Here is a 57671-nt window from a genome sequence, read left to right on the forward strand (position 1 = left end):
CCACATTTGCCAGTCCGCTGAGTTCTGCGCCCAACTGCTCGGGCAGCTGCAACTGGGTGTTGCCGGTTTGATTGGCATCATGCAGCGCCTGATACAGGCGTTTCAATGGCTCGAAGAGCCGAAAATTACACCACCAGGCAGCCAGTAGTGTGGCTAAGCTGAGTAGTCCAATCGCTCCCAGAATGAGTTTGCTCAATTGTAAAAATTGCTGGTCCTTTGCTGCAAATAACTGGCGGCCTTGCACAGAGAGTATCGCCTCAAGTTGGGCGAGCTCGGTGGTAATTTGTTGTAGGGCACCGTGATAACTTGCCAGATCAAAACGCGATGTCACGGGAATAGCCGACTGCGGTTGTGTCAGCTCAACGTAGGTTTGTACGAAAAGCTGACTGAGCTCACCATGGATTGCTGCCAGCTGAGTTGCTGATGACTCAACAGGCAGTGTGGCGATGACATGGAGCAATTCAGCAGGCTCTTTACCAGGTTCAGTGTTTTGCTCGGGTATACTCACGGTCAGTTCCGATGCGCTGAACCCCGCCAGCTTTTCTAGCTGGCCCGGTTGAGGATCGTTCAGGTACAAAGCGAGGTGCATTGCATGGCTCTGTGCACGTTCTTTTATGCTCGCAGAGAGTGTGGTCAGGGTTTTTAGGTTGTCTAATTTCTTGTTTATGGATTCAAGATTAGTAAAACTGAGATAAAGTAATAACGCTGCAATAAATAAAACCGACAGTATCACTGCAAACACGACATTCACTCTAAATTTTACACCCATATACACGCCACACTGTTGAGTTTACTAACATAGTAACCATAGTCGCGTGCGGTCATTTCTCAAGCTATGCTTACTGAAAGTACGCAAAGTGATATAGAGGAGAAAGGAATGGCAGACATTTTGGTGGTTGATGATGTTGCTGAAAATCTGCATATGCTGCAATTGATCCTGCGTCAGCAAGGACATACAGTACTTGCCGCGATTAATGCTGAGATTGCGTTGAACATTATCCAGCGTAAACCGCCCGAACTTGTGATCACAGATATAAAAATGCCCGGTACTTCAGGCATTGAGCTGTGTAAGTTGTTGAAGGCTGATAAACACACCAGTCATATTCCGGTTATTTTTGTCAGCGCTCATAGCGACACCGACTGGATTGTTGAAGCATTGCATGCCGGTGGCAATGACTATATTACTAAGCCTTTCATTCCAGCCGAGATACTCGCCAGAGTGGATACTCAGATCAAACTATTGGATGCACAAAAAAGCGCGGTAAAACAACAGCTCTCTCAGGTAATGAACGAAATGGTCATTGGCGTTGCTCACGAAATTAATACCCCGCTGGGTACCGCCATCACGGCAGTCAGTCATTGTGCAGATACGGTGAATAAGCTGGCAAATACTTTGAAAGCGGGCAGGGCGGACGCCGCAATGTTCACAGACAAACTAAAAGAATGTGATATCAGCCTTGAACTAAGTCAGAGGAACCTGACCCGGGTGGCCAAGTTCGTATCTATGGTGAAGCAAATTGCCCGAGTTGAGTGTCCGGTGTCGCCAACCCGGGTGAGCCTGCTTGAATTTGCCGAAAAAGTACAATGTGCCTGGGCGGATAAACCACTTGAGTTGAATATCGTGGTGTATCAGGACCTTGTGGCCTTGTTTGATGGAGGGTTGCTGGCATCCGTGATAGACACGCTGATCACTAACTCGTTGTCTCATGGCCGACAGCAAGGAACCTTACAAGTCACGATCAACCTTCATATAGAAGAGGGAAAACTCATTGTCAGTTATCTGGATAATGGGCTAGGGCTGGACGGAATTTCACAAGAGGACATGCTGAAGCCATTTGTCACGACAAAAAGAGGCAATACCGGGCATGTCGGACTCAGTGCATCGGTGGCGGCAAATTTAATTGTGAGTGCATTGAAGGGCAGCTACTGCGTACAGAATCATCAGGAGGGTCTTCAATGGCAGATTTCAGTACCCGTAGAGGCCGTTTGATCTGGGTCAAGCCATGGGATAATTGATAGTGTGGGCGGACATAAGTCCTTATCTGAAGCGGTGGATTTCTCTAAGCTCGCGAGCAAGATTTTATCTTAATTCAAAAAGTTAATTTTCAATGTTCGAGTTGCAGTTAATTTCTTGAATTTAAGTCACGTTAATATATCGGTGGAACCATTATGCAACAGCTACCTACAGTTGACTATCAAGCGCCTGACGCGGCGAAACAATTTGTTGAATCTCTGCGCTCAACGGGCTTTGGTGTACTAAAAAACCACCCAATTCCTCAGGAACTGGTCGAGTCTATCTATAAAAACTGGCAAGCATTCTTTAACTCAGAAGAAAAGCATGCGTTTTTATTTAATAAAGAAACACAAGACGGCTACTTTCCGCCCGATGTCTCTGAAGTTGCAAAAGGCTTCACCGTTAAAGATATTAAAGAGTACTTCCACGTCTATCCACAAGGTCGCGTGCCCGCGCAGCTTGATGCAGAAATTCGTGAATACTATCGTCTTGCCAACGAGTTTGCAGCGCAGTTGTTAAGCTGGGTGCAGGCTGAAGCGCCGGAAGATGTGCGAGCCAAGTTCTCTATTGATCTGAAAGATATGATCAAAGACTCTGAGCAGACGCTACTGCGTATTTTGCACTACCCACCAATGACGGGTGACGAGGAACCGGGTGCTATCCGTGCGGCAGCACATGGCGACATCAACCTGTTAACAGTCCTGCCAGCGGCAAATGAACCAGGCTTGCAAGTACAAAGACAAGACGGCAGCTGGCTAGATGTGCCTTGTGATTTCGGTAATCTGATCATTAACATTGGTGATATGCTACAAGAAGCCTCTGGCGGCTATTTCCCGTCAACCATCCATCGTGTAATTAATCCAACCGGTAAAGCCAGTGATAAATCGCGTATTTCACTGCCTCTGTTCCTGCACCCTCGCCCGGATGTGGTTTTGTCTGAGCGTTATACCGCTGATAGCTACCTGCAAGAGCGCCTGAGAGAGCTGGGTGTAAAATAACCATCGCTTTCTTATTGCGCTGGCGCATTACCAGTTAGCAGGGGTCATTGGCTGCTGATTGGCATCAAGTCAGCGAAAGAGCAACAAAAACGGCGCAAAAGCGCCGTTTTTGTTGATAAAAGAGGCTTACTTTGCGTTTTTGTCAATTTGTTTAATTAAGCGCTCCACTTTTAGGCAATAAAATCGTGTTGGTCACACCGCTCACTGTCATGCCACCGCTGAGACACCTCATATATGTAGGCGGTGCGAAGTTTGTGAACTTATAGCTAAGATATAGGCACTAAATGAGAAATTTTTAACGCTGTGAGTGACTTATTCGTGCTGTCTAATTGCAGCAATATGACGTGACAAGGGTTGATGTTTGGTGTCTGAATAGACAGAAGTCTGTGACAGAAAAAGGACAATATTCAGTTCCTTGCAAAAATTTTTCTGACAATTAAGCAAAAGTATGCAATATTAAAATTTTTCACACTGCGAAAAAATAATAAAAAACTTAATGACAACGCTGTCATTTGTTGTGTAACATCAAATCAACATGACTGAATACCGGTTGCCTTTGAATGAGGAGGCACCAATCACAACTTTTAGGGGTCGCTACATGATGGCTAAACAGGTTGAACATGACCAGTTATATATAGGTATTGATGGTGGAGGAACGAAATGTCGTGCCACCATATACTCTGCAATACATGGCATACTAGGCACTGGTCTTGGCGGTCCAGCGAACCCGCTACACGGATTTGAAAGAACCTTAGAGTCTATCATGGTTTCGACTCAGCTAGCATTGCAGGATGCTGGACTCAGAGTAGAGCAGGTGCACGAACTCAATGCCGGCTTAGGCCTCGCAGGCGTAAACTTACCGAGTTTATATGACAAAATTATGCGCTGGGATCACCCATTTAAACAGATGTTTCTGACTACTGACTTGCATACGGCATGCATTGGTGCACATGAAGGGGAAGACGGCGCAGTGATCATCACCGGAACTGGTTCCTGTGGGTTTGTCTTGGTAGATGGTAAAAGTGCCAATTATGGCGGCCATGGTTTTGCTCAGGGCGACATTGGCAGTGGTTCATGGATGGGCCTGGAAGCGGTGAAAGCGGTATTGTTAGACTTAGATGGTCTTGGGCCAAATACGGCGTTGTCACAGATTTTTCTGCAGCACTTTAACACCAAAACGGCGATGGGCATTGCCGAGCAAATGGCGGGACAGCCTTCGAGCAGCTATGCCAAGCTGGCGCGTTATGTGCTGGATGCAGCAAAAGCCGATGATGCACTTGCACTGGAGATTGTTCAAACTGGTGCCGATTACATTAGTCGGCTTGCACGTAAACTACTTGAGAATAAACCGCCCAGATTATCCATGATTGGCGGCTTGTCTGAGCCGTTAAACCAATGGTTAGATCCACAGGTGGCAAAGCACGTCGAGCTGCCAAAACAGCCACCTGAAATGGGTGCTATCTACTTTGCAATGCAGAGTATTCAACGTCAATCAGAGCATTTGGTGTAATACATGATCAGATATATAGCCCGCCGTTTGTTTGACGGCACACAGTTTAACAACGAAGTAGAGTTTGTTGTTGATAATGGCCAGCTTCGCTTTGAATCACATCCGTCAGGTAGTGACGTAACGCGACTTGAAGGCATTACGGCGCCTGGGTTTATTGACGTCCAGGTAAATGGCGGTGGCGGTGGCTTTTTGAATGCAGAGCCGTCTTTATCCTGTTTGACGACTATTGTCACAGCCCATGCAAAATTTGGCTCAACCGCCCTGATGCCAACCCTGATCACGGATCAGATAACCATTATGGAGCAGGCGGCAGACGCGGTTGCCGAGGCGATTGCGGGCAACGAGCCCGGTGTAGCGGGGATCCATTTTGAAGGCCCGCACCTGTCTCATCCTAAGAAAGGCACACACAGCGAGCAGTTTATTCGCCCGATCTCAGAGCGCGAGTTTGCAATTTATGCCCGTCAAGATCTGGGCATCAAAATGGTGACGCTGGCACCGGAAACCGTACCACTGAACGACATCAAGCGCCTGGTCGAGCTGGGTGTGAAAGTATCCATTGGTCACTCAAATGCTGACTTTGAAACCACCATGGCCGCACTGGAAGTGGGGGCCGATGGCTTTACTCATCTGTTTAATGCCATGTCGGCGTATACCTCCCGTGAGCCGGGTGTGGTGGGCGCTGCACTGTGGGACGATAACGCCTGGTGCGGTTTGATTGTCGATGGTCACCATGTTCACCCGGCGTCGGCCAGACTGGCAATTCGCAGCAAACAGCGTGGCAAAATCATGCTGGTAACCGATGCCATGCCGCCGGTCGGCACCGATGATCAGGAGTTCGACTTCTTTGATGGTCGTAAGGTGATCCGCACCGGTGACAGGCTGAACTCAACCACAGGCGAGCTGGCGGGTAGTGTGCTGGATATGGCCAGCGCGGTACGTAACAGCGTCAATACGCTGGATGTGACCTTATCAGAAGCATTGCGTATGGCCTCCTTATACCCGGCACAGTATTTAGGTTTGGCGAAGAAAGGGCGTCTGATAGATGGCGCGGATGCCGACTTTATTGTGCTCGATGACAGTCTTCATGTGTTGCAGACCTTTATTAACGGGCAACGCGTATAATTTCCCTGGGTAAAAAACCCCGCTGCAGTTTAGCGGGGATTTTTTGTTTATGTAGGTAGTATATGGCAAATAATAAGAAAAGACTGGCATCACTTGATGCTTTGCGCGGCATGGATATGTTCTGGATCCTCGGTGGCCAGTCCATATTTGCGGCGTTATTTATATTGACCGGCTGGCAGGGCTGGAAGATATTCGAAGCACAGACGCTGCACAGTGCCTGGCATGGTTTTACCTTTTATGACTTGATTTTCCCCTTATTCATTTTTTTATCTGGTGTTGCAATGGGGCTCAGGCCCAAGCGCATAGATCATTTGCCCATGGCAGAGCGCAAGCCTATTTACATAAAAGCGCTTAAGCGCCTGGGTCTGTTGTGCCTGTTTGGAGTTTTATACAATCATGGTTGGGGCACAGGTATACCGGCCGACCTGGGTGAGATCCGCTACGCCAGTGTGTTAGGGCGTATTGCCATCGCCTGGTTCTTTTGCGCCATGCTGGTATGGCATTGTAGCCTGAAGACAACGGCACTCACCGGTGTTGGGATTTTGCTGGCGTACTGGGTCTTACTTTGCTTTATTCCTGTGCCCGGCGGCAGTGCGGGTGAGCTTACGCCGGCGGGCAGCTGGAACGCCTGGGCAGATCAGGCATTGTTACCCGGTATTACCTATCAAAACCGCCCGGTTGATCCGGAAGGGATTTTGTCGAGCTTTCCGGCCATAGTTAACGCCATTGCAGGCGTGTTTGCCGGTCAGTTGATTGCTCAGGCGGATAAGCTTGGTCAGTGGCAGGTTGCAGGACGCTTGTTTTTTGCCGGTATCATTAGTCTGGCGCTAGGCTGGTTATGGGACCTGCAGTTCCCGGTAAATAAAGAGTTGTGGACCAGCTCCTTTGTACTGGTGACAGTCGGCTGGAGTGCTATTTTCCTTGCCATTTTCTTTGTGCTGGTCGATATACTCAATGGTCAGAAACTGGCTTATCCATTTGTGATCATCGGTGCCAATTCCATTATCATTTATCTGGCATCGAGCCTGGTCGACTGGGCTTTTATAAGTCGCAGTGTGTTTGGTGGCATCATCAATGCGGCACCTGAGCACTGGCAGGCACTGGCCAGTGTGTGTGCTTTGCTGGCGGTTCAGCTGCTGGTATTACACTGGATGTACAAACGTAAGATTATTGTGAGTGTATAGCAAAGTGATACTTGGTGCCTTTGCTTTTTGAGACTTTGAAAATGGCCTGTTCAACAGGCCATTTTTATTTGGCTATAAAAAAAGTACATTTTTTTATCACTTTTACTTTACAAGCACGTTTTTTTCTCTAATAATGACAGCGTTGTCATAATGGTAATAACCTAAACAGTGTATCCCAGTTAGGTTTTGATCTGACCTTGTTTTGATTGCACGCAGAGCAAGGTTCAGATCCCATTTTTCTGTTTGTTCACAATCTTGAGCCTTACATTATGCAAATAGTCATTCTAAAAAGCGCAGCAGAAGTTGCGGCATATGGTGCCGATATTTTCACTCAGCAGTTAGCACGTAACGCAGGCTCTGTACTAGGACTGGCGACAGGATCAACGCCAGTTGCTTTGTATCAGGAACTAATAAACCGTAACCAGGCAGGCACCATCAGTTTCAGCAAAGCCAAAACGTTTAACCTGGACGAATACCTGGGTCTGAATGGCGAACACCCACAAAGTTATCGTTATTTTATGAACGAGCAGCTGTTCAACCACATCGATATCAACAAAGACAATACCCATGTTCCGCCGGGTGATGCTAAAAACCCAATTGAAGCTTGCAAAGAATATGAAGCGCAGATAGTTGCTGCCGGTGGCATCGATGTTCAGCTACTGGGTATTGGTCGTAATGGTCATATTGGCTTTAATGAGCCATCATCAGGTCTGACATCCCGTACTCGGGTTAAAACCCTGACCAAAGCCACCATCGACGATAATGCACGCTTTTTTGCGGCCGATGAATACCAGCCTCACTTGTCAATCACCATGGGGATCGGCACGATTCTGGATGCCCGAAAAGTGGTTTTACTCGCAACCGGTGAAAATAAAGCCGATGCTGTACACGCCATGATTGAAGGACCGCTGACCGCCGCTTGTCCTGCATCTGCACTGCAAATGCACCGCCACGCTGTGATTGTGCTCGATGAAGGCGCAGCCAGCAAGCTGAAAGACATTGAATTCTACAAGCACATTGAAGCTGAGAACCAAAAGCTTCAGGAATATCTTGCCTCTCTGTAGTGTGATTTCACACTGTAGTTCAAGCCCGTAAGGGCTTTTTTTTTGCCGCAAAGCTATTGGCATTCGGGCCAGCTATGTTAGCGTGTCGTCAAAGAACAAGAAAAGGATGAACGTCGTGCTGCATTACACGCAAATGAACCTGAACAGGGCTTCGGCTGAGCGAAAAGATCCCAACTGGTTGCTTGGCCAGTATGGTGACAAGAGCCGCTGGTTGCTGGTATGGAATAATAAAAACCTGATTGTAAGCGATAAGCGTGAGCTTGCCCTGTTGTCTCAGTCTCAGGTAGATACACTTGATCGTGCCGAAGCCGTGTTTCTGGGCATCGACGACACACACAGCTATTTTGCGCTCGACGTCAGCGAAGTCGAACAAGAGCTGCTTCAGGGCTGTATTGATGTGAGTTTTGAAGAGCAAATCTTTGATCAGACATTCCATTTCGAAGACATGCGTACCATAGGTCCAAAGCTGGACACCGAGCTGGCCTCGGTAGGCGTGCTGGCTCGCGGGCTCTGTTACTGGCATAACACACACCGTTTTTGTGGCCGTTGTGGCAGTGCAAATCGTCCCGTGGAAGCCGGGCATGCACGTTTGTGTAACGATAAAGCATGTCGTCATATGACATTTCCCCGTACCGATCCGGCCGTGATCATGCTGGTCACACACACCTTTCCAGATGGGGTTGAACGCTGTCTGCTCGGTCGTCAGGCGCAATGGCCCGAAGGCGTTTTTTCGACGCTGGCGGGCTTTGTGGATCCGGGTGAAACTCTGGAGCGCGCGGTGATCCGTGAAGTGAAAGAAGAAGCAGGGGTCGAGGTTGACGAAGTACGCTACCTGGCCTCTCAACCCTGGCCCTTTCCGTCATCGATTATGCTAGGCTTTATTGCAACAGCAAAAAGCACTGACATCTTTGTTGAGCAGGATGAACTGGAGCAGGCCGAGTGGTTCTCTCGTGAAGACCTCGACGGATTTGCCCAATGGGGAGACGATGTACCGGGATACAAACTCACCCGTCCAGATTCTATCTCCCGATATCTGGTTGAATACTGGCGTCAGCAATGATGCACTTAGTCCAAAATTGAGCACACTATGAAGAAGAATACCAAACTGGTGGCCGCTGGCCGCAAAACCCAGTACACCAAGGGCGTTGTTAATCCGGTGGTGCAGCGCGCATCGACCGTTGTTTTTGATTCCGTTGCCGATATGCAGGAAGCCATTTCCGAACGCGGCAAACGCACCTTATTTTACGGTCGTCGTGGCACCAACACACACTTCGCGCTGCAAGACGCCATCATGGAACTGGAAAGTGGCGCAGGTTGTGCGCTGTATCCGTGCGGCGCAGCCGCTATTTCGCAGGCGCTGTTGTCTTTTTTGAAAACCGGTGATCACCTGCTCATGGTGGATACCGCCTACGAGCCAACACGAGATTTCTGTGACAAGATCCTGGCAGGGCTGGGGATCACTACCACCTATTATGACCCGCTGATTGGCGCTGATATCGAGTCGCTCATTCAGGATAACACCAAAGTTCTGTTTCTTGAGTCTCCGGGCTCCATCACCATGGAAGTACAGGACGTGCCCAGCCTGGTCAAAGCTGCCAAAGCGAAGGGCGTTATCACTATGCTGGATAACACCTATGGCAACGGCTGGCATTATCGTCCGCTGGAACATGGGGTAGACATCAGCATTCAGGCTGCGACCAAGTACATAGTTGGTCATTCTGATGTGATGATGGGTGTGGCTGTAGCAAACGAAACCCTGTGGCCAACGCTGCGCGAAAACTCTTACCTGCTTGGCCAGTGTACTTCGGCGGACGATGCTTATCTGGCATTGCGCGGGCTGCGCACCATGCCAGTGCGATTGCAACAACACGAGAAATCGGCACTGCAAGTAGCTAACTGGCTGGCGGGCCACCCGCTGGTTGACCACGTACGTCATCCGGCACTAAAAAGCTGCCCTGGTCATGAATTCTTCAAGCGCGACTTTAGCGGCAGTAATGGTTTGTTTTCTGTGGTGATGAAAGAGGGCCATCGCAGGGCCATTAACCGCTTCCTCGACAGCCTGCACCACTTTAAAATGGGCTTTTCCTGGGGCGGCTTTGAAAGCCTGGTCACGGCCAATGCGAGTATGGCACCGTTGCGGAGCACGACTGGCTGGCAGTACGGTCCGGTGATCCGTTTGCACATAGGCCTGGAAGATGTGGAAGATTTGATTGCCGATCTGGAGCAGGCGCTCAAGGTTTATCAGGAGAGTTTGTAATAATAGGGCGGTGAGCAGTCACCGCCTTTTTTGATGCCAAATTAGAGGCTCTGGGCGTAATGATATAACGCTTTGAGTACCGCCAGATTCTTTTCATTCCCTTCATGTTCATACACCAGATTCTCCAGCGTGATCATAAAGTCCTGGGCATTAATCGACGGATTGTCTTCGCCATGCATCAGTTTATTCTGACAGTATTTACGCCACTGTTCCAGTTCGCTGGCAGAGAGGCTTTCCGGCCAGTTTCTGGCACGATAGCGAAACAGCAGGGTGTGGAACTTAGGATCTTCAAACTCCAGGTTTAGCGAGCCTAGTTCGTGCGGCGGCGCTTCGCGTACAATGGCCAGCTTAGCTTTGTCGGCTTTACTAATAAAACCATTATAAAGCTGATAGTCCGGGTTAGTGGTGTCACTGAAATCGCCCTGATCGTTAAACACCTCAGCTACCTTGTCGCGCAGTTCCGGGTGCGATTTCAGAATTTTAAGATGTGCCAGACACTGTTCACGATCAATCCCCAGACGGGCAGCGTTCTCTGGTAACAAAGTTTTTGCAGGCGCTAATATCGGACATTTGTTCAGGTGAACCAGTTTCAGGCCAACCGGCAGTTCGTCGTCACCCAAATCGCTGTGTTTAGTGTATAAGCGCGCACGCAGTTCTTCCACCGACAGATCCAGCAGTACCTGCGGGTCATTGGTCAGGTTAAAACACACCACGGCATTTTTGTTCACCGGATGAAAACTCATCGGCGCAATCCAGCTGGTACACCCCTGAGAGGCCGGAATACGCGAAGAGGTATGCACCAGCGGCTGCATATTAAACACATCAATCAGCTCTGCCAGTGCTTTTTTACCGCGCAGTGAGAAGAAAAACTGATACAGTTTCGGTTGTTTTTCTTTGATCAGTTTTGCCAGCGCAATGGTTGCGGTGACATCACTCAATGCATCGTGGGCATCGGCGTGTTCAATGCCATTGGCCTTGGTTAAATCTTCCAGGCGAAAGCTCGGCGTGCCATCTTCTTTTTCTGGCCATACAATGCCTTCGGGGCGCAGCGCATAACAGGCACGCACTAAATCAATGATATCCCAGCGGCTGTTGCCATTTTGCCATTCGCGCTCATAGGGGTCATAAAAGTTGCGATACAGGCTGTAGCGCGTCACCTCATCATCAAAACGAATGCTGTTATAACCGGCCACACAGGTATTGGGTTTACTGAATTCGCGATAGATCCTGGCCATAAACTCACTTTCCGGCAGTCCATGTTTCAGCGCATGTTGCGGCGTGATCCCGGTCACTAGGCAGGCCTCCGGCTGAGGCAAATAATCCGCCGCCGGACGACAATACTCAATCAGTGGCTCGCCTATAATATTCAGGTCCAGGTCGGTACGGATCCCGGCAAACTGACTCGGCCGATCCTTCTGCGGGCTGGCCCCCCAGGTCTCATAATCGTGCCAGTAAATTGTCGGGATATTATCAGTTAGTTCTTGTGTCGCCATTAGGCTATAAATCCTATTTCAATCAACCTGTTATTCTTATACAGTGCAGCAGGCTATGATTTTGAGTTTGCGGTTTTGAAACCTAAGTGTGTGTATCACTGCGTGTACCGAACTCAATCAGTGTGTATATAAATGCGCATACTGCTTAGGCTTGTACAAACTCAAAAGTCTGGAAATCTAAGTCGTTACGCTATTGTCTCATAGTGATGGGATGAGAGTAAACGGGATAGCTCTGGTGTGCTGTGAGTAGTCTTGTGTGATTTGGTGGTGTTCAGGCAGGTAATTAGCATAGTTGTTCATGCCAGTCATTGATATATATCGGGGCTTGAACTGTTTGATATTATGCTTGAAAATGACATCTTACCTTACGGTGTCACCCACTGAATGGATTAGTGCTCGACGGAAACTCGGTAATTACCCGGCTAACGTTGTGCCAGTTTGGGTGAATTCGTAACCACAAATAGCTTAGTTTGTCGAAACCAGTTATGGCCAGTTAAATTAGAAATGTATTCCTGAGTAAAACATGCCTATTTATTTTGAAAGTAATTTCGATCCAAACATCGACCTATTTGTGTGGTTTATACCTTATATCCTGGTGCTTTTTATTTTTTACAAAGTCCCCTTCTTATTAAGTATTTTTAGTGACTTACTGAGTGTATCCAGTAGACAGCTTTTGATTTCATATGCCATTTTTATGTTATTGATATTTTTGCTTCAGTTGACAAATTACCTGGAAGTTGCAGGTTATAAAAGCAAGGTAGAGCGCAGTAAGTTTAGAACCACAGAAGGGTGTATTTACAATTTCAGTGTTACAGAAACCAGGAGCCGGACAGAGTCTTTTACGTTAAATAATGTGACGTTTAGCTACAGTGCCGTAGGCACCGGCCAGCTTTTCTTTGCCAATAGGCAGTTCGAAGATGGTGTAATTCACGAAGGCAGGTGCCTGAGAGTATCTTACTTTACAAAAGGACGTACCAACAAAATTTTCAAGGTACAGCTACTGGATTAGTATCTGCGTTACAGATGTGAGCAGCGATTGTGATGCCTGAAAAATAAGTGCTTTTAATGCAAATTATCGCTTATAACCTTTAAGTCAGCGCATTAAAATTGTACAAGTACCAAAAAGAGTGGCACTGTGACCGGCGATCCAGAACACTTTTATATTAAAATTGGAACGATCCATTTGGGTGGGAATCAATAATGAATCAAAATAAAGTTGCCAGGCATCTGGCAGTCGTTTCTCTGTCGTCAGCCATTTTGACTGCCTGTGGACAGGCGCCGAATGCGCTAAATCAACATGCTGATGCGCCAATATCTGCATCATCTAACTATGTCACTGATGTTGTGTCTTATGTCGATCCTTTAATTGGTACTCAGGGGCCGTTTAATCACAGGCAAGCCGGTAATGTAACACCGGGGGCGCTGGTGCCATTTGGTATGTTTAACTTTGGTCCTGAGCATGCGTATACAGAAGATCTGCTGGCAGAGTCTGAGGGGATCTCGAAAAAAATTCTGCAAGAGAAAAAACGCGTACCTGTTTCTCCGGGTGGCTATAATTACCAGGCCAGCCGTGTGAAGGGCTTCTCTTTTACGCGTTTATCCGGAACCGGGTGTCTGGGGGCATCTGGCGATATTCCGGTGATGCCGTTTACCAAAGACGTGGCCTTTTCTCCCGCAACCGATCCCATTAATGCGTATTTCAGTGCCGGGTTTAGCCATGATAACGAAACCGCTGTTCCTGGCTATTATCAGGTTGGGTTAGACAACGGGGTTAACGTTGAGCTTGCGGCAACCACCCGCACGGGGATTGCTAATTTTACTTATGAGCAGGCAGACAACGCCAAGTTACTGTTCAGAACATCCTACTCACAATTAGGAAGTGGTGACGCGTATGTTAAGGTCGATGCGCAACAGGGCGAGGTAACAGGCTATGTGACGTCAGGAAATTTTTGCGGTTACCTTGGCGAGCACAACCAAAGAGACTACTACACGCTGCATTTTGTCGCTAAGCTCGATAAGCCCATTTCAGGCTCAGGTGCCTGGAAAGACGGCAATGTGTTCAAAGGGCAAGCTTCGGCAAAAGGTGGTATGGGGTATGGTGATAACGGCTGGCCTGATATTGGTAAAGGCTCAGGTGTATGGGTAGACCTGGATCTGGATTCGGGCGAAACCGTGCAAATGCGCGTTGGTATTTCCTATGTGAGCCTGGATAATGCCAGAGAGAACCTCAAAAAAGAGCAGAGCGGGCAGAGCTTTGCCCAGGTGCGCAAGGGCGCGCAGGTGGCCTGGGAAAACGAGCTGTCTAAGGTAAAAGTGGAGTCAGACGACACCCGTAAGCTCAGAGTTTTCTACACCGCCTTGTACCATAGTCTGTATCATCCCAATGTCTTTTCAGACGTGAATGGACAGTATGCTGGGTTCGATCAGCGAGTTCATACCATAAAAGGCACCCAAACACACCAATATGCCAACTTCTCAGGCTGGGACGTATACCGCTCACAGCTGCAATTGGTCACCCTGATGGATAAAAAGCGTGGCAGTGACATTGCCCAGTCCTTATTTAATCAGGCGAGCCAGTATAACGGTGTATGGGACCGCTGGACGCACAATGCAGGGGCTACAGGCGTGATGAGTGGCGACCCTGCAACAATAGCGATTGCGAACTTTGTAGCATTTGGTGCGGATGACTTTGATGTGAGCGGGGCGTATCAGTCTTTGCGTAAAGCTGCGACTGAGCCCACTGAGTTTGACTTGTCTGCAACTGGCTGTCCGGTGTTTTGTCGCGGGCAAAAGCCGTCGTTAGATCAATGGCAGCAGCTCGGGTATATCTCAGAACAGTCGAACAGCTGGGAAGGCGCATCAGAAACGCTTGAGCAGGCATCCAGTTACTTTTCATTGGCTCAGCTGGCAGCGCGCCTGGGCAAGCAGGCTGATGCTTCTCGCTTTACAACTGAAGCCGGGTATTGGCGCAATATCTATAATCCCACTGCCACCGAGTCGTTGGGCTATATCCAGGGGCGCAGCAAAGATGGCAGCTGGAAGGGCGAGTTTGATCCCTTTTCAGGTCACCTGTTTGTTGAGGGCAGCCCGGCGCAGTATTTATGGATGATCCCCCATGATGGTGCGGGCCTGGCACAAGTCCTGGGGGGTGAAAAGGCAATGAGCCGAAGGCTGGATAGCCATTTCCGTAAACCAGATGGCAGCTGGGTGTTGTATCGCGACTCGGCTGAATTTGCCGATGTATCTAACCAGCCGTCTATTTTGTCTCCATGGATGTATCTGCATACCGCAGAAGCATATAAAACACCGCAAACGGTGCGTGAGACAATGAAGCAGCTGTGGCTGGATACGCCGGATGGGATCCCGGGGCAGGATGATTTGGGCCAGATGTCTTCCTGGTATGTATTCAGTAGTCTGGGGCTTTACCCTAAATATCCGGGTCGTGCAGATTTGGTGCTGTCCAGCCCTCAGTTTAAACGCGCGAGCATAGGTAACTTAACCCTGAACGCGCCGCAGGCTTCTGATGAGCACATTTATATCGATGCGCTGAAGGTAAACGGTCAAGCCACTTTGAAGAGCTGGATTGATGAAATCTACATCAATGAACCGGTTACGCTGGACTTCAGCTTAAGTGAAACGCCAAACAAAGCATTTGGCAGTGCGATGGAAAATCGACCGCCAAGCTATGGATCGGTAACGCAGTAATGGCATAGGTTGCAGGGGTACCTAACCCTGAGCAGGGTGGGCCTGTAACCAGGCTCCGTCAGCATTCATATTTAAGCCCCGTATTGACTGTCGGGGCTTTTTTCTGTGAGGGGGCTATTGGGCGGGCGTGGGTGTTTTCACCTCGAACAGCAGGATCTGACTCAGTTGTTTGCCGTGCACGTTGAAATTATCATCCGACACCATCAGCAGACTCGGATTGCCATTGGCAAGTTTAGGACCAAAGGTCATGCCCTCCAGGTTATCAATGTGTTTTGAGCCCAGTTGCTGTTTCACCGCGGCCATATCTAACAGCAGAGTTTTGCGGGCAGGGCGAACATGCTGCTGTTCTAGCGAAGCCAGTAGACTGGTGTCGGTTGCCTCTTTGATATCAATAAGGTAAATGCTGACATCATTGCCACCGTCTGCGATGCCTGAGGTGTATGAACGTTCCATGGTAAGAAACTGGTGCGCATTTAGCTGTAATATCTCAACCAGACCGGTCGTGCGAAACGCATCAGGTTTTGCTTCTGGGCGGTTGACCATGGGCTCCAGGTAATAGGCAAACTGCTTTTGCATGCTTTTCGAGGCAAAATCAAAATAAGAGATACGCACTATGCTGCCATGCTCTGTACTGGACTCCTCACCATCTTGTTTGAGTGCGCCTTCGGCAGACACCCAAATGCCTTGGCCGCAATGGGCTACGGTGAGCCCTTCGAAGACGGCATTGTGTCTGGGTCCGGACGCTTTACTGATATTGAACATCTCAGGCAGTGTAAAGTTCACCACACCTTGTTCGGTTTGCATGAAAATGGCAGGCGCATGGTGATATTTAATACTGCCTTCGCTGGTCCATATAATGTCTTTACCATTCGGAGCCACCCGAAGGCTCTCGGGATCAACCACACCTGAGTTGGTTTTTTGGTCTACCAGCGGCAGAGACTTAGTGAATTGAACCTGTTCAATTTTCTGACCTTTAATTGCAATATTGGCTTCAAAGTATCGTGGCTTTTTAGAGTCATCGGCGATCAATAAATAGCGGCCGCGGGTGTATTCAATGCTGGACAATCCACCGACTTTATCTCCATCAACGCGCAAGTCAGGAGGAACAATAAATTCATCTAAAAACTCAAGCTGCATAGCGGCTGAGTTTGCGAAAAAAGGGGCCAGTAAGGTTAGGAATAAACAACTGCGCATAAAGATCTTTACTTCAAAAATTCAGGACAGACCAATATACGCAGGTAATATGAAGTTTGCATCACAAAGTCGATAAAACACGTTACCGTTCACAAACGGCAAAGTCAGGCAGAGCGTATAGCTCTGTTCTGGTATTTGTGGTTTTAAGGGGCACCAGCGGTGTTTTTCAGCGCTGCGATTGACCGACTTTACTTGTACTGGATCTGTTTAAACGCATCATACACAGCCAGGTGCAAAGTATCGCCGTGGTCGAGTTCCTCGAAATAGCGAAAATGCAACTGTGCTTTATTTTCAAGTCTGGTGGCAATTTTGTCATGTAGCTGCTTTGCAACGCGTTCCATGACCTTACCTTCTTTACCGACGGCAATGTAGACAGATTTAGGCAGGCTGACGGGACTGAATGGTGTGGCGAGCAGTGACTCGTTGTCCCACCATAAACTGGGACTGATAATCACATAGTGTTCAAACAGGGATGTATGGTGAAAAAGAATTTCGCAGGCAAGTAGCCCACCCAGAGACTGGCCAATCAGCGTATTTGACTGGCTGGTTCGATAGCGTTGCTCGACCAGCGGGCGCAATTCTTTTTCTATAAAAGCAATAAATGATTTGGCGCCGCCTTGTGTTGGCAGGTCGCGTTTATCGAGTGCGTTGTTGCTCAAAGTTGTAAAGTCGTGTTTTCTGTCCTGATTGCCGATACCAATAACAATACTGGGTGGCAGAACATTCAGCCACGGAAAATTGGCAAACTGAACCAGCCCGGCAATGTGGATAAAGTCTTCATCTTTTGAGCCGTCCAGCAGGTATATAACCGGGTACTTTTGTTGTGTGTTCTCGTGATATCCTGCAGGTAAATATACGTTTACCGTGCGGTTTTGTTGCAGTATTTGAGATTTAAACGTCAAGGTGCTGGCAAACTCCATCGGCTTTGAATGTACCTTACCTTTTGCAAGCGCAGCTGAGCAGATCATAAAACCAATTAATATTAAGAGTAATCGGGTCATCAGGGCTTTCCTTTGTCTGAATAAAAAACAAATGTTAACCCTGTTTTCAGTTTGCGCATAGGAAAGTATGGTTCAGGCTTGTTAGTGACGTTACATTCAGCCCAAAATCATCAAGGTGGGAGAACCGTTGATTAATTTTCAGCACAACGTATGCTGTTTATCAAAATACAACAGGGATTGCTCATGAAATTGTTTAAAACGCTAGCTGCCACTGCGCTACTTTTGTTGAGCTGCGTGGCGTTCAGTGCCAATATCCAGGTACAGACCGTGTCGCAGCAAGTACATATTTTAACCGGGAAGGACTACGGTACTAATATTGGGCTGCTCGACACGCCCGATGGCTTGGTATTAATCGACCCGATGCCAGGTGAGGCATATCTGGCTGAACTGGAAAAAACCATTCAGGCAATTTACCACAAACCCGTTACGCATATTATAAATACGCATGCTCATGCAGATCATACTGGTGGCAATGCATTTTTTGTAAGCCAAGGTGCGCAACTTGTGACGAGCGCAATAAACCGGTTTGATATTGCTCACCGGGTGGTGAAGTCTCATACCGGCACCGACAACATCTACTATTACAAGCCGGGCAATGTCATTTTCGCTGGAGATGTGTTTGACACCAGCTGGCATCCAACTTTTTATGCTGGCGGGGTTGCAGGGTTTAACAAGGCAATAGAGACGATATTAAGCTTAGGGGATGAACAGAGCCTGGTGGTGCCGGGCCATGGCGCGGCTGCTGGCAAAGCTGCGTTACGTATGTTTAGAAAAAATACCCTTGACTGGGTAAGCAGAGTCCGAACACTTAGTACACAAGGGTTAAGTGTTGAGCAAATAATGACAGATAAAACGGTCATTGACCTGGTCGCGCGCTTTAATTCGCAGGATAAATCACCCTTTTTACCTCGCAAAGCATACAAACGCTTTGTAGAGAGGACTATCCAGGTTATCGAACACGAGCATGATCCTGCATAAGCAATAAAAAAGGGTATCTCACAACCGGTACACGCCATACTCTTGGCGTTACTGGGTCGATGTGCGATAGTGACAGAGTCAGTATCCAATCAATAAAACTATGGAATTCTCGCGCTACTTTTTGTTCTTTTTTGCCTCTCTCGGGGCGTTTAACGGGCTTTTGCTCACAGCCTGGATCTATCACAAACGTCAGGAACTAGCAGGGGCTCCCTGGCTGTCTTTATTGCTATTGATGTTGAGTGTTCGCATTGGCAAATCAGTCGCATTTTATTTCAGTCCGGAACTGAGTAAAGACATTTTACAGCTGGGGCTAAGTGCCTGTTGTTTGATTGGGCCGAGCCTTTTTTCCTTTTGCTTTCGTGCAATTAACCCGGAAAAATATCGTGTGCTATTACGCTGGCATTTTGCTGCCTGGGTATCTGCGGTTTTGCTGCTGGGGGGACTGTATCCCTATCACAGCCACCTGGAACTTTGGCAAAACTGGATATACCGGGGATCTAGTTATGTCTGGCTTGGTTATTTGTTAGCAGCAAGCTGGTTGTACCGGGGTAAACTGGTCGCACTATGGTCCACCCCAAGCCGGTTAACCTGGCGTGATATGCCATTGGTGGTGCTGGGTGGCGGCTGGTTAATCTGGCTTGCCTATTATACCGCAGCCTATACCTCCTACATTATGGGTGCCTTGTCTTTTTCTATGGTGCTCTACCTGAGTATTGTGGTTTACTCAGGTGCAGACCGAACAACAGTAAAATACGCAGCGCAGCGTATTTCAGTGCAGCAGAGCCGTGAGCTATCTGCAAAATTAGCGCAATTACTGGATGAGGAGCAGCTGTTTACCGACCCTGGCATGTCTCTACCCAGACTGGCCCGGCGCCTGGGAGTGAGTCATACCAAGTTGTCCCAGTTTTTAAATCAGCATTATGGCTGCAACTTCAATCAATATCTTAACCGCTACAGAGTGGAATATGCCCAGGTACTGTTATGCCAGCAACAGAGCCTGACAATAGATCACGTCGCAGAGCTATGTGGATTCAATGCCAGCTCAACATTCTACACGGCTTTTAAGAAATACAGTGGCCAGACTCCCAGTCAGTTCCGGGCTAAAAATACCCCTGAATTATCATCCTGAACACGTAAATTATAATCCAGGAAATTGATTTTTAAGGTTATGTTTTATGGTGAGGTGACTTTAAGTTAATCGGAGATACACCATGAAAACTTATCTGAAGGCGATATTAATTTTACTTTGTTTGATGCACTGGGGGGACAGTCAGGCAAACGAGACTGGGGTTATACGTGCCTTAAATGACTATCTGCAGGGGACGCAAATGGGTGACCCTGCACGCATTCAAAATGCGTTTCACCCGCAAGCTCAGTTGCTGCTCTCTCACGATAAAAAGCCATTCTGGACAGTCACGGCCAGTCAATATAGTAGCTGGTTTGGTCGCCAGACTGATAAACAAAGACGGGGGAAGATCCTTTCCCTAAAAATAGACGGCGACATTGCCACAGCGCGGCTAAAAATTGCCGTGTCCCCGCCTTATCAGGCATTCATCGATCACGTTTTGCTTAAACGTATTGCTGGCATATGGCAAATCGTCAGCAAAACGGCGACACAGCAGAGCACGCAGTATAAAGATAAAAAAATCTTGTTTATTGCCTCCAGTGCCAGCTTTCATGGTGACAGCGACTTGCCGGCAGGTACCAGCTTTTCTGAACTCGTCTATGCTTATGACACCTTTATCAAAGCCGGCTATGAGGTCGACTTTATGAGTACCCGAGGAGGTCCGCTGAGCCTGTCTTATATCAATACCTCTATGCCAATTCATAAACACTACCTGTACGATCCAGAGTTTATGTACGCAATTGGCCATAGCCTGACGCCAGAGCAAGTGGACGCCTCACAGTACCTTGCTGTGCATTACGTTGGAGGAAGCAATGCCATGTACGAAGTGGCAGAGCATCCGCAGATCCAGTCGATTGCCATGCAAGTATACGAGCAAAATAACGGGATTATTTCTGCGGTGTGCCATGGGACTGCTGGTATTGTTAATTTGAAACTCAACTCTGGGGAATATCTGGTGGCCAACAAGCGGGTGAGTGGTTATCCCGAGTCTTTTGAACGCCAGGATGCTGCTTATTTCAAAGAGTTTCCGTTTTTAATTGGTCAGCAAGTTAAAGCTCATGGCGGAGTGTTTTCGCATGGTGAACGCAATACCTCTTTTGTCGAAGTCGATGGCAGATTGATCACCGGACAAAACTATCTGTCTTCCGTGGCGGTTGCTCAGGCCATGATAGCTGTATTAGAGAAAATTTGATGTGGTGTATCTAACAACGGGCAGGTTTAACAGGCTGAAGAAGGTATGAAACTGGGAAAATACTTGCCGCTTTCACAGTAGAGGCAACAGATTGCCTCTACGTAAGGTTGCCTGCTTAGTTATCTTGCGTCTGCCACTTTAATAACAGTTGCAGAGTTAAACCGCCGATCTGACCCGCTTCGTTCAGGCCATAATGGGTCATGGCTGCGTGTCTGAAAGAGGCTGAGACACCTGTGAGGTACTCTTTGACACTATCCTGACAGAGCTCCCGATAGTCATAATCGTCATAGCATTGCGAGTATAACCCATCAATAACCGGGATAAATACGGTTTTGAAGTGATCAGACAAGTCGACCAGGTAAGCATCTATCAGAGGCTTGGATGTTTGTTCAACAGCTATTAAAGAGGTACTGTAGTCCCAGCAGCGCTGCCAAATTTCAGGATGCTCAGCAGTGTCGTTTTCCAATACGCTCACGAAGTCTTCGAGTGCATTTTTATTCTCCATCATCACTTCGACATCATCAAATGCAGCACAGTTGTGAGGCGCACGTTTGAGCTTAGTAATGGCGTCTTTTAATGCGCTATCATAGCTGACTCTGGCAGGTTCATAGAGATCTCTCATCGCACCCCACCGTGTGATTATACCGATCTGGTGTGGCGTGAAGTCATAATCTGTCGCAATACCGTTGTTAAATAGCCACTGAATATGTTCTAGTGACTCCTGATAGTGACCGTGGTCGTACAGAAAGTATGCCTGATCAAGTTTGGATTGCAGTTGAGGGTCTAATTCCCCGGCCTGAGATGAAAAACAAAAAGTACCAGAAACCAGAAGGGCGGTGGAAATTAAAAGTTGTTTCATTTTACTCTACTCCTTAGTAAAAAATGAATGTGCCGTGATGCCTTTGACTGAGCACCTTGGCTTTTTACTGCCTGATTTAGCAGTCGCTATTTTTAAGCAGTATGTGTGCCAAATTAATCTTTTATTATTTGTTTTTCCAGGTGTGCTCATAAAATGTTCTTATTTTTAATTTTGCGGGATATTGTTCTTATCCCGATTCATCTCGTTGTCCTGATAAATTACGTGACACGGGCATATGAACCCGAAAATGCTTGTATAAGTGGTTTAAATAGCGGGCTTCCGGCAGAGGTGTTCCCGGTGCGGCAATAGTGAGGCGCTATGTATAAATATTTTTTTTTACCCGTGCTGTTGTTCAGCGGAGCAGGTTTTGCAACCGATCAGGTCAGAGAAATCTATATTGTTGGAGGTAAATCGTATGGCATCGATGTGTTTCCCCTAGAATCGCTGTACGACTATGATGGCATCCAGTCTAAACTGGGTGGCAGAGGCTGGTGCAGCGCCAACTGGCGAGGGTACAAGGGAACCTGGGAATTAAAGGGCGGCGAGTTATGGCTGACTTCGTTGGTAATGGACTCATGCGCTCAAAACCCACCTCTGATTGACCCCGTGGCGTTTTTTGGTCAGGAAACTTATCCTGTTAAGGCAAGCTGGTTTAATGAGAGCATTGAAGTGCGGTTGGGCGATATTGCGCCCACATATTGTCAGACCAGTGAAGGTGAACAGCTGCAAACGGGGTTTGTTTATGAAGCTACGGTGTATGAGTTCTCAGCCGGAGATCTTGTTGAGCAGTCCAGTCAATCAGTTAGCCATGTGTGGCAGAAGCAGCACAGGCAGTGTGCCGGCAACACACTTTGGGATCTTCTGAACTGGATCGGCATATAAGCTGTGGAAAACATATCAAGAGTCGTCATAAACTTTAAAAAACAAAACGAGCAATGTTGTCATGAAACTCAATCCACAGTCACATTGCCTTTGCCGCGGCTTGCCTGGCGACCGAGGTGATTTGCTGCCTGAACCACCGACTGGCCTGGTCGTCTTTATTACGGATATCCCAGTACATTTTCATTGAGAAGGGGGCAACAGACAGCGGCGGTTCAAATACTGCGATGCTGAACTTAGCGCGAATGGCTTCCACAAAGGTGCGTGGTGCAGTAAATATGGCATCGCTGGTTTCAACAATGTATGGCGCGCTGGAAAAGTTAGCGACTTTATATTGTACCTTGCGGGTTCGTCCTAACTGGTCCAGTGCATCATCCACGGTGCCTCTGATATCTTTCCCCGTCCCCGCCAGAATATGTGGATATCGGCAATAGCTTGCCAGATCGTTTTCTGAGTTCAGATAAGGGTGGCCTTGCCTGACAACGGACACATAGTCGTCTTTATACAAGGTGGTGACCATCAGAGCTGGATGGCTCGACTCAATTACGCTGATTGAAAAGTCCACTTCACCACTTTCTATTTGGCTGGCAAAACCACGCTTATCAAGCTTGGCAAATACCACCTGTATATTTGGTGACACGTTGCTCAGATGCTGGATGAGGGCCGGAGCCAGTGACTGCTCAACCAGATCGCTGGTGGCGATGTAAAAGGTGCGACTGGATTGAGCGGGTTCAAACTGCTCCTGAGTCAGGATATGACGCTCAAAATCATTCAGCCAGCGACTGAGCTGAGCCTGAAGGTATTCTGCACGTGGTGTCAGGATCAGCTTGTTGCCCTGACGAATGACCAATGAATCATTAAAACTATGGCGCAGTTTTTTCAGCGTGTGGCTGACAGCCGATTGTGTCAATCCTGCTCGCTCTCCGGCCCGTGTCAGGTTTTTGGTCTCAAATATCAGTTGCAGTAGCCGCAGCTGGTTCAGTTCGATATCTGAAATATTACTCACGTTCACCTCAGCGCCATTAATCTTATTCATGGTTATATTATAGTAATTAATTTCATTAATGAAATGGTGAAGCTTATTCTAGACCCAAGTTAAGAACACGCGTCAGCACACTTCAGGAGATGACCATGAAATTAAAAACACTTGCAGCATTGGCTGCATTGGTAGCAAGCCCACTGACCTTAGCCGATGAGATCCTGGTGGTTATGTCGGATACCGCGCAAATGACTCTGAAAAACGGTTATGACTATAAAACGGGTGTATACCTGAACGAACTGATGGAACCGGTTAAGCTGTTCCTGGATGCTGGGCATACCCTGACTTTTGCCTCACCAAAAGGCATGGCACCAAGACTCGACCCGGTGTCAGACACACCAGACCATTTTCTGGACGTCAGCAAAGCCAATTATGAAACTCACAAGGCCCTGTTTAATAGCCTAAATATTGATGACAAGACGCACAGCCCGGTCGTCAGCTTTGCCCGCATTGAGCAAATTGGAATTGACAAGTTTGACGCTGTATTTGTACCGGGTGGACATGCGCCATTGGGGGACCTGGTTGCTAACCCGCAATTAGGTGAGTTTTTACGTCACTTCAATGCTCAGAAAAAACCAACCGGCTTGGTCTGTCACGGCCCGGTGGCGTTACTCTCTGCGTTGCCTAACGCAACTGAGTTTGAAGTGGCGATGAAGTCAGGCAAAAACGCTAAACCTGCACAGGGCTGGATATATGAAGGGTATCGCATGACTACCTTCAGCAATTCTGAAGAAGCGATTGCAACTCAATATTATCTGGGTGGCGATGAACTTCACTACTGGCCACAGGACGCGCTGACCAAAGCCGGAGGAGATTACTCTCGCGGCGAAAAAGATTGGCATCCGCATATTGTTGTGGACCGTGAACTAGTCACAGGTCAGAACAACAAGTCGTCAACCGGTGTGGCTTTAGCATTACTTAAGCAACTGGATTAATCACCCGCTGCAGAGCAATGCGGCAGAAAAGTATGCGCACAGTTACAGTCCATGCTGTGCGCGAGTAGACAAGATTTTATGAATTCTGGAGAATACCATGACACAATCAGTTTTAGTGACCGGATCAAACAGTGGGTTTGGCTACCTTATTGCGAATACACTGGCAGACAATGGCTTTGTGGTTGTTGGCACCATGCGTGACCCGCAAGGTCGAAATGCCTCAGTTGCCAATGAGCTTAAAGGAAAGGGAGTCCACGTCATTGAAATCGATGTGACGGATGACAAAAGCGTTGCACAGGGAGTGAAGACTGCACTTGAGCGGGTGGGGCATATTGATGTACTGATTAATAATGCAGGCGTTGGGACGCTTGGCTGGCAGGAAAGCTTTGACATGGAAGACTTCAAGCGGGTATTTGATATTAACGTCTTTGGTGTCCAGCGTATGGCACGGGCCTTGTTACCGCATATGAAACAGCGTGGACAAGGCACTTTGCTGCAGGTTTCCAGTATTTTGGGTCAGTTTGTCCTGCCCTTTATGGGGTCATATAACGCGACTAAGCACGCGGTTGAAGGTCTGGCAGAAAACTATCGGGTCGAATTGTCTCAGTTTGGTATTCAGTCTTTACTCGTACAGCCGGGTGGTTTTGGTACTGATTTTGGTGCAAATTTACTGAGAGCGAGTGACCAGGCTGTGACTGAGAGCTATGGAGAACAGGCAGATGCGCCGGAACAAATGTGGGCCGGCACAGAGCAAGGTCATGATGCCGAAGATGCACCCAGCCCGCAAATGGTCGCAGATGCTGTGCTGAAATTGTTACATACTGAAGTATCAGCACGCCCTTTCAGAACCACCGTGGATGGCAGCGGCCTGAATCCGGTAATTGAAGCGGTGAATGAAGCCAGAGAAAAAGCCATGCAACATATTTACGCGGCCTATGGTATGGACGCCATGTTCAGAGTAAAGCAAAGCTAATAATCAATCGTGCATCAAACAAGTCAGCGGCCCGAATTCCTCCTTCAGTAAGGGGGCGGGCTGCACCGCTTGTGTCGCTCATATTGCCGGATAATACCAAGTTGTTTAATTAAGTGTTCTATTTTGAGGTGAGAAAATAGGGTCGATAACACCGCTCCCGCGTCCTGCTACCGTTGAGGCACCTACATCCATATAGGCGAGGCAAAAATTTGCGAACGAATACCTTAGGCAAAAGGTTCTAAATGATAAATTTTTAACGTAGTTAGCGGCAGATTTACTCCTTCAAATTGAACCGGTATTAAGTAAAATTGGTATAACATACCACTTTGCCAAGGTACATAACAAAGTGGCAACAGTTTGTCGATTTGTATGTCTTTTTACCATTCCAGTGGTGGCAAGGCCCGACCAAGACACGCTCTGACTTTCATTTGTGTCGGGTTATTTGGTCCACTCACGGGGTGTTCGCCCACCTTAAACTGATACGCTCTGTCTGGTTCAAATGCCAGCACAATCGACGATCCTCCATAACCGAAGTGGCCCATATACTGACCTCGTTTAACATGAGCGCCGGTTTCTATAGCATTCACTATACTACCTACTCCCCAAAAACCGATGGCAACCATAGCGACCAGCCCCAGATCTGGGGTTTTAATCACCCAGACATAACGCTGGTGTTTGCCGAGCCTTTGATACCAGCCAACCTGGTCGCTGCTATGTGGTGGCAGTGGGTCGTAAGGGTGTTTTGGATTGAAATTATCAAAGTCGTAATTATATGACCCTTCATACAGACCCTGATCTATCACAGTTCCAGTTACGGGGGCGTGAAAGTGGTGGTAATCGGTAAACCACAGCAAAATATCAAGCAAGGGCCCACCGACAAAACAACGGCCATATCCCGGAATGGCTTCAATCAGATTAAAGTGATCGCCCGACTTACCAGGCAGCAGGTAGCGGTTATTAGCATGACTTTCATTAACCTCATAGCCCCCCTTGTCCAGGAAAAATACGCCACCATCGCAGGGTGAAACAATCACGCCCTCATCTTCGACACGATGGCACAATGGGCGTTCTTCTGGTTTGAGGTTACGCAGAAAAAATTGATTAAAAGACCGAAACCCGCCTTCCGGGCTGTGTGGGTCCGGGCGTTCATAGTGGTCAATATTGAATGGGTGCCCATCTGTTCCGGTGTACGCCATCCATGCGCTTAATGTGTTAGTGGACGAGGTGCTGTTGATCCAGTCACCATGAAAGTTTAGGAATTGTCTGAACCAGCCTCTGAAATAACCATCGTTGGCCAGTTTTAAACCGGACTCGGTATTAACCAAATAGTCCCAATATTCTATGTATAAACCAGGGTTGTCAGGTGTTGGTGTATAAGTTAACCACTCAGTAAAGAAGTTCTGTAAAGTATAGCCTGGCTCGCGATACAAATAAGGTTGCCAGAAAGAGGCTATTTTTTTGCGTCTTGCAATATGCGTTTCTGAGCATACTTCGGCGAGCGCCTCAAGGTACCACAGCAGGTTAAGCTGATTTTCCAGAAAAACGCCATCCAGCCCTAAAATATGAAGCTCTGCAATAGCACATTTTTCTTCCCAGTTAATAGGGTCGGGCAAAGGAATAGTTGAAATATCAGTCATGGTGCTGGTCCTGTAGTGTTAAAGCAGATGCTCAGGTTTGGTGTCCGTTTGGAGATGTGCTCAAGCGCACACAGATGAGGGTATAGGTCAGGACTGAATACAGTGCAATTACAGCAGATTACACATAACTAAATGTATGGGGACAGGGCTGGCAGTGGTCATGCCATTTGCCTTTGCGATGGTGATTGTAACACAGGAAAATGGTTTACAGAGTGTAACGTGAGAAACTGCTCCTAAGCGGGGCCAGAGACGTTTATCGGATCACATTTGCTTTCAGGAGTTTCTATTCATGTTCCAGTTCTTAAGACGTGATCCGGTTAAAAAACTACGTAATGCTTACAACACCAAATTAGCGCAGGCAACGCATGCGCAACGTAATGGCGATATTCGGGGATATGCGATGCTCACAGCCGAGGCTGAGCCACTTTGACAACAAATTGCGCATTTTGAAGAAAAGTAGCGATTCGCTCATTTAGTCAGATCTGATAGCTATGCATTCCTATTACGAAAGCGCCGACGGACATATCAACAGTAAAGACTAAGCGCATACTGTGGTTCATTTATTGATTGCAGCACGCGACGCTAGCCCGTTACTACTTCATCTGCACTAACCGGTTCCCGTTCAGTCAGCGCCGTTTCGTCTTTCAACCAGCGATTCATAACCACACAGGCTGTCAAATCGCCACTAACATTAATAACGGTGCGACACATATCCAAAATCCGGTCGACACCCAGGATCAGGGCAATGCCAGTTGCCGGGATGCCGAAGCTGGCCAGCACGGACGCCAGGATCACGATACCGACTCCGGGTGTACTGGGTGAGCCGATTGATGCACCAACTGTGGTCATGATCAGTAGAATGACCTGGTTCATTGACAGGTCAATGCCAAATACCTGAGTAAGAAAAATCGCGGCCACGACCTGGTAGAGTGCAGTACCATCCATGTTAATGGTCGCGCCAAGCGGGATAATAAATTGGACTATCGGTTTTTTAATACCCAACTGTTTTTGAGCGGTACGCATTGAAAGTGGCATCACTGCTGCTGAGCTTGAGGTAGAGAAGGCTAACAGCTGGGCACTGCGGATCGCTCGTAAAAAAGCCACTGGGTGTAATTTGCCAACCACGGAGGCTACCAAGGTATAGATCAGTAATAAACCGGCCAAGCCCAGCAGTACAGTGGCAACGTACGCTGAGACACCGAACAGGGCATCCACGCCAATGCGAATGGTAATGTCACATAAGAGACCAAACACGGCGAGGGGCGCCAGCAACATGGCCCAGCTAACAATCTGCAAAGAAACAGACTGGATCCCATCCATAAAATCGACCAGCAATGCTTTGCGGCGCTGAGCTAAAGTCGTCAGGGCCATACCAATAAAACTGGCGTAGACAACGATCGCAAACATATCTTTATCAAGCGTGGATTGCGTCGGGTTGGCGGGAATAATGGCCGCGACTTTATCGGGGATAGAAGTTTGGACTACTTGCGTTGCAACAATCTGAGTGGGCTGCGCCTGAATAGCGCTGAACAATGCGCTGTCGACGTAATTGCCAGGCTTAATCAGATAGACCACTGCCAGACCAAGAACCACCGCGACAAACGTAGTTGTGACAAAATACGGTAAGATACGGATCCCGACCTTTTTCAGAAATCCGGTGTCTTTGTTGCCCGCAATCCCCAGAATGATGGAGGAAAGCACCAGAGGGATCACAACCATCTGGATCAGGGCGAGAAAAACCTGGCCTGGCAGAGCGACCCACTGGGCAATGTCTATGGCTGCCTGGTTGCTGACCAAAGCCGCGCCTTGGGGGGAGAGCAGCAAGCCTATGGTAATACCCAATACCAGGGCAATAACAATTTGTAACCAGAGCCGTTTTTTTTGCAGTAAACTGGCAGGTTCATGGGTCGATTGGATGTCTGTCATAATAGTATCCCTGACTGAATAGCACGATTAGAGTTAATATCCTAGCACAGTGTAATTTGTTAACCTTGACCGGCATCAAAGTACCCGCCCCGTGGTCGTTTGCTACATTTAATTTGGCGGTATAATTTTCTTGCCAGTTAGGCAATACCCAGACAAGAGAGTACTAAGATGGAGATTCAACACTATCAGGCCTGCTGGGCCAGAGACATTACTGATCTGTTTCATGCTGCGGTTCATGCTATTGCCGATGAGGTATATGACCAGCAGCAAAAAGCGCTGTGGGCGCCCAGCCCACCAGACTATGCATTTTGGTCGCGGCGGCTGGAGCAGAAACAACCCTGGGTGGCACTGAGTAATGGCCAGGTGGTGGGCTTTATTGAATTGGACCATGACGGGTACATAGATTGCACGTACGTGCATCCGGATTATCAGGGTATGGGCGTGGCTGGTGCACTATACGACCAAGTAGAAACACAGGCAATCACTCGAGGGCTATCACGTCTTTATGTGGAAGCCTCAAAACCTGCCCGCCGCTTTTTTGCAGCGCGTGGTTTCATCCAGATAAAGCAAAATCACATCGAACGACAGGGCATTGTACTGAGCAATTTTTTGATGGAAAAGCGCCTGTGATATACCTGTGAGAAAAGCTGTTCTGTCAGATTTGTGCATTTCACTAAGTAATCACTTTTTGTTCACTGTATTACAGCAAATTACTGCTACGCTTAAAGTTAACTGAATCGATAAGGGTTTTGCGATGCTGTGTCTGTTGTATCAAGCAATAGGGAGCAGTCATGATTAATTACGGATTTTTGCCTTTTTCCGCGTATGTGGTTTCAGACTTTATAGTGTTTCATCGTCACCGCTCTATTAGTCTGGAGATCTTGCTACGCCAGATCCGATTTACCGGTGTGGAAGCTTTGGGTTTGGTCATGTTAATCGCTTTGTTGATCGGGGCGTTGATCATTGTTCAGGGGTATCCGCTGTTATCTTCTATCGGTCAGGTCAAGTGGATCTATGCGATTTTAATTTCTACCATAGTCAGAGATCTTGGTCCATTTATAGTGTGTTTCGTAGTACTTGCCCGTTCGGGAACCGCCATTACGACAGAACTCGGCAACATGGTGGTACGCAAGGAAATTGACGCACTGATAGCGATGGGGGTCTCGCCCATCTCCTACCTGGTGGCACCACGTGTTTTGGGTATGGTGGCGTCACTGATCCTGTTAATGAGTTACTTTGTTGCGTGTGGCATTTTTGGCGGCTATCTGGTGAGCAACGCATTTGCCTCTATTCCTGTCAGCACCTTTTTTGCCAAGCTGGTTGCCCAGCTACATTGGCTCGATATGGTGATCATGCTGGCTAAAGTCGCGTTTTCTGGTCTGATGATCAGCCTGATAGCCAGCTATCACGGTTTGACCGTAAAAAGTGCGATTACCGAAGTGCCGCAACGCAATATCAAAGCGGTGGGTCGGGGGCTGATAGCACTGTGCGTGATCCACGTGTTCTTTACCTTATTGTACTTCGCGCTGATGGGTGGCTGGTAATGAAGATAGCGCTTAAGAACATAAGCCACTGCGTGGCGGATCAACCAATACTTGCCAATATCAATGTCACCGTTGAATCTGGTCAGTGTTTGCTTATCACCGGGCGTTCGGGGAGTGGTAAATCTGTGCTGTTTAGTATTATTTGTGATATTACCCGGCCTCAGCACGGCAGCGTACTGATCGATGACGTTGAAATTTCAGCAATGACGGCGTTGCAATATGCCCGTTTTCGTCGCGACCTCGGGGTGATATTTCAGGTCTCGGCATTAATCTCCAATCTGACACTCGAAGAAAACCTGTTGCTGCCGTTAAACCGCCATCATAGTCGGCTGAGTCAGGGGGAGAAACTGCAAAAAGTGCAACAGATTTGCCAGCAGTTCGGACTGACTCAGTATCTGGATCAGCGTACCGACCGTTTATCCTCGGGGCTGGCGTCACTCGCCGGGCTAGCCCGGGCTTTGATCATGGAGCCTAAAGCGTTGATCTGGGACGCGCCAATGGCGCAGGTTGACCGCGCCTGGTGCCGACATGAGCTTGATTTACTCAGGCATCTCAAAGAAAAAGGCACCACCTTAGTCCTTTGCTCAAATCGTCAGGAACTCATGACAAGCCTGACCGATCAGCAGCTGCATTTGGGCTTACCGGATGAACTAACCCTGGGGAGTGAGCATGCAGCACAAGCCCAAAAATGCCAATAGAATTGTGATTGCGTTCAGTCTCACCGGGGTATTATTGCTGGCCGCGTTTTGTATCATGATCCTGGTGAACAATCACACATTTGCAGACAAGGTTTACTACAAAACGATACTGGACAATGCGCGTGGTTTGAGTGCTCTGCCTGCTGTGTACTTCAAAGGGATGGAGATAGGCCGAATTGACAGCTATCAGCTCAATTTAGAGAGTAACGACATTGAAGTTGAGTTTTGGGTATTTCAGGAGTACAGCGGGAAAGTAGTTAAATATGCGTTACTGACAGGGGAACAGCACCCTATTTTTGATGAGGTAACGACGTTAGATTTGATTTTGCCTGAGGCAGATAAAGTCGGGTCATTTGTGGCTTTGCCTTCAGGGGCACTGGTGCCGCATATTAACAGTGCACTTGGCCAGCAGTATCTGGCAGCTGGCTATGTTTCTCGCTCCAAAGATGATGTGGAGTCTATCCTCGCCAGTATTCAGGACTTACTACAGAATTTGCAAAAGGAGGATAACCCAGAGGCCGGTTCTTTGTTCAGAGCACTCGACAGAGTTGCCAAGATAAGTGATCACATCATGATTGTCAGCGAAGAATTACGCGAGAGTGAACTGCTCCCGGAGGCCGAAAAAACGCTGAAGCAAAGTCAGGTATGGCTGGCCCAAATGCCGCAATTGCTGAGTCAGCTTAATCAAACGTTACGCAAGACAGACAGTATGCTCACTCAGGCACAAACTACGCTGGTGACGTATGGTCAGCCTACTGAGCTGGTGAAAGAAATCACCGATAGTCAGCTACCTCTGGTGCTGCAAAACCTCAATGCCAACCTCTCGGTGATGCAGCAAATGCTTAAAGATGTGCATGGTGAACGGGAGCAGTTTGTCCTGACGGTGCATAGTGTGCAACAGGTTCTGCTACAAATGGAAAAAACCCTGGAGGCGCTGAATAATCACCCGGTATTCAGAGATGGGATCAGTGCGCCAGTCGATAATGAGGGGATAGAAATGCATGACTAAGGCAAGTGGGCTGGCACTGTTGTGTGCATTGTGGCTATTGGGTTGCTCATCGGCCCCGGAGCGTGACTATCAGATTACAACGTATCAGCGCCAGGCCGCCGCCTGGCTCGCTCAGGGAGATCGTAAACGCCAGCAGGGAGCCTATCAGCAGGCTTTAGAGTATTACGACAAAGCCTATCGTTATGCCAGCAAAAGGCATGATGCAGAGCAAATGGGCCTGGCACGGCTCAAGCAGGCGGCGGTAAATATCAGACAAGGTCAGCTTGAACGAGCCGAGCAGCGCATCGTGCAGGCTGAGGTGTTTGCGAGGTTCGAGCAGACTGAGCTTGCGCCTGCTATTGACTTTATGCGCAGCAAACTGGCATTTAAGCGTGGTGAGCAGGCGCAGGCGTTAGCGCTGGTGGCCAAACTACAAACCCAGTTTAGCGGGCAGACAGAAAAGCACATCTATTATCGCTGGGTTGGCTGGCAGTATGCGCCTGCATCGCTTAACTGGGCGCAGGCGGAGCAGGATATTGTGCAGCTGGCCAAACTAAAAGCTGATAAGTCTCTGAGCAACGTAGAAATTCAATCTTTTGTGCTCTACCACAATGCATTGTGGCGCACAGCAACCGGGCAAAGCGGTGTGGAGCCGGCGCTGGATGCAGCAATTGCGCACTTTGCGTCGCTGGAACTGACCAATTGGCTGGTAGCATGCTTCAAAGTTGCCGTGCAGTACTATAGTACGGCCGCAGATGCAGAGCGAGCACAATATTATCAGACACGCCTTACTGAACTGAGCCAGACCGACGATTAAACCCGGCAAATTTGCTTATACCAGTCCGTTAGCTGTTTCATACCCATCAAGTACAAATCTGTCAGGATGAATACCTGTCACGATTCAACCGTGGACCAGCCATCATTGACTTGCATGGCTGGAAACTGTGCGCGGGTGATCAGGGTCAGTCAATTATTTTTGGGCATCGAACGCTGATATATCCTCAGGAAAAGCTGATGATTGCAATCCGTGCGGGCAGTTCCACGGCCAAATTTGTCAGTGTCGGCCTGTCCGGAATAACCTGGGAGACTGCGCAACCCTGTTGGAGACTAGCTGGGCAGAGATCTGTAACTGGAAATATGGCACTGCTGCGCATTCTGAGGTGGCAATCAGTCAGGTTCATTACATCAGAGCGCAGCAGATGAATCACTGTGATGAATATGTAGAAATGGCCAATCCGGGCTCGGCCTGGATTGATCTGAGTGGCTGGTGTATCAAAGGTGCTATATCGCAGCATTTTGAGTTTCACTCTGGTGCTGTGTTGCGTCCTCAGGGCATGGTCTGGGTCTGTGCCAACTTTCACAGTCCACAAACCGGAGGGTTCAGCTTTAACAGCCATCACGCATTGTGGCGGTATTAGGGGGAAAGCCCGTTTACTTGATGACCAGAATCAGCACGAGTTTAACTGGTAGGCCAGGAGGAGATGTTATGGCAGCAAACACGGTCTTTTAGTTGGTTGATGAATACAAGTTAAGGAATTTATCAAGGGCTCAATCGGGATAAACTTCGAAGTATTAGTTACGTATTATTACGTTGTGGTTAATTTGTGCTGAACTTGATGTCGTTTATATGTTGAATTTATTGTTCTTGCACTTGTCTAACCTGGCTTTACTGGCATGTTAGCAGACTTGGCATGGTGAGGAGGGTTTGTTAGAGTGTCGAGAGACAGTGTAACTTAAAAAGGAACAGCTAGAATGGCAGGTATAATCGACTTGGCCGCGTTAATTCAAACCATGGAGCCTGTATTGCACGAACAGGAGTACGTTTTTTGTACCGTTACGGGACGTATGGAGGAGTACATACCACTTAATCCCATTGCTACTTTTCAAGAGCGAGAAGGGCTTACACTGATCGTTGAACAAGCGGCTGCTGAGCAATATGGCCTTGAATATGAAGGACCATTTCATCAGATAACCCTCAGTGTGCATTCCAGCCTTGATGCTGTTGGCCTGACCGCCGCAGTTGCCCGTTGCCTGACAGAGCAGGGGATCAGTGCGAATGTAGTTGCGGCTTTCTATCACGATCATATTTTTGTTCAGACCAGTCATGCGCAGGCTGCCTTAAATGCACTGACTAACCTGGCCGCGTCAAGTTAATTGTCTCTGCAGGCTTAATCAAATAACTTTTGGTCTGTAAAGCGACTATATCTAAAATAATCTCGCTCTTGTGTACTGTTAAGCGGTCTTTCATCGTATTTTACAACGCCGTTTACACCATAATGGCCGCTCCCCCCACGCAGAGCGGCCGCTTTTTTATCATTCAGATCAATTCCTCGATCTGCGCTTGGCCGGGTGTGCATTTTTCCAGTGATATGGCTATTTGGTGCGAGGTCAGCAGGGTAGCTGTGGTTCAGTAGTGGCCCGGTGCTGTTGGCTATTTGCGTCAGCAAGTAGCTGTGTCCGGTCTGCTGCGTAGCCTGACTAAACTGATACTTTAACCCCATAAGGAGTGCATCAAAGTCATGGGGAGAAATGGTTGCCAGGTTCTGAAAATGTGCACTGCCGCTGACGGCCTGTGTTTCCAGCTGAGCATAGTAAAACGCGGCATCTAGATTCAGTCCATCCAGCTTATACTGGCGTAAAAAGTCGACCACACTCTGACAGAAGACCTGACAACCATTGATGTCCTGGCTCAGATAGCGCCAGCCGTTATCATCTGGTGAAAGGCTGAGTAACAACCGGGTGTCGGGGTAACTGGTGCGTGTCGCATCCAGGTGCGCCGCAAAGGCAGCAATACCCCCAACCGCAACAAGACGGGCGCCATCCAGACCTGCTGGCCTGACTTGCACCCCACTGATGTAGATTGCTTTTTCACAGCTTCCATGTTTCTTGTCGGTCTCTGTTAGGCATGTATTGTGTCTAAAAGTCATGGCAATAACTTAATCATTAACTTATCTGGGACAATACTATGGCTAGAATTGTTCACGCAGACCATTACACCAGTATTACACTCTATTACACGCACTGGTGATGAGGCTTTTGTTGTGGTAAAAGTAATAATAATTAGCGGATTTTATTGGTGTTTTTTAAAAACACCGGGTAAGCTCATGGTGCGCAATGACCGATAAGGAATGACTGAAAATGAAAAACAAAGATATGAGTGTTGAGCTAAACACTAAGAACTTTTTATTTGAACTTAACCCAAAGAGCGATGAAGAAAAATGGGAACTGAAGTACTTTGATGCTGACTGTGGAAAGTACAAAAAGGTGGCAAGTGATGAGCCGCTTGATATTCCGTTTGTGCTGGAAAAGCTTGAGGGGATCTCTGACAAAGCGCATCGTGCGCTGATCTCCAGACAACAGGCTGTCATTATCGTTGAGATGAAAGATAAGAAACATGCAGACTGGCGCTTTTGGCAAAATGGCATTTCCCTGACGAGTGAGCAGGATGCGCAAGATTACACACTTGATGCACAAGTTCAAAACCAGGGTAAAACACTGGTGCTGACTATCAACAATGTACTAAGTAACGCAGCCTTAAGTGAAGGAGAGTTTGACCGGATAGACTTTAGGTTTGTTGCAGTGAAATTGAATGAATCAGCAGGCAAGCTAAATGAGATATTCTACTCTCAGGATCCTCGCATCGGTGTGCGCCGCGATAAGCCGGCATAACCGTCCTTCAGAAGCGTCAACCCTAGGGTTGACGTTTTGTGCACAAAGTGGAACCAGGAAAACCTGAAGCAATCTTAACAAATTCGTCTCTTTGGCAGAGGTTTTTAAACCACGGCAGATTAAACCAAACCGCGCCATAACCGACAGACATGGCGGCTTTAACATTGACTAATGCCGACGTCAGCTCGCCGACCTGGGCATAAACGAGCGCAGCCGTGAACGCATATTCACTGTTGTCTGGTGATAGTTTGATTGCCTGGTTGAGTAAGGTTACAGCGGGTTCATGGTTTCCAATCTGTGCATGAGCCTGGGCGGCGTCCAGTAAGTCATAGAAATTCTCAGATGTACTGTTGCGCTCGATAACCTGCTGATAGTAGTGCGTTGCTTGCTGCATATTGCCATTTAGTTTTTCTATATCTGCCAGGTTGAGCAAAAAGAGCGAGTTGTTTTCTATTTCACTCAGTGGGCTGGCGGTTTCCAGCGCCTTGGAAAATTGGCCATTGAGCATATAGCACAATGCTAATACGTTAATATCAAAGGGCTGAGGGTCTACCGATACCACCTTTGTATAACGTTCTATGGCCTGCTCAATATTGCCCTGTGCTAGATGAATATCTGCAAGTAGCTGATTGGTTAGGTAGTCATCGGGCGTGAGCCGGAGTACTTCATTCAGATAGTGCTTAGCCCGCTCAAACTGACTATTCTGATAATACGTATTAGCCAGATTGAACATGATGGATGTGTTATTTCTGAGCGACATGGCGGTATGCAAGTGTTCAATGGCTGCTTTATAATCGCCTTGCTGCTTGGCTCGTTTTGACAGGATCACGGCCAGATCATAGTTACTAAAATGGCGTGCCCGGGCACTGGAGAGATGTTTTTCAAACAGCACATCATCATCGCTTGCCAGTGCGAGTAGCATCATTTCTTTGTTAAAGATTGCTGTTTGTTGATAGCTTGATGGGGCCTTAGTCAGCACAGCGTTCAATTGCCTCAGTAGCTGTTCATCTTTAGTTTGATGATGTAATGTCAAGCTGATATCGCTGTACAGTCCGTAGGCGGCAAACAGGTAAGGCGACGTTACCATAAGCTGCTGTAATGCTGCCAGATTGCTCAGGTTGTAAGCCCCATTATTCGATACATCCTGATTAATCTGCAGATAACGTAAATAATCTTGTTGCCTGATGGCTTTAACGGGCAAACTGCTCGGTGTCAGATCGTTAAAGAGCTTTACCGCATGGGCCTGTGTGGAGTAGAAATTCTCGATTTCACTGGTCAGTGCCATTGGCCAGCTTATCTGTTGCTGGACTGTCCACCGCTCTCCACCGAGGCGGGTTAACACGGTTTCACAGCTATGCTCGCTGCAGGTTAACTCTGTACTGAGTATGTCGGTTGCGCCAGTTGTGACCGCAAGTTGCTGCAAAGTGGCATCGGATTGAGTCCTTTGTGCGATCAGCTCTGTGTGCTGCCCCTCTATAATCAGCTGGCGCAGTGCGTGATCAACGGAAGCTAGCGTACTTTTTTTACGTTCGTCACTGATTGGCTGAGTGAAGGCCAGTTGAGGTTTAAGCACCAGCACGTAACGTTTTTGTATCTGTTCCGAATCAAGAAGCCAGGCAACGATGATCATCAATGCCAGCAAACAGGCAAGTGTCACGCCAAAGTAGGTGCCATAGCGGTTGCTGTGCAAGAGGGGCTTTTCTGAGACTTCGGGTGTGGGGGAGGGAGGCTCAAATGGCACGGTCTCCTGTTCCATAATCGCATTTTGTGTAAGCGCAATCAGGATTTGCTCCAAACGTCTGGCAACTTGCCTTGCATCTGCTGGGCGCTCATGGGCGTTTGCTGATAATAGTTGATTCAGTAGTACACAAAGTGGCTCAGGCAGCACTGGCAATATTTCGCTGGCATCGTCATACTCGCCATTTAATATACGCTCACGCAATTGAGCCTTACCAAAAGGGTGACGCCCGCTGATCAGCTCATAGGCCAGAATACCGAACGCAAACAGATCTGATTGCGGGGTGAGCGTTTCACCTCGCAATTGTTCGGGCGAGGTGGCACTTATGCTTCCGCGACTTTGATTCAGCGTCTGGGTGTGCGTTCCGTCTATCGCCTGGTTAATTCGTGCAATGCCAAAGTCGGTGATTTTAACCTGAAGACTTGCATCAAGCAGGATATTGGCGGGCTTGAGATCGCAGTGAATAACGCCACACTGGTGAGCGGCAGCCACACCATTGGCCACCTGGATCAGCAGCGCGAGCTTTTGCTCAAGACTGAGTAACTGAGTTTTTTGGTGATAAAACAGCGTACTGCCATCAACGTATTCCATGATCAGGTAGACTTGTGAAGGCGTCGTGATTATATCGTAAAGCTGAACGATATGAGTATGATTCAGCCTGGCCAGGATCTGTGCTTCCGCGGTTGCAACAGAGATATCTTTTTCCGCGTCTTGCGTCTTAAGGCGTTTGATAGCGACCAGGCGGTTTAATCGGGTGTCTTGCGCGAGCAATACTTCACCCATACCTCCCTCACCTAACACTTTTTTAACATGGTAGTGTTCGGGTATGTCAGCCTGCCGTGTGGTGGGCGTCTGTGACACAGGCTGCTTTGCATTTGAGGGGGAGTGTGGTTTATCCATGTTACTTATTGTTTTATACCTTACGTATGTAACGCTTTAAGCGTGTCTGTGCGTCGGAAAATTGACCTTAAAAAAGAACCACATGTACCGAATTACAATAGTAACGCTTACGTAAATCAAATACCAGCTTATCAAGTTATGTGGCCGGAGGTAATTGTTTTTAATATGACAACAGTTTGGTGTAATGTGGTGAAATCGGTGTTTTTAAGAAATGGTGTTAGGATTATAAAGGAACTGTTCTCAAGGTCCGGCAGAATGACGTTATATCCAGCCAACCTGAGCCGTTATCGAGGAGCGACTATGGCCACGCTAAAACATAATCAGCAATCTAAGTATTTATATTTAAAATCCTTTCACCGTTTCGGGCGACTCAAGCACTCTGTGGATAGTTGCTTTGACGAGTTGGCTATTTCTCGGATCCATGCCGTGGTTGAGTGGCAACAAGGTTACTGGTATTTGCGCGATTTGAGTCGCAATGGCACCTGGTTAAATGATGCAAGAGTGCCTTATAACCAGGACGTTGCATTAAACGTCAATGACGAAATTCGATTTTCCGATTCAAGTTGTCATAGTTTCAGTGTGACTGATTTGGCACCACCAGAGGATTTACTGGTACCCTACAGTCATGATGAACTCGTTGATGGTAAGACACCGGTGATCCAGTTAGAAAACTACCATTTATTGCCGAGCGAATCAGACCCTGAGCTGATCGTCTATTTTAATAATGCTGAACAAACCTGGTGCTATGAAGAAGTTGGCTCGGAACACCCGGTGAGTATCACTGATGGTGAGCAACTGCGTTTTGCCCAACAAGTCTGGAGTTTGATCCAAACCCGTGCCAGCCAGCAAGAGTGCACCGCTGAAGTGACCGAAACCGACCCGAGTGATCTTGAGTATGTGTTTACGCTGAGTCAGGATGAAGAATATGCTGAACTACAGGTGAAGCAGGCGCAGGAAAAAGTAGATTTTGAAACCCGGACACATCATTACCTGACTGCACTACTGGCCAGATATAAGGTGAAAGATATGCAGCATCAGGTGGATGATGCGTCACAAGGCTGGGTGTCGGTGAAGCAGTTGTCGCGTGATTTGGGGCTGACAGAGAGCCACATTAATATCCAGATCCATCGGGCGCGTAAACAGTTTGTTGATCGGATGAAAGACAAATCAATGGCTGAATCTCTCATCGAACGTAAACGGGGCAGGGTGCGTTTTGGCGGCAGGCACTTTAGCATTGTTAAGGGTCAGCAGCTTGAGGCATCTACTTTGTACCAACAAAGTGATGAACTACTGGTGAGTTAATAGTAACGAGCTGGTGCATTTAGCTGCGTGATATTAGCAAGCCCGACAATGGTCGGGCTTATTGCTGTGCTTAAGCAACACTGGCAGAAACAGGCCTTTTCCATGTTTTGTTAATCACAGAGTGTGTTTAGCCCGTTATTGATATGGTCTCAGTCCAGTTAGGGTTGGGTAACGCCCTGTATCTTTTAGGTAATCAATTGAGGTGCTAGTGTTGCATGTCGTGTTCAGGTTATTATTGCTCGTTCTTGAGTGTTCCGGCTTGTTTTAAGCCAGAATAAATAGGTGGGCGGTATCTCGATTGACAGGCTGCCGAATAAGATAAAGCGTACAGAGTACGGTGCGCAACAAATACAGAGAGCAATATGAAAGCAATAACACACTTCCTCTTACTGGGTTTCGTGATTTTGATTGCAGGTTGTGCCAGCAAACCGCTGACGCATGACTATCAGGGCAAAATCAATATACGTACCTTGCAGGTAGAATTTGCACCCATCAGAGATCCGGAGCAAAACTTGTCGGGTGATTACGCAGAGTTAACTAAAGCCATTAAAGGCGTTCAGGAAATCCTGGATGTATTTGATCCGGTACAGAGAAACCAACTGACAGAGCAGCTACATACCTTTGAGACCACCTTAGTGGATGGTATTCGCCAGCGAGCAGGGCTGCCACTGAATCCTGTGACAGAGTCTGAAGTGAGCATGCAGTATGGCGACAATAACGAGCTGGTCAGTGTTGAATATGACTACCCGCTGGTTGATGGCGCATACCTCAATTTGTTTGTGACCATCTATTATACCGAGCGCTCTGACCTGGCGGTTGGCGCACAAGAGTTCAATGCCAGTTTTATTGAACTAAGACCGGAAATTATCCTGCAAATTGATGGTTATAACGAAAAAGGTGACCTCTTCTGGCGTCAGACAAGCCGTTATGAGTCGGAAGTTATGTATAAGTTTGGTGATCAATACATTCTTGGTGTGCCAACTAAGCGTCTAAAAGAAGCACAAATTTTCCTGGTTCCAATGGCCAAAGGTGTTACTGACAATTTGCAAATATTAAGCGAAACAAAGTAATTTGAGATATTGGGAGAGTTGCAAATCACCTTACAGGCGTTCAGACCTCTGATCTTCTAAACCTTTTCTGCCGGCACTATATCAGCCATAGTGCCGCTCCACCTCCTGTGTATTTCATCCTAATCGTTTGCTGGCCCGCAAACTCTGCAATAAGATTGAAAACCGTTTAGCTAGAATACCCAGCCTGTTGCAGGCTGCGGCTTACAACAACATAATACCAATTTCACTTAATACCTGTTCAATTTGACGGAGCAAATATGACGCTAACTGTGTTAAAAATTTCTCATTTAGAACAACTAAATATCAAAATTTTTGCCTTGTTATCGAACATATTTTCTCGCCTCAAAATAGAACACTTAATTAAGCAAATTGGTATAAATAACGAGCAGGACGATTATGCAGAGAATTTTGGGATTATTTTTAAGCTTGTGCACGATAAGCACTCCCTCTATGGCCGAGGAATATGCACAGGGCCGTCAGATATCGGCGTTGCCGGATGTATTGTCATTCAGGGAGCGCGTTCAGCCCATCAATAATATGGTGACAGATCGCTTGGATAACTTACTTCCCGAGCTGATGCGCGAGGCGGACCTGGATATGTGGCTGGTCATCAACCGCGAATATGGCGAAGACAAGCTGTTTTATACCCTGGTGCCGCAGCCCACGTTTGCAGCGCGCCGTACCACTTTACTGGTGTTTTCAAAACAAGCGGATGGCAGCGTTGAGCGTTTTAGCGTGAGCCGTTACCCCATTGGCGAATTGTATCCGACAGTATGGGAAGGGGGCACAAAGGCACAACAGTGGCAGCGTCTGGCTGAGGTGATTGCCGAGCGTGACCCGAAACGCATTGGGATTAATGTGAGTGAAGACTGGGCACTGGCCGATGGACTCAGTGTTGGATTACACAAGCAGCTGTTGAATGTATTGCCGGGCAAATATCAGGAGCGCCTGGTGAGCGCCGAAAAACTAGTGATCCGTTGGCTGGAAACGCGCAGCCAAAAAGAACTTAATGTTTACCCGCAGGCGGTGACACTGGCGCGTCGGGTAATTACTGAAGCATTCTCCAATAAGGTGATCACACCTGGCGTGACCACCACCAAAGACGTTGAATGGTACTTACGCGAACGCTTTGAAGAATTACAGCTCAGACCCTGGTTCCAGCCGTATGTGAATATTCAACGTCAGGGCGACAAAACCAGTAAAGACGATGTGTTTATTGGTGAATACAACCGGACTATTTTACCCGGAGACATTATCCACACCGATGTGGGCATCTGTTATCTGAATCAGTGCACGGATACACAGGAAATGGGCTATGTGCTCAGGCTACATGAAACCGATGTACCAGCGGGCCTGAAACAGGCTATGGCGACAGGCAATCGCTGGCAGGATATCTTAACCAGTAACTTCAAGTCAGGGTTAACGGGCAATGAGATCCTGGCCAATACCATTAAACAAAGTAAAGCAGCAGGGATTGTCAGCAGTACTTATACCCATCCGCTCGGCTTTGTTGGTCATGCGCCTGGCCCAACCATTGGCATGTGGGACAATCAGGGGCCGACACCGGTACAGGGAGACTGGAAACTGCATCCAAACACGGTTTATGCCATTGAAGGAAACATTAAAACGCAGCTACCGGAGTGGGACAATCAGTGGATCCAAATTAAACTGGAACAAGATGCGGTATTTGATGGTAAGCACGTCTGGTATCTGGCAGGGCGTCAGACACAATGGCACGTTGTCCGATAGAACGTGAGTAAGCAAACAAAGCCCGCTGCTGCGGGCTTTGTTTTATCGGAGTGAATATGAGTGTATGTACACTTTAATAATGGCAATCAGTGGTATGTCTGGTGCGGCAATTTGGCGCCATAATGCGGCACCTTATTGCAACTATGGGCAAGGTGTATTTGTAATTCTCTAAATTTAAAGGGTATTTAAAAGTGGCGTAGGTTTTGCTTTAGTAACAAAACATTCACAAGGAGACGAATTATGATTTTAAACACTTCTATTCAGGGCGCAGTGAGCCCAGTCTCGCAGTATGCTTCCGTAAAAAATACCAACACGGTAGCTGATGTCAGTAACCAATCTACACAAGCCAGCGCCACGGCCGTGAAGCATACATGGGATTCTTTTCGGGATGATGTTGAATCAGATCCTGTATTTGCGAGAGAAATGGCAGAAGCAATCACTTTTATCCCTAACAAAATGACTGTTAACCTCAACGAGGCGCCACCACTGACTGATCCCGTTGCACATAAAAAGTGGGCCGATCAGTCCGTCGAGTTTGACCGAATTGCCGAGCAAGTCACTGAGCAACGTATTGCATTGTTCAATCGGATGAAAGGTGAGGGAGCCTCTGATGCTGATATTTATAACGAAATGATTGCGTTTAATAAAACGCTGCCAATGGACTATCAGGCAAAAGCGGGCATGTTAAGTGTTAACGAGTATGCGTGATGCTTATAGGCCTTCTTTTGAAGGCCTATAGTTTACTTCTAATTATAATTGACGATAACCTGACTACGCTGCCCGTAAGCTGCGGGTGACAGTACGCTGCCATTGCCTCGGACACCAAATGCGAAGATAAATTTCTTGTTGGCAGCCTGATCATTGAAGTTAGTGAGTCGGCCAGATTTGCTGGCACTGACATTGACACAATTATTCGTTGAGTTAAGGCAAAGGTATACCAACATGCCTGGAGGTACATATGAATAACTCCACGAGTAATGAACAGAAGTAATCTTTGAGCCAAAAGGCACGGAACCAACAACGGGCAGGTCCAGCGTGTAATAAAGGCCCGTATTTCTTAATGTTGGTCCATAACCACTACTGGCCCAGGCACCGCCATTTATAGTAATCGGGCCCTCAACATTGTTAGGTGAAATTTCTTCGGTAGACACTGAGATGGCAGGATATAGCAGATCATCAGGTTGAGTATTGGCTGCCGAAGCACTCGTCCATAAGACGGACGCAGAGACCAGGCACAATGAATAGATGTGTTTTTTTGTAAACATGTACTAACTCCTTTTGTTGTAAAGGTGTTAGTGTTTTGTTTTTTCTTTGTTATGTCAATTAAGTAATCTTCAAGTTACAAAACAGCTTCTTGAGTGAATTCTAACGCAGGTATGAGCTGTTAGAATCTCAGGATAAAAAGTGCTGAGCAGGGAAATGAGGGTCTAAATTGAAAAGCGTATACCCCCACAGCTGGGCTCGCAGCTGCAGGGGGGGTCTGTGCAAAATTAGAAGTTAAACGACACCTTACCGTACACAAAGCGACCATCTGTGCTGTAAGCAGAGAACGCTGAGTAAGGGAAGATCTGGTTAAAGTTGCTGAACCCAATGTTGCTGACGGTATCCTGAGGATACTGATCAAACAGGTTATTCGCGCCAAGGGCAACACGCCATTGCGCGTTCACCTTGTAAGCCACTTCCAGATCGGTGATCCATTTGGCTGCCAGTACTTCGTCTTTCTCTGCCGTGCTGGAAGGATCGGTTACTTCACCGTAGCGGGTGGCTTTGACCATAACCTGCCATTGTTCACGTTGCCAGTTTGCCACCAGGTTCCATTTGTTATCTGGTGTACCTGACTCAAAGCGTTCAATTTCACGACGAGCAAAGTACTGGTAGCTTTCGCCAAGCGCAGCCAGCTCGGCCGGATTGGCTTTGACATTGGTCACCTCAGTATCGTTGAGGTTCAGGGCAGCACTGAGGTTTAGGTCGCCATAGTCCGCCAAATCAAAACGATAGGTTGCAACAATGTCTACACCCTGAGTGCGCGAGTCAATCGCATTGGTAAAGTAACGTACACGTTGTACGTTAAATTCGCCTGCCTGTTGTAGGATTTGCTCAACCGCGTCGCCGCTGAGGTTTTCAGACATCACAATGCGGTCGTCAATATCAATGCGGTATGCATCCAGTGTCAGGCTGAAAGCATCTTGTGTATAAATGAAGCCGGCTGTCAGGTTAACAGACTCTTCGGCTTCCAGTGGCTTGGCACCCAGCGCCGCAGCCGCAGGGGTGTCGACCGGATACAGACCAACTTCATTCGGTACGCCGTCTTCAAATACGGTGGCAATGGACTTATATGAAGTCTGGGCCAGCGAAGGCGCGCGGAATCCTGTGCTGAGCGCACCACGCAGCGACAGCTGATCGTTCACTACATAGCGGGTTGCAAGCTTACCGGTCAGGGTTGAACCAAAATCGCTGTAATCTTCATAGCGGGCCGCCAATACCAGGTTCCAGTCGGTGGTCAGGTAAGTATCAAACTCAGCAAACAACGCGACATTATGGCGCGACTCATCCACCGCACTTTCCGGCGAGAACCCAGCCAGAACCTGTGCGCCACCTGCAGCAACCGGCTGACCGTTTGCATCTAATACAGTCTGATAAGACGCCAGTTCGCCCGCCTGAATCTCATAAGTCTCGCGGCGGTATTCACTGCCCAGCGTAACAAACACGCTGTCGTACAGTCCTAAGTCCAGCTCTGTTTTGGCTTCTGCATTGACCAGCAACTGACTGTAAACCAGGGCGCCATTGTCGAACTCAGTCGGGCTGCTAGCGCCCATAGAGGTATTCAGGCTATTCGATACGCCAAAGCCAAAGTCGTTCAGGCCATAATTAGTGCTGACATCGTACTGCCAGTCACCGGCATCCCCTTTGGCACCCACAGCAAAGCTGTAGTCGCGCACTTCGGTATCTATTTGCGGTAAAAAGCCATCCGGATAAACTTCGGAGATATTACGGCCATCCTGAGGACGACGGAAGAAACCGCCCGAGTTGCCGTCGCGGCTCGAAAAACTACCGAATGAGTACAAGTCCAAATCTGAGGCCAGTGCGTAACCTGCGTTGTAAAACAGCGCAAAGTCTTCAATGTCGGCCTTACCAAATCTGTGATTATAACGCTCTGCGGTAAACTCGCGAGGATCCAGCTTGCCGTTTTCATCACGGGCATACTGCTCGCGCTCATCGATGCCTGAGCGGTTGGTCGGTTGCTTGTTACGCAGCTCGGCAGCTACATTGATAAAGCCTTTGTCGCCAAGCTCAAAACCGATATTGCCGCTGACTGTGGTGGTGCCGCCATCATTGAGTTCGCGATCTGCGCCTTTGTCAAACGCCAGGTTGCCCTCGGCATCTTCATAGGTGCGCAGCAGTTGTGCAGAGCCGGCCATTTGCGTGTCGTACTCGCCATAAGTGACCGACAGGTTGCCACCTTCATCGGCATCGTTCAGCACAATGTTGATCACACCAGCAATGGCGTCTGAGCCGTATTGCGCCGCAGCGCCGTCACGCAATACTTCGATGCGTTTGATAGCAGCGGTCGGAATGGTGTTCAAGTCAACGGCTGTGGAGCCACGACCAACCGTGCCATTCAGGTTCAGCAGGGCACTGGCATGGCGGCGCTTACCATTGATAAGCACTAAAGTATGATCGGGCGCCAGTCCGCGCAATACTGCCGGGCGTGCGTGATCGGTGCCGTCGGCCAGCTGCGAGTTCGGAAAATTGAAGCTCGGTACCAGCGTTGTCAAAACTTGGCTGAGTTCAAGCTGACCTGAGCTGGTGATTTCATCCAGGCTGATAACATCGACCGGTACTGTGCTTTCGGCAACGCTGCGCAGGCTGCGTCGGGTACCTGTGATTTCAATCACTTCTGTGGTGTTACTGGCCTCAGGTGCCTGGCTTTCTTCTGCACTAGTGTGAAACGAAGCGGCGGCGCCCAGCACCAAGCTGATGCTGGCTGCCAGAGTACTCGGTCTTAACATGGTCATTCCTGATTGTATGTTGATTTCTGTACGGGCTTTTTTAGTCTGCCCACGAAAAGGACGGCAATACTAAAGGTGGATAATTCTATGGGAAATTCGAATTCGTTATAAATTATAACAGCTCAAGTTTTTATGTTTATTTAGTAACATTGTATTAAATGCCAGTCAAAAGATTACAAAGTATCAATCAGAGTCAGGCTTGCTGGCTTAGTCACCATGCCTTTGTTACTGTGGATCAAAATTTTATTGCTCAATCAATTGCTTTGCTACTTTGGATAAATAATTTTTGTTAGTCTATTGTTTAAGAGCAAGGTATAAAGCGCTTTTTTAAGGAGCACAAAAATGTCGACTTTAATACAGGTTGGATGGCGCGAATGGCTGTCTTTGCCTGAGCTGGGTATAGACAGGATCAAAGCTAAGGTTGATACCGGCGCCCGAACTTCTTGTCTGCATGCCTTCAAAGTAGAAGAGTTTGAAAAAGAGGGCGCATCCTGGGTCCGTTTTTGGATGCATCCCAAACAAAAAAATACCGACTACGAAGTGGTCTGCGAAGCGCCGGTGCTGGACGTGCGCACGGTAACAGACTCGGGCGGCCATCAGGAGTCTCGTTATGTGATCCAATCGACATTGCACATTGGTGCCGAGCGCTGGCCCATTGAAATCACGCTGACCAACCGGGATAACATGAAATTTAGAATGTTACTGGGGCGTACAGCAATGGAGGGGCGGATCTGTGTAGACCCCGCAGCCTCTTATTTGACTAAAAAAAGAATTGAAGCAAGGAATTAACATGAAAATCGCCATTCTATCCCGGAATAAAAATCTTTACTCGACCCGTCGTTTGATAGAAGCGGCAAAGGACCGGGGCCATGAGCCTGTGGTGCTGGATGTGTTGCGCTGCTACATGAACATTAACTCCAATGAGCCAGAAATTCATTTCAAAGGCGAAAAGGTGGTCGATGTAGACGCTGTGGTGCCGCGCATTGGTGCCTCGGTCACGTTTTATGGCTGTGCCGTGTTACGCCAGTTTGAAATGATGGGCATTTATCCGTTAAACGAATCGGTGGCCATTACCCGTTCGCGCGATAAGCTGCGCTCATTACAGCTGTTATCCCGCAAAGGCGTTGGCATGCCCATCACCGGGTTTGCCAATAAGCCCGATGATGTAAAAGACTTGCTGGAAATGGTCGGCGGTGCGCCTGTGGTGATCAAATTGCTCGAAGGCACGCAGGGCATTGGCGTGGTGCTGGCAGAAACACGCAAAGCAGCAGAAAGTGTGATTGAGGCTTTTATGGGCCTGAAAGCCAACATCATGGTGCAGGAATACATTAAAGAAGCCGGCGGCGCGGATATTCGCTGCTTTGTAATTGGGGATAAGGTGATCGCGGCCATGAAGCGGCAGGCACAGGAAGGCGAGTTTCGCTCTAACCTGCACCGCGGCGGCAGTGCCAGCCTGATCCGCATTACCCCGGAAGAGCGCAAAACCGCTGTTGCAGCGGCTAAGGCAATGGGCCTGAATGTTGCCGGTGTCGACCTGCTGCGCTCAGAGCGTGGGCCACTGGTGATGGAAGTAAACTCGTCGCCAGGCCTTGAAGGCATAGAAAAAGCGACCGGAAAGGACATTGCCGGTATGATCATTGAGTTTATGGAAAAGAATGCAGCCAGTAAGAGGACCGCAACGCGTGGCAAAGGCTAAAAAAAACCAGGTATTTACACTACTCAATACACCCATTGAGGTGGCTGAGCGCAAAACCCTGTCGCTGGAAGTGGCCAAGCTCTATACCCATTCTCCTTTAACCATTCCCATTGAAGTGGTCAATGGTGCAGAGGCGGGACCTGTGGTGATGGTTTGTGCCGCCATTCATGGCGATGAGCTTAACGGCGTAGAGATAGTGCGCCAGCTTTTAGCGAAAGTTGACCCAAAAGCGCTGCGGGGAACCCTGATAGCTGTGCCGGTAGTGAACGTATTTGGTTTTATTCATAAGTCACGCTATTTGCCTGACCGGCGAGACCTGAACCGCTGTTTTCCGGGTTCAGAGCGGGGCTCACTGGCAGCGCGTGTTGCCAATGTGTTCTTTAAACGGGTTGCCAGCAAATGTACGCATATTATTGATTTACATACGGGGGCAATTCACCGCTCAAATTTGCCCCAGATCCGGGCAAATCTGGATTGTGAAGCAACCGCAGATATTGCCAAAGCCTTTGGCACACCTGTGGTGATTGACGCAACACTGCGCAACGGTTCTTTACGCAGTGAAGCCAGTAACCTCGGGATCCCCGTTATCACCTACGAAGCGGGTGAGGCACTGCGCTTTGACCCACTGGCAATTGCGGCGGGCTTAAAGGGCGTTGAAAACGTGCTCAGACGGCTTAAGGTACTTAAAGGTCGGCGCTCGAAAAAGCTGCCAGAACCTGTGATTGCGGATTCCACCAGCTGGGTGCGTGCCCATACAGACGGTATTGTTCGCGCTATGGTGGGTCTGGGAGAGCGGGTCAATAAAGAGCAGGTGCTGGGCTATATCAGTAACCCACTGGGTGGCAATGAAGTGGCTATCCAGGCACCACGCAGTGGCATTATTATCGGTCAGCAGTCTTTACCTTTGGTCAACGAAGGCGATGCGGTGTTTCATATTGCCTACTTTGCCCATGCCAACACCATAGTGGAGCAACAGCTGGGTGAGTTCATCGACGAGCTGGATTTAGAAGAGCAGCCGGTCGACACCGAACTCAACAACTGATCCATCGCAGCGGGTCTCGGGCGCTTTCATAGCGCCGGGCCAGCTGTTTGTACTTCCTGGAGCAAGCAGGCTGCCTAGCTGGCTGTATTTTATTCATGTTTTTTCTCAAAAGTTAACACTTTCAACCTGAGTTTAAAGCCTTTCCCCAGACGCTATGTTAAACCGGAATTTCCCCTCATTCTAATGCTGCTCTATGTAGTTAAATTGGCGTAAAAATTGAGCGAAAACAGGCTTTTTTCGTTAAAAGATTACGTGCAAGGGCAAAGTAGGGTAGAATGGGTCGGTTCTATCTACACGTATTACTGCCTGACGAGGTTTATATGAGTTTGTATAATGAGTACATGGAAGAAATCCAAACCCGTAAAACGGAACTTGGATTGAGTCCAAAACCAATCGATAGCGCTGACTTGCTATCTGAAATTATTGCCCAAATCAAAGACACAGGGCATGAGCACCGTGAAGATTCACTGAACTTCTTCATCTACAACACGCTTCCGGGCACAACCAGCGCTGCTGGTGTGAAAGCACAATTCCTAAAAGAAATTATCCTGGGCGAAGAGTCTGTAGCTGAAATCACGGCTGACTTTGCATTTGAACTGCTTTCGCACATGAAAGGCGGTCCTTCTATCGCGGTACTACTTGACCTTGCGCTGGGCAACGACGAAGCCATTGCTAAGCAAGCTGCCGACGTATTGAAAACCCAGGTTTTCCTGTACGATGAAGACACGTCACGTCTGGAAGACGCATTCAAAGCGGGCAATGCCGTTGCAAAAGACATCTTAGAAAGCTACGCGAATGCGGAATTCTTTACTAAGCTGCCTGATATTGAAGAAAAAATTGAAGTTGTGACTTATATTGCCGGTGAAGGTGATATTTCAACTGACCTGCTTTCTCCGGGTAACCAGGCACACTCACGTGCCGACCGTGAACTACACGGTAAATGCATGATCACGCCTGAAGCACAGCAAGAGATTGTTGAGCTACAGAAGAAGCACCCAAATGCAAAAGTGATGCTGATTGCTGAAAAAGGCACTATGGGTGTAGGTTCTTCACGTATGTCTGGTGTGAACAACGTGGCACTTTGGGCAGGTACCCAGGCAAGCCCTTACGTGCCTTTCATCAACATTGCACCAGTTGTAGCGGGTACTAACGGTATCGCGCCTATCTTCCTGACGACTGTTGATGTAACCGGTGGTATTGGTCTTGACCTGAAAAACTGGGTGAAGAAAACCGACGAAAACGGCAAAGTGGTTACTGACGCAAATGGCGATCCGGTACTGGAAGAAGCATACTCTGTTGCGACTGGCACACTGCTGACAATCGACACCAAAGCGAAGAAACTATACAACGGCGACAAAGAGTTGGTTGACGTATCATCTTCATTCACACCACAAAAAGTGGAGTTCATGAAGGCGGGTGGTTCTTACGCGGTAGTATTCGGTAAGAAACTACAGACGTTTGCAGCACAAACGCTGGGTGTTGAAGCACCAGAAGTATATGCGCCATCTAAAGAAGTATCGCATGAAGGCCAGGGCCTGACTGCGGTTGAAAAAATCTTTAACCGTAACGCAATCGGTGTTGCGTCTGAGACGCCGCTGCACGCAGGTTCAAACGTTCGTGTTAAAGTGAACATCGTTGGTTCTCAGGATACAACGGGCCCTATGACTGCGCAGGAACTGGAAGCCATGGCTGCTTCTACGATTTCTCCGCTGGTTGACGGTGCGTATCAGTCTGGCTGTCACACTGCGTCTGTTTGGGATGCAAAAGCACAGGCAAACATTCCTAAGCTGATGGCGTTCATGAACAAGTTCGGCCTGATCACAGCACGTGATCCGAAAGGCATTTACCACTCAATGACCGACGTAATCCACAAAGTACTGAACGACATTACTGTGGACGACCGTGCAATCATCATCGGTGGTGACTCGCACACGCGTATGTCTAAAGGTGTGGCATTCGGTGCCGACTCAGGTACTGTTGCGCTGGCACTGGCGACCGGTGAATCTGCAATGCCAATTCCAGAGTCTGTGAAGGTAACCTTCAAAGGCGCAATGGCGAAGCACATGGACTTCCGTGATGTGGTACACGCTACTCAGGCACAAATGCTGAAGCAATTCGGCGGTGAAAACGTATTCCAGGGCCGTATCATCGAAGTACACATTGGTACACTGATGGCTGACCAGGCGTTCACTTTCACTGACTGGACTGCAGAGATGAAAGCGAAAGCGTCAATCTGTATCTCTAACGACGAAACGCTGATCAAGTCAATCGAGCTGGCGAAGAGCCGTATCCAGATCATGATCAACAAGGGCATGGACAACGAAGCGAAAACGCTTCAGGGTCTGATTGACCTTGCAGACAAGCGTATCGAAGGTATTAAATCTGGTAAAGAGCCAGCACTGGCACCAGATGACAACGCTAAGTACTACGCTGAAGTTGTGGTTAACCTGGACGAAATCGTTGAGCCAATGATTGCCGACCCGGATGTAAACAACGAAGACGTATCAAGACGTTACACGCACGACGTGATCCGTCCAGTGTCTTTCTACGACGGTAAGCCAGTTGATCTGGGCTTTGTTGGTTCTTGTATGGTTCACAAAGGCGACATGCAGATCATCGCACAGATGCTACGTAACCTTGAGAAGCAAAACGGTTCAATCGAGTTCAAAGCACCGCTAGTTGTTGCGCCACCAACATACAATATTGTTGATGAGCTAAAAGCAGAAGGCGACTGGGAAGTACTGGCTAAGTACGCAGGCTTTGAGTTTGACGATGAAAATCCGAAGACAGCAGCGCGTACTAAGTACGAAAACATCCTGTATCTTGAGCGCCCTGGATGTAACCTGTGTATGGGTAACCAGGAAAAAGCAGAACCGGGTGACACCGTAATCGCAACTTCTACGCGCCTGTTCCAGGGCCGTGTTGTAGCGGACTCAGCCGAGAAGAAGGGTGAATCACTACTTGGCTCTACGCCACTGGTAGTACTGGCAACTGTTCTGGGTCGTTTCCCAACGATGGACGAGTACCAGGCCGCTGTTGAAGGCATCGACCTGACTGCGTTCACCCCACTTGAAGAAGAACTGACAACTAAGTTCGGTTCAGAGCAAGCGGTACCTGTTAAAGTTCTTTAATCTTCAAAGATTAAAAGACTAAAAAAAGCGCGTTTTTACGCGCTTTTTTGTTGGGTGGAGATTGGGGGTCTGGTGGGATTGGCGATATTGGTAGCCAGTTTAGAAGCTTTCTTTGTTTTTTTAACTGCAAAGGAAAATGCTGAGTTCCGTGTGTACAGATACCAAAAAAGAGACTAGGGCATTGTTACTCTAAATGCTGTTTACCTATACAGGTGTAAATGAATCTAGTCAGTTTCCATGTCAAATTTCTCGTTTTTTCCGCGCTTGAAAGTCTCGTTTAAGTGAAAGACCGACTTAAGTTTTATAGTTTCAAAAGGTTAGTAGTTTTATATAACGAGACTCCAAGTCTCGCTATGCACAAGGCTCGGTTTCAACAGAGCCATTTTGGCTTGAGTAACTAGTACAATAGTGGTAGGTTATTGTTCTTGTTATGAATAAATTAATTTTTCTGTGGGTGGTAAGGTTTTAGGAACTGGGTTTAACCGGCATTCACACTAATACACTGTTAGCTGTACATGACGAAACTTAAGAGAACGCTATATATTTTGGAGTTTATGATTGGCTTTGCGCCATCTTTGCTCATTCTCACTTTAGGTGTGATTTTTAGTCCTGCGATTCTAATAGGTTTATTTTCAGGGCATTCGTCATCTATATTGTTTGCATTCTTAGTTACGGGTGGTTTACTAGGCTTCTGGGGAGCAATAAGTTTACTTGTATTAACTTTGCACCCTGAGCAGGAAAATACGAAACCTAAAAGGTTAAAAATATACTTAGTGCTAGGTGTTTTATCTTCGACTGTAGCAAGTTACTCTGTTGGTGGAATAAACCTGTATTTATTGCCTTTTATTATTGCTCCATTATTCGTAACACTGCATTTAGTATTTGTTCAAAGACACTATTTGGCTGGTAGTACAGCTAACAAGCAACTAAAGCGGGACTGCTAAAGCTTGGCTCAGTTTCGCTTCGCTGCACATTATAGCCAAGCATTATCAGCCCCTTAGGTGTGGGCGTTATGAGCACTGAGCAAGGAGTGTGCAAGATGGAAAGAGGTGTAATAGCGTCTCCAGGCATCATAAATAGGTTACCTAAAGGTTTTCAAATGGAACGTAGTCTTTCAATTGATGAACTACGTTATTATATTCTTTATTGGGATAAAGTTGTCATTCCCGGAAATAATCTTGTTTATATTGGTTTGCCTGAAGAAGAACAGTTAATTAAATCGGGTGCTGTTGAGCGACCTAGTGTTGGATTTACAGGTCGATTTGAAGGCGACCAAGTTACAAACGCCATTTTGTCTTGCCAAAGTGTTGTAGCACAAGAATTAGTCAAAGATAAAACTACTGACTGGGTTATTCACCAGCTAGGGGGAGAATGCCAATTCCCTAATGGATTCAATCAAAGAAGAAATATTATTCGTGTGGATCTTGCTTCTTCATTACCTGTTCCAACTGGTGATGTAAATATATATGAACTTTTAGAGTTTAAAGAAAAACGTAAAGATGAGCTTTATTCTCTTCATGCACACTTAGATGATTTATATGAGCAAGTTTTAAGTTCGGCTGATCAAGATTTAGCATCTAAAAGAGCAATTTCAGATTTAGCTAAAGCAATAGCTGATTTGGATTGTGTAACTAATGAGCGCTTTGATAAAACTGGAAAATTTGATTTATCAGCAGAACTAAATTTAAGTGGTAAAGATATTTCTGTTGGTGCAGCATCAGGAGCATTAATAGATTTTTTTGCAACAGGTATGACATTGCCAATTGCTACTATAGCAGGTGCTTTAATCTCAACAATTAAAGTGCAATCTAAAGCTACTAATACTTTTCAACCTGCAAGCAAAAATTCAAAACTTGCTTTTTTGGCAAATGCGAAAAGAGAAGTGTTGGTGTAATGTGCTCATAACAAGTGCCTAAACCAAGGGACGCAAAACAGCAGGCTTGCGCTCCTTCGTCGCTAATTTTAGCCTGCTATTTTGCGCCGGTTAGGCAAGCGTTACATGCCTCAATCAATAATGGAGTTAAATTAAATGAATATTGGTGCTGCAGGGTTAATGAAACTTGCAGAAATGATTTGTGGAGATGATCCATTCAATTTCTTTCCCTATAGAAGCTCTTCTTATCTTACTCGCTTCTTTGTTGATCTCGATTTGGATTATGTTCATGATGGTTCAACCCGCAGAGATTGGGTTCACGATGTATTAAAAGAGTTGAATGCCAAACAAGCACCTCAGCCAAACATGCCTTCTCCAGAAATGGTTAAGGTCATTGAGTATCTTTTGCATACAGATCATTTCTTGTTTAATGAAAATGTAGACCGAGAAAAGGCAGTAGAGGCTGTAACCACTTGCTTGAAAACATATGATTTAACAATTGCAACACACACCAATGGACTGGCTAAGGTTTGCCCTTCTCATGGTGAGTTCGTTTCAACATCTTTCGAAACGACACCTACAGAGAAGATAATCACATTCAAGCCAAGTGTATTTCAGGTTCCTAGTAAACCGCAAAATGACAGGTTGGTATCTGTTATGATGCCTTTTAATGCAGCTTTCTCTGGAACCTATGACGCAATAAAACAAGTTACAGATTATATGAATCTTGAATGCCTCAGAGCTGACGATATTTGGGACAACTCTACATTTATTCAGGACATATTTGATTTAATATTTTGTGCAAAGGTTGTAGTCGTAGATTTCACAAACAGAAATCCGAATGTCATGTACGAAACAGGTATAGCGCATACTTTAGGAAAAACAGTAATCCCTATCACGCAGTCCCTTGACGATATACCTTCAGATTTAGGTCATCATCGTGCTCTAAAATATCTGCCAAATGAGCAAGGCTTCAAAGATTTGAGTCGTGAGCTTTATAAAAGGCTGCAAGTTATTTATCAAACTGGCATGTAACAAGTCAATCCAGCCGACCGCCTTCGGCGGCTGATTGAGGCGTTAGGTGAATAATGATTACTCCAGAGATTTTTCTAGAATGGCCTCGTTATGCTATTGGGAGAGTTGGTCCAGGTTATTTCGGCTTTGTAGAGCGAGTCTATTGCTATGAACTCTACCACTTCTTAAGAGTGGCAATGTATGGGTATGAATGTTCACACGGCCCCATCCAAAATGTGTATCTTCATTCGGAATTTGTAAAAGTTGCCATTAGTGATGAGGAGGCAAGAAGGTTCGGGGTTTATCCATTAGGAAATCGTCGCTCTCCAGATTTTATACTCCATGAACCAAATACTACTGACCATCAGATTGCGGCTATGGAAGTTAAGACCAATCCAGATTTGAGTTATGCAGATTTTGTAGCTGATATTGAAAAGCTATCCGAACTAAGGAGTAGCTATAGGTATGGTTTAGTTATATTTCATTGTATTAATGTCGATCTAGGTCGCATACTGCAGCACATCACAAGATCTCAAGACGAATGGATAGTCCTAGACCCTGAAGTTTTGATTATTGCCAAGCCTGATAGCCATTTACCAATTCAGGAAGTATATCTTGGTGAATTACTGTAAATCACCTAACAAGCGCAGCCACTGGGACAAAGTTTCCGCAGCGCTTCAACTGCTGCGGGCGTTAGGCAACCATCAATGTCTGAATACTCCGTACTAATCCTGTATCATATGCTTAATTGGTGATATGAGGTACTTAAATGAAATTAATTGAAGATAGTGATATTATACAGCAGCTTAGTGAGCATCTTAACTCGCTTTTGTCAGTTGCAGATTTTGATCGAAAGAACGATGAATCAGCAAGTCCATCATTTAACTTTAAATCCGATGATCCGTTTTTCTTACCTATCGATGAGCCACTTAAAGAAATTATTTACCGATCTAGTTATAAACAGTTGGTATGTGAGTTAATAAAAAGAATACAAATTCCAGAGTCTTGTGTTGATATATTTAGATCTGAATTTGATGACGAGCTAGTTATGATTTTTTTAGTTTCTCTTAAATATTTAACACAGGGCGTAACTGTTGAAGAGCATGAAAAAGGTTATATAGTTCATTGCCCAATTATGATTTCAGATCTAATTATGCCAGTGTTGAGTAGACTTCATTCTGAAGTTACGTATACGTTTGGTGAGTTTTCTAGCTATATTGAAGCTGTAGGTGGAAATTCAAGCTCACTGTTCCTTAATGCCAAAGGGTATAATGCTGTTTCTCAATTCGTACAAATGTTTGTGGCGGATGAGTTAGGAATGCCAGATCGACCTGTATACCAAAATGCGGTGTTGCTATGAAAATAAACAAAATATCTAAGAGTCATAAATGGAACAGATATCCTGCATTTTATAATCTAAATGTAATGTATAATGAAGTACACTCTACCTGTGATGTTTTGTCTGTAAACAGAGAGTTAGGTGAAGATTATTTTATTGATTCATATTATGGTCGTGTTTACGACGCCTCTTACTATAGCAGTGTGGCAATATATGGTAAAAGTGAAAATATGAATTATTATGTCAACTCTATTGATCTAGATATAGTTGATGAGTTTAGGGTTCCATTTCGAAAGGTGCCAGTATTTTCGGTTTCCAATATTGATCAGGTACACTCTGTCATTGAAAAAGTTAGGCTCGAAAATGAAGGTTATGAAATTTTATTAAGAGGTCAGAATAAGCCATATTTTATTGATAGAGAGCCAGAAGAACAGGAATTATTCTACGGTGAATGTGGCATAAAAGAGCCATCTTTTATGCCTAGTCATTTAAGACACAATTTCGATGAAGTATTTTTGGAGTCTATGTGGCATAGCCAAGTGTCAATGCTGTTTAATGACATGGGTTATCAGTATCAAAGTGAGTTGTCACAACAAGAGCTGCAACTTTACATCAAAGATACGAACTATATTAGACATACTCATTTAGTTACACCTTTTTCTTTAGGTATTGCTCAACATTATGGGATGCCTAGTGTTGGGTTAGACTTGACCGATAACCTTGTAGTTGCCAACTGGTTTGCGTCTAATCATATGAATATAGGAGATGACGGTTTAACAACTACCACTAAAGTAGATTCATCATCTCATATCACATCGATGA

50 protein-coding genes (2 of these 50 only partly in view) are annotated in these 57671 nt (G+C 47.2%); 38 read left to right on the forward strand and 12 right to left on the reverse strand.

The genetic code is table 11. The features are described 5' to 3' along the window. Positions 1-769, reverse strand: the start of a protein-coding gene (locus MHN33_RS13435; RefSeq protein WP_239398473.1) for a PAS domain-containing hybrid sensor histidine kinase/response regulator. Its footprint begins 3110 nt before the window's first position; 769 of the gene's 3879 nt are visible here — the first part of the coding sequence; its start codon is at positions 767-769; its stop codon lies off the left edge, out of view. 108 nt (positions 770-877) lie between these two features. Here MHN33_RS13435 and MHN33_RS13440 point away from each other — a divergent pair, with 108 nt between their 5' ends. The 8 genes from MHN33_RS13440 (at position 878) to MHN33_RS13475 (ending at position 10149) form a co-directional block, all read left to right on the forward strand. Continuing rightward, complete coding sequence (locus MHN33_RS13440) at positions 878-1990, forward strand: response regulator (RefSeq protein ID WP_239398474.1); 1113 nt, start codon at positions 878-880, stop codon at positions 1988-1990. Between the two features lie 179 nt (positions 1991-2169). Next, positions 2170-3012 carry a 2OG-Fe(II) oxygenase family protein gene (locus MHN33_RS13445; RefSeq protein ID WP_239398475.1) on the forward strand — a complete coding sequence of 281 codons (843 nt, stop codon included), beginning with the start codon at positions 2170-2172 and terminating at the stop codon, positions 3010-3012. Positions 3013-3610: 598 nt separating this feature from the next. Continuing rightward, a complete protein-coding gene (locus MHN33_RS13450; protein ID WP_239398476.1) occupies positions 3611-4522 on the forward strand; it encodes a BadF/BadG/BcrA/BcrD ATPase family protein in 912 nt (303 codons plus the stop codon). A 3-nt stretch (positions 4523-4525) separates the two neighbouring features. Further along, positions 4526-5644 (forward strand): N-acetylglucosamine-6-phosphate deacetylase, encoded by a 1119-nt coding sequence (gene nagA / locus MHN33_RS13455; protein WP_239398477.1) that lies wholly within the window; start codon positions 4526-4528, stop codon positions 5642-5644. A gap of 62 nt (positions 5645-5706) precedes the next feature. Further along, positions 5707-6828, forward strand: a complete 1122-nt coding sequence (locus tag MHN33_RS13460; RefSeq protein WP_239398478.1) for a DUF5009 domain-containing protein — start codon at positions 5707-5709, stop codon at positions 6826-6828. A gap of 269 nt (positions 6829-7097) precedes the next feature. Beyond that, positions 7098-7892, forward strand: a complete 795-nt coding sequence (gene nagB, locus MHN33_RS13465; protein WP_239398479.1) for a glucosamine-6-phosphate deaminase — start codon at positions 7098-7100, stop codon at positions 7890-7892. A 115-nt stretch (positions 7893-8007) separates the two neighbouring features. Further along, entirely contained in the window at positions 8008-8952 is a 945-nt protein-coding gene (gene nudC, locus MHN33_RS13470; protein WP_239398480.1) for an NAD(+) diphosphatase, read from the forward strand. A gap of 27 nt (positions 8953-8979) precedes the next feature. Beyond that, on the forward strand, positions 8980-10149 hold the full coding sequence (locus MHN33_RS13475; RefSeq protein WP_239398481.1) for a cystathionine beta-lyase: 1170 nt from the start codon (positions 8980-8982) through the stop codon (positions 10147-10149). A gap of 41 nt (positions 10150-10190) precedes the next feature. On the opposite strand, the gene sbcB is transcribed toward MHN33_RS13475, so the two are convergent. After that, positions 10191-11642 (reverse strand): exodeoxyribonuclease I, encoded by a 1452-nt coding sequence (sbcB, locus tag MHN33_RS13480; protein ID WP_239398482.1) that lies wholly within the window; start codon positions 11640-11642, stop codon positions 10191-10193. A gap of 1200 nt (positions 11643-12842) precedes the next feature. Here sbcB and MHN33_RS13485 point away from each other — a divergent pair. Beyond that, positions 12843-15347 carry a GH92 family glycosyl hydrolase gene (locus MHN33_RS13485; protein WP_239398483.1) on the forward strand — a complete coding sequence of 835 codons (2505 nt, stop codon included), beginning with the start codon at positions 12843-12845 and terminating at the stop codon, positions 15345-15347. A gap of 114 nt (positions 15348-15461) precedes the next feature. Here the strand turns inward: MHN33_RS13485 and MHN33_RS13490 are convergent, their stop codons facing one another. Together MHN33_RS13490 and MHN33_RS13495 are read right to left on the reverse strand one after the other, a co-directional pair. Next, on the reverse strand, positions 15462-16541 hold the full coding sequence (locus MHN33_RS13490; RefSeq protein ID WP_239398484.1) for an esterase-like activity of phytase family protein: 1080 nt from the start codon (positions 16539-16541) through the stop codon (positions 15462-15464). A 188-nt stretch (positions 16542-16729) separates the two neighbouring features. Then, on the reverse strand, positions 16730-17542 hold the full coding sequence (locus tag MHN33_RS13495) for an alpha/beta hydrolase-fold protein (RefSeq protein WP_239398485.1): 813 nt from the start codon (positions 17540-17542) through the stop codon (positions 16730-16732). A gap of 183 nt (positions 17543-17725) precedes the next feature. Between MHN33_RS13495 and MHN33_RS13500 the strand changes: the two genes are divergently transcribed. The 3 genes from MHN33_RS13500 to MHN33_RS13510 all read left to right on the forward strand — a co-directional run bounded on the left by MHN33_RS13500 (position 17726) and on the right by MHN33_RS13510 (position 20838). Beyond that, positions 17726-18520 (forward strand): MBL fold metallo-hydrolase, encoded by a 795-nt coding sequence (locus tag MHN33_RS13500; RefSeq protein ID WP_239398486.1) that lies wholly within the window; start codon positions 17726-17728, stop codon positions 18518-18520. Positions 18521-18620: 100 nt separating this feature from the next. Beyond that, positions 18621-19649, forward strand: a complete 1029-nt coding sequence (locus MHN33_RS13505; RefSeq protein WP_239398487.1) for a helix-turn-helix transcriptional regulator — start codon at positions 18621-18623, stop codon at positions 19647-19649. An 82-nt stretch (positions 19650-19731) separates the two neighbouring features. Next, positions 19732-20838 (forward strand): nuclear transport factor 2 family protein, encoded by a 1107-nt coding sequence (locus MHN33_RS13510; RefSeq protein ID WP_239398488.1) that lies wholly within the window; start codon positions 19732-19734, stop codon positions 20836-20838. 115 nt (positions 20839-20953) lie between these two features. Here MHN33_RS13510 and MHN33_RS13515 read toward each other — a convergent pair whose 3' ends face one another. Continuing rightward, the gene (locus MHN33_RS13515) at positions 20954-21697 is read right to left on the reverse strand and encodes a hypothetical protein (protein ID WP_239398489.1); all 744 of its coding nucleotides are present in this window, start codon (positions 21695-21697) and stop codon (positions 20954-20956) included. A 318-nt stretch (positions 21698-22015) separates the two neighbouring features. Between MHN33_RS13515 and MHN33_RS13520 the strand changes: the two genes are divergently transcribed. Beyond that, a complete protein-coding gene (locus MHN33_RS13520; protein WP_239398490.1) occupies positions 22016-22579 on the forward strand; it encodes a hypothetical protein in 564 nt (187 codons plus the stop codon). Positions 22580-22658: 79 nt separating this feature from the next. Here MHN33_RS13520 and MHN33_RS13525 read toward each other — a convergent pair whose 3' ends face one another. After that, positions 22659-23612 carry a LysR family transcriptional regulator gene (locus tag MHN33_RS13525; RefSeq protein WP_239398491.1) on the reverse strand — a complete coding sequence of 318 codons (954 nt, stop codon included), beginning with the start codon at positions 23610-23612 and terminating at the stop codon, positions 22659-22661. Positions 23613-23707: 95 nt separating this feature from the next. Between MHN33_RS13525 and MHN33_RS13530 the strand changes: the two genes are divergently transcribed. Together MHN33_RS13530 and MHN33_RS13535 are read left to right on the forward strand one after the other, a co-directional pair. Continuing rightward, positions 23708-24550, forward strand: coding sequence for a type 1 glutamine amidotransferase domain-containing protein (locus MHN33_RS13530; RefSeq protein WP_239398492.1), 843 nt, complete (start codon positions 23708-23710; stop codon positions 24548-24550). Between the two features lie 97 nt (positions 24551-24647). After that, positions 24648-25523 (forward strand): SDR family oxidoreductase, encoded by an 876-nt coding sequence (locus tag MHN33_RS13535; RefSeq protein WP_239398493.1) that lies wholly within the window; start codon positions 24648-24650, stop codon positions 25521-25523. A gap of 377 nt (positions 25524-25900) precedes the next feature. On the opposite strand, the gene MHN33_RS13540 is transcribed toward MHN33_RS13535, so the two are convergent. After that, positions 25901-27160 carry a phosphatidylserine decarboxylase gene (locus MHN33_RS13540; protein ID WP_239398494.1) on the reverse strand — a complete coding sequence of 420 codons (1260 nt, stop codon included), beginning with the start codon at positions 27158-27160 and terminating at the stop codon, positions 25901-25903. 289 nt (positions 27161-27449) lie between these two features. Between MHN33_RS13540 and MHN33_RS13545 the strand changes: the two genes are divergently transcribed. Then, the gene (locus tag MHN33_RS13545) at positions 27450-27590 is read left to right on the forward strand and encodes a DUF6435 family protein (RefSeq protein ID WP_239398495.1); all 141 of its coding nucleotides are present in this window, start codon (positions 27450-27452) and stop codon (positions 27588-27590) included. A 152-nt stretch (positions 27591-27742) separates the two neighbouring features. Here MHN33_RS13545 and MHN33_RS13550 read toward each other — a convergent pair whose 3' ends face one another. Continuing rightward, positions 27743-29086: a dicarboxylate/amino acid:cation symporter gene (locus MHN33_RS13550; RefSeq protein WP_239398496.1), complete on the reverse strand. Its 1344-nt coding sequence runs from the start codon at positions 29084-29086 to the stop codon at positions 27743-27745. A 168-nt stretch (positions 29087-29254) separates the two neighbouring features. Between MHN33_RS13550 and MHN33_RS13555 the strand changes: the two genes are divergently transcribed. The 7 genes from MHN33_RS13555 (at position 29255) to MHN33_RS13585 (ending at position 34470) form a co-directional block, all read left to right on the forward strand. Continuing rightward, on the forward strand, positions 29255-29716 hold the full coding sequence (locus tag MHN33_RS13555) for a GNAT family N-acetyltransferase (RefSeq protein WP_239398497.1): 462 nt from the start codon (positions 29255-29257) through the stop codon (positions 29714-29716). Positions 29717-29877: 161 nt separating this feature from the next. Further along, positions 29878-30630 carry an ABC transporter permease gene (locus tag MHN33_RS13560; protein WP_239398498.1) on the forward strand — a complete coding sequence of 251 codons (753 nt, stop codon included), beginning with the start codon at positions 29878-29880 and terminating at the stop codon, positions 30628-30630. Next, entirely contained in the window at positions 30630-31328 is a 699-nt protein-coding gene (locus tag MHN33_RS13565) for an ATP-binding cassette domain-containing protein (RefSeq protein WP_239398499.1), read from the forward strand. Before MHN33_RS13560 ends, MHN33_RS13565 begins: the two co-directional genes overlap by 1 nt. After that, on the forward strand, positions 31300-32337 hold the full coding sequence (locus MHN33_RS13570; protein WP_239398500.1) for an MlaD family protein: 1038 nt from the start codon (positions 31300-31302) through the stop codon (positions 32335-32337). The genes MHN33_RS13565 and MHN33_RS13570 overlap by 29 nt, the downstream gene beginning before the upstream one ends. Then, on the forward strand, positions 32330-33133 hold the full coding sequence (locus MHN33_RS13575; RefSeq protein ID WP_239398501.1) for a hypothetical protein: 804 nt from the start codon (positions 32330-32332) through the stop codon (positions 33131-33133). The genes MHN33_RS13570 and MHN33_RS13575 overlap by 8 nt, the downstream gene beginning before the upstream one ends. 283 nt (positions 33134-33416) lie before the next feature. After that, entirely contained in the window at positions 33417-33734 is a 318-nt protein-coding gene (locus MHN33_RS13580; protein ID WP_239398502.1) for a lamin tail domain-containing protein, read from the forward strand. 334 nt (positions 33735-34068) lie between these two features. Then, positions 34069-34470 carry an ACT domain-containing protein gene (locus MHN33_RS13585; protein ID WP_239398503.1) on the forward strand — a complete coding sequence of 134 codons (402 nt, stop codon included), beginning with the start codon at positions 34069-34071 and terminating at the stop codon, positions 34468-34470. 14 nt (positions 34471-34484) lie between these two features. Here MHN33_RS13585 and MHN33_RS13590 read toward each other — a convergent pair whose 3' ends face one another. After that, positions 34485-35243, reverse strand: coding sequence for a glycosyl hydrolase family 18 protein (locus tag MHN33_RS13590; RefSeq protein ID WP_239398504.1), 759 nt, complete (start codon positions 35241-35243; stop codon positions 34485-34487). 211 nt (positions 35244-35454) lie between these two features. Between MHN33_RS13590 and MHN33_RS13595 the strand changes: the two genes are divergently transcribed. After that, positions 35455-35985, forward strand: coding sequence for a hypothetical protein (locus MHN33_RS13595; protein WP_239398505.1), 531 nt, complete (start codon positions 35455-35457; stop codon positions 35983-35985). 22 nt (positions 35986-36007) lie between these two features. Here the strand turns inward: MHN33_RS13595 and MHN33_RS13600 are convergent, their stop codons facing one another. Then, positions 36008-38623, reverse strand: a complete 2616-nt coding sequence (locus tag MHN33_RS13600; protein ID WP_239398506.1) for a serine/threonine-protein kinase — start codon at positions 38621-38623, stop codon at positions 36008-36010. Between the two features lie 255 nt (positions 38624-38878). Here MHN33_RS13600 and MHN33_RS13605 point away from each other — a divergent pair, with 255 nt between their 5' ends. From MHN33_RS13605 to MHN33_RS13620, 4 genes are all read left to right on the forward strand, one after another. Continuing rightward, on the forward strand, positions 38879-39925 hold the full coding sequence (locus MHN33_RS13605) for an FHA domain-containing protein (RefSeq protein WP_239398507.1): 1047 nt from the start codon (positions 38879-38881) through the stop codon (positions 39923-39925). Between the two features lie 362 nt (positions 39926-40287). Further along, complete coding sequence (locus tag MHN33_RS13610; RefSeq protein ID WP_239398508.1) at positions 40288-40995, forward strand: hypothetical protein; 708 nt, start codon at positions 40288-40290, stop codon at positions 40993-40995. 450 nt (positions 40996-41445) lie between these two features. Continuing rightward, positions 41446-42744 (forward strand): M24 family metallopeptidase, encoded by a 1299-nt coding sequence (locus tag MHN33_RS13615; protein ID WP_239398509.1) that lies wholly within the window; start codon positions 41446-41448, stop codon positions 42742-42744. A gap of 240 nt (positions 42745-42984) precedes the next feature. After that, positions 42985-43452 carry a hypothetical protein gene (locus tag MHN33_RS13620; protein ID WP_239398510.1) on the forward strand — a complete coding sequence of 156 codons (468 nt, stop codon included), beginning with the start codon at positions 42985-42987 and terminating at the stop codon, positions 43450-43452. A gap of 38 nt (positions 43453-43490) precedes the next feature. Here MHN33_RS13620 and MHN33_RS13625 read toward each other — a convergent pair whose 3' ends face one another. Together MHN33_RS13625 and MHN33_RS13630 are read right to left on the reverse strand one after the other, a co-directional pair. Beyond that, positions 43491-44009, reverse strand: a complete 519-nt coding sequence (locus MHN33_RS13625) for a flagellar protein FlhE (RefSeq protein WP_239398511.1) — start codon at positions 44007-44009, stop codon at positions 43491-43493. 225 nt (positions 44010-44234) lie between these two features. Then, positions 44235-46760 (reverse strand): TonB-dependent receptor, encoded by a 2526-nt coding sequence (locus MHN33_RS13630; RefSeq protein ID WP_239398512.1) that lies wholly within the window; start codon positions 46758-46760, stop codon positions 44235-44237. Between the two features lie 336 nt (positions 46761-47096). On the opposite strand from MHN33_RS13630, the gene MHN33_RS13635 reads away from it, so the two are divergent. The 10 genes from MHN33_RS13635 to MHN33_RS13680 form a co-directional block, all read left to right on the forward strand. Continuing rightward, on the forward strand, positions 47097-47543 hold the full coding sequence (locus MHN33_RS13635) for an ATP-dependent zinc protease (RefSeq protein WP_239398513.1): 447 nt from the start codon (positions 47097-47099) through the stop codon (positions 47541-47543). Between the two features lies 1 nt (position 47544). Continuing rightward, entirely contained in the window at positions 47545-48450 is a 906-nt protein-coding gene (gene rimK, locus MHN33_RS13640; protein ID WP_239398514.1) for a 30S ribosomal protein S6--L-glutamate ligase, read from the forward strand. After that, positions 48437-49492, forward strand: coding sequence for a succinylglutamate desuccinylase/aspartoacylase family protein (locus MHN33_RS13645; protein WP_239398530.1), 1056 nt, complete (start codon positions 48437-48439; stop codon positions 49490-49492). The genes rimK and MHN33_RS13645 overlap by 14 nt, the downstream gene beginning before the upstream one ends. Positions 49493-49812: 320 nt before the next feature. Continuing rightward, the gene (locus MHN33_RS13650; RefSeq protein WP_239398515.1) at positions 49813-52623 is read left to right on the forward strand and encodes a bifunctional aconitate hydratase 2/2-methylisocitrate dehydratase; all 2811 of its coding nucleotides are present in this window, start codon (positions 49813-49815) and stop codon (positions 52621-52623) included. 515 nt (positions 52624-53138) lie between these two features. Further along, positions 53139-53567 (forward strand): hypothetical protein, encoded by a 429-nt coding sequence (locus tag MHN33_RS13655; RefSeq protein WP_239398516.1) that lies wholly within the window; start codon positions 53139-53141, stop codon positions 53565-53567. A gap of 95 nt (positions 53568-53662) precedes the next feature. Then, positions 53663-54517, forward strand: a complete 855-nt coding sequence (locus MHN33_RS13660) for a DUF6236 family protein (protein WP_239398517.1) — start codon at positions 53663-53665, stop codon at positions 54515-54517. A 135-nt stretch (positions 54518-54652) separates the two neighbouring features. Continuing rightward, positions 54653-55531 (forward strand): hypothetical protein, encoded by an 879-nt coding sequence (locus MHN33_RS13665; RefSeq protein ID WP_239398518.1) that lies wholly within the window; start codon positions 54653-54655, stop codon positions 55529-55531. Positions 55532-55584: 53 nt separating this feature from the next. Next, positions 55585-56142, forward strand: coding sequence for a hypothetical protein (locus tag MHN33_RS13670; RefSeq protein WP_239398519.1), 558 nt, complete (start codon positions 55585-55587; stop codon positions 56140-56142). Between the two features lie 137 nt (positions 56143-56279). Continuing rightward, complete coding sequence (locus MHN33_RS13675) at positions 56280-56870, forward strand: hypothetical protein (RefSeq protein WP_239398520.1); 591 nt, start codon at positions 56280-56282, stop codon at positions 56868-56870. Further along, a protein-coding gene (locus MHN33_RS13680; RefSeq protein ID WP_239398521.1) for a hypothetical protein crosses the window boundary here: on the forward strand, positions 56867-57671 show its 5' portion. 326 nt of this gene lie beyond the right edge of the window; 805 of the gene's 1131 nt are visible here — the first part of the coding sequence; it begins with the start codon at positions 56867-56869; its stop codon lies beyond the right edge, outside the window. The genes MHN33_RS13675 and MHN33_RS13680 overlap by 4 nt, the downstream gene beginning before the upstream one ends.

The organism is Pseudoalteromonas sp. OOF1S-7 (genome assembly GCF_022347765.1).
Lineage (GTDB): Bacteria > Pseudomonadota > Gammaproteobacteria > Enterobacterales > Alteromonadaceae > Pseudoalteromonas.

Coding starts and splice junctions, on each gene's coding strand:
- MHN33_RS13440 (WP_239398474.1), top strand. CDS start 878: ATGGCAGACATTTTGGTGGTTGATGATGTTGCTGAAAATCTGCATATG.
- MHN33_RS13445 (WP_239398475.1), top strand. CDS start 2,170: ATGCAACAGCTACCTACAGTTGACTATCAAGCGCCTGACGCGGCGAAA.
- MHN33_RS13450 (WP_239398476.1), top strand. CDS start 3,611: ATGATGGCTAAACAGGTTGAACATGACCAGTTATATATAGGTATTGAT.
- nagA (WP_239398477.1), top strand. CDS start 4,526: ATGATCAGATATATAGCCCGCCGTTTGTTTGACGGCACACAGTTTAAC.
- MHN33_RS13460 (WP_239398478.1), top strand. CDS start 5,707: ATGGCAAATAATAAGAAAAGACTGGCATCACTTGATGCTTTGCGCGGC.
- nagB (WP_239398479.1), top strand. CDS start 7,098: ATGCAAATAGTCATTCTAAAAAGCGCAGCAGAAGTTGCGGCATATGGT.
- MHN33_RS13475 (WP_239398481.1), top strand. CDS start 8,980: ATGAAGAAGAATACCAAACTGGTGGCCGCTGGCCGCAAAACCCAGTAC.
- sbcB (WP_239398482.1), bottom strand. CDS start 11,642: ATGGCGACACAAGAACTAACTGATAATATCCCGACAATTTACTGGCAC.
- MHN33_RS13485 (WP_239398483.1), top strand. CDS start 12,843: ATGAATCAAAATAAAGTTGCCAGGCATCTGGCAGTCGTTTCTCTGTCG.
- MHN33_RS13490 (WP_239398484.1), bottom strand. CDS start 16,541: ATGCGCAGTTGTTTATTCCTAACCTTACTGGCCCCTTTTTTCGCAAAC.
- MHN33_RS13495 (WP_239398485.1), bottom strand. CDS start 17,542: ATGACCCGATTACTCTTAATATTAATTGGTTTTATGATCTGCTCAGCT.
- MHN33_RS13500 (WP_239398486.1), top strand. CDS start 17,726: ATGAAATTGTTTAAAACGCTAGCTGCCACTGCGCTACTTTTGTTGAGC.
- MHN33_RS13505 (WP_239398487.1), top strand. CDS start 18,621: ATGGAATTCTCGCGCTACTTTTTGTTCTTTTTTGCCTCTCTCGGGGCG.
- MHN33_RS13510 (WP_239398488.1), top strand. CDS start 19,732: ATGAAAACTTATCTGAAGGCGATATTAATTTTACTTTGTTTGATGCAC.
- MHN33_RS13515 (WP_239398489.1), bottom strand. CDS start 21,697: ATGAAACAACTTTTAATTTCCACCGCCCTTCTGGTTTCTGGTACTTTT.
- MHN33_RS13520 (WP_239398490.1), top strand. CDS start 22,016: ATGTATAAATATTTTTTTTTACCCGTGCTGTTGTTCAGCGGAGCAGGT.
- MHN33_RS13525 (WP_239398491.1), bottom strand. CDS start 23,612: ATGAATAAGATTAATGGCGCTGAGGTGAACGTGAGTAATATTTCAGAT.
- MHN33_RS13530 (WP_239398492.1), top strand. CDS start 23,708: ATGAAATTAAAAACACTTGCAGCATTGGCTGCATTGGTAGCAAGCCCA.
- MHN33_RS13535 (WP_239398493.1), top strand. CDS start 24,648: ATGACACAATCAGTTTTAGTGACCGGATCAAACAGTGGGTTTGGCTAC.
- MHN33_RS13540 (WP_239398494.1), bottom strand. CDS start 27,160: ATGACTGATATTTCAACTATTCCTTTGCCCGACCCTATTAACTGGGAA.
- MHN33_RS13545 (WP_239398495.1), top strand. CDS start 27,450: ATGTTCCAGTTCTTAAGACGTGATCCGGTTAAAAAACTACGTAATGCT.
- MHN33_RS13550 (WP_239398496.1), bottom strand. CDS start 29,086: ATGACAGACATCCAATCGACCCATGAACCTGCCAGTTTACTGCAAAAA.
- MHN33_RS13555 (WP_239398497.1), top strand. CDS start 29,255: ATGGAGATTCAACACTATCAGGCCTGCTGGGCCAGAGACATTACTGAT.
- MHN33_RS13560 (WP_239398498.1), top strand. CDS start 29,878: ATGATTAATTACGGATTTTTGCCTTTTTCCGCGTATGTGGTTTCAGAC.
- MHN33_RS13565 (WP_239398499.1), top strand. CDS start 30,630: ATGAAGATAGCGCTTAAGAACATAAGCCACTGCGTGGCGGATCAACCA.
- MHN33_RS13570 (WP_239398500.1), top strand. CDS start 31,300: ATGCAGCACAAGCCCAAAAATGCCAATAGAATTGTGATTGCGTTCAGT.
- MHN33_RS13575 (WP_239398501.1), top strand. CDS start 32,330: ATGACTAAGGCAAGTGGGCTGGCACTGTTGTGTGCATTGTGGCTATTG.
- MHN33_RS13585 (WP_239398503.1), top strand. CDS start 34,069: ATGGCAGGTATAATCGACTTGGCCGCGTTAATTCAAACCATGGAGCCT.
- MHN33_RS13590 (WP_239398504.1), bottom strand. CDS start 35,243: ATGACTTTTAGACACAATACATGCCTAACAGAGACCGACAAGAAACAT.
- MHN33_RS13595 (WP_239398505.1), top strand. CDS start 35,455: ATGAAAAACAAAGATATGAGTGTTGAGCTAAACACTAAGAACTTTTTA.
- MHN33_RS13600 (WP_239398506.1), bottom strand. CDS start 38,623: ATGGATAAACCACACTCCCCCTCAAATGCAAAGCAGCCTGTGTCACAG.
- MHN33_RS13605 (WP_239398507.1), top strand. CDS start 38,879: ATGACGTTATATCCAGCCAACCTGAGCCGTTATCGAGGAGCGACTATG.
- MHN33_RS13610 (WP_239398508.1), top strand. CDS start 40,288: ATGAAAGCAATAACACACTTCCTCTTACTGGGTTTCGTGATTTTGATT.
- MHN33_RS13615 (WP_239398509.1), top strand. CDS start 41,446: ATGGCCGAGGAATATGCACAGGGCCGTCAGATATCGGCGTTGCCGGAT.
- MHN33_RS13620 (WP_239398510.1), top strand. CDS start 42,985: ATGATTTTAAACACTTCTATTCAGGGCGCAGTGAGCCCAGTCTCGCAG.
- MHN33_RS13625 (WP_239398511.1), bottom strand. CDS start 44,009: ATGTTTACAAAAAAACACATCTATTCATTGTGCCTGGTCTCTGCGTCC.
- MHN33_RS13630 (WP_239398512.1), bottom strand. CDS start 46,760: ATGACCATGTTAAGACCGAGTACTCTGGCAGCCAGCATCAGCTTGGTG.
- MHN33_RS13635 (WP_239398513.1), top strand. CDS start 47,097: ATGTCGACTTTAATACAGGTTGGATGGCGCGAATGGCTGTCTTTGCCT.
- rimK (WP_239398514.1), top strand. CDS start 47,545: ATGAAAATCGCCATTCTATCCCGGAATAAAAATCTTTACTCGACCCGT.
- MHN33_RS13650 (WP_239398515.1), top strand. CDS start 49,813: ATGAGTTTGTATAATGAGTACATGGAAGAAATCCAAACCCGTAAAACG.
- MHN33_RS13655 (WP_239398516.1), top strand. CDS start 53,139: ATGACGAAACTTAAGAGAACGCTATATATTTTGGAGTTTATGATTGGC.
- MHN33_RS13660 (WP_239398517.1), top strand. CDS start 53,663: ATGGAAAGAGGTGTAATAGCGTCTCCAGGCATCATAAATAGGTTACCT.
- MHN33_RS13665 (WP_239398518.1), top strand. CDS start 54,653: ATGAATATTGGTGCTGCAGGGTTAATGAAACTTGCAGAAATGATTTGT.
- MHN33_RS13670 (WP_239398519.1), top strand. CDS start 55,585: ATGATTACTCCAGAGATTTTTCTAGAATGGCCTCGTTATGCTATTGGG.
- MHN33_RS13675 (WP_239398520.1), top strand. CDS start 56,280: ATGAAATTAATTGAAGATAGTGATATTATACAGCAGCTTAGTGAGCAT.